At 45.7% G+C, this 57,671-nt stretch carries 49 protein-coding genes and 1 tRNA gene (1 of these 50 running past the window's edge); 33 read left to right on the forward strand and 17 right to left on the reverse strand.

Features of this window, described 5'->3' with window-relative positions; all coding sequences use genetic code 11:
- Nucleotides 1-344 precede the first annotated feature (344 nt).
- The 6 genes from modB to QUB77_RS19940 all read left to right on the forward strand — a co-directional run bounded on the left by modB (nucleotide 345) and on the right by QUB77_RS19940 (nucleotide 8,972).
- Nucleotides 345-2,165, forward strand: a complete 1,821-nt coding sequence (gene modB, locus QUB77_RS19915) for a molybdate ABC transporter permease subunit (RefSeq protein WP_333180376.1) — start codon at nucleotides 345-347, stop codon at nucleotides 2,163-2,165.
- 90 nt (nucleotides 2,166-2,255) lie between these two features.
- Complete coding sequence (gene msrB, locus QUB77_RS19920) at nucleotides 2,256-2,654, forward strand: peptide-methionine (R)-S-oxide reductase MsrB (protein ID WP_333180377.1); 399 nt, start codon at nucleotides 2,256-2,258, stop codon at nucleotides 2,652-2,654.
- Between the two features lie 275 nt (nucleotides 2,655-2,929).
- Nucleotides 2,930-3,658 (forward strand): UMP kinase, encoded by a 729-nt coding sequence (pyrH, locus tag QUB77_RS19925; RefSeq protein ID WP_071884014.1) that lies wholly within the window; start codon nucleotides 2,930-2,932, stop codon nucleotides 3,656-3,658.
- Entirely contained in the window at nucleotides 3,645-4,193 is a 549-nt protein-coding gene (gene frr, locus QUB77_RS19930; RefSeq protein ID WP_333180378.1) for a ribosome recycling factor, read from the forward strand. The genes pyrH and frr overlap by 14 nt, the downstream gene beginning before the upstream one ends.
- A 949-nt stretch (nucleotides 4,194-5,142) precedes the next feature.
- Nucleotides 5,143-5,595 carry an NADAR domain-containing protein gene (locus tag QUB77_RS19935; RefSeq protein WP_333180379.1) on the forward strand — a complete coding sequence of 151 codons (453 nt, stop codon included), beginning with the start codon at nucleotides 5,143-5,145 and terminating at the stop codon, nucleotides 5,593-5,595.
- A 371-nt stretch (nucleotides 5,596-5,966) separates the two neighbouring features.
- Nucleotides 5,967-8,972: a GAF domain-containing protein gene (locus tag QUB77_RS19940; RefSeq protein WP_333180380.1), complete on the forward strand. Its 3,006-nt coding sequence runs from the start codon at nucleotides 5,967-5,969 to the stop codon at nucleotides 8,970-8,972.
- A gap of 7 nt (nucleotides 8,973-8,979) precedes the next feature.
- Here the strand turns inward: QUB77_RS19940 and QUB77_RS19945 are convergent, their stop codons facing one another.
- The 3 genes from QUB77_RS19945 to QUB77_RS19955 form a co-directional block, all read right to left on the reverse strand.
- Entirely contained in the window at nucleotides 8,980-9,756 is a 777-nt protein-coding gene (locus QUB77_RS19945) for a pentapeptide repeat-containing protein (protein WP_333180381.1), read from the reverse strand.
- Between the two features lie 260 nt (nucleotides 9,757-10,016).
- Nucleotides 10,017-10,661: a pentapeptide repeat-containing protein gene (locus QUB77_RS19950; protein ID WP_333180382.1), complete on the reverse strand. Its 645-nt coding sequence runs from the start codon at nucleotides 10,659-10,661 to the stop codon at nucleotides 10,017-10,019.
- A gap of 525 nt (nucleotides 10,662-11,186) precedes the next feature.
- Nucleotides 11,187-11,309: a hypothetical protein gene (locus QUB77_RS19955; protein ID WP_333180383.1), complete on the reverse strand. Its 123-nt coding sequence runs from the start codon at nucleotides 11,307-11,309 to the stop codon at nucleotides 11,187-11,189.
- Between the two features lie 435 nt (nucleotides 11,310-11,744).
- Here QUB77_RS19955 and QUB77_RS19960 point away from each other — a divergent pair, with 435 nt between their 5' ends.
- Complete coding sequence (locus QUB77_RS19960) at nucleotides 11,745-12,182, forward strand: helix-turn-helix domain-containing protein (protein WP_333068711.1); 438 nt, start codon at nucleotides 11,745-11,747, stop codon at nucleotides 12,180-12,182.
- A 297-nt stretch (nucleotides 12,183-12,479) separates the two neighbouring features.
- Here QUB77_RS19960 and QUB77_RS19965 read toward each other — a convergent pair whose 3' ends face one another.
- Nucleotides 12,480-12,833 carry a metal-sensitive transcriptional regulator gene (locus QUB77_RS19965; protein ID WP_333180384.1) on the reverse strand — a complete coding sequence of 118 codons (354 nt, stop codon included), beginning with the start codon at nucleotides 12,831-12,833 and terminating at the stop codon, nucleotides 12,480-12,482.
- A gap of 178 nt (nucleotides 12,834-13,011) precedes the next feature.
- On the opposite strand from QUB77_RS19965, the gene QUB77_RS19970 reads away from it, so the two are divergent.
- The 3 genes from QUB77_RS19970 (at nucleotide 13,012) to QUB77_RS19980 (ending at nucleotide 17,546) form a co-directional block, all read left to right on the forward strand.
- Nucleotides 13,012-14,256: an HhoA/HhoB/HtrA family serine endopeptidase gene (locus QUB77_RS19970; RefSeq protein WP_333180385.1), complete on the forward strand. Its 1,245-nt coding sequence runs from the start codon at nucleotides 13,012-13,014 to the stop codon at nucleotides 14,254-14,256.
- A gap of 77 nt (nucleotides 14,257-14,333) precedes the next feature.
- Complete coding sequence (locus QUB77_RS19975; RefSeq protein ID WP_333180386.1) at nucleotides 14,334-14,984, forward strand: RNA ligase family protein; 651 nt, start codon at nucleotides 14,334-14,336, stop codon at nucleotides 14,982-14,984.
- Nucleotides 14,985-15,137: 153 nt separating this feature from the next.
- A complete protein-coding gene (locus QUB77_RS19980) occupies nucleotides 15,138-17,546 on the forward strand; it encodes an EF-hand domain-containing protein (protein ID WP_333180387.1) in 2,409 nt (802 codons plus the stop codon).
- A gap of 233 nt (nucleotides 17,547-17,779) precedes the next feature.
- Here the strand turns inward: QUB77_RS19980 and QUB77_RS31830 are convergent, their stop codons facing one another.
- Nucleotides 17,780-18,049 (reverse strand): NACHT C-terminal alpha/beta 1 domain-containing protein, encoded by a 270-nt coding sequence (locus QUB77_RS31830; RefSeq protein ID WP_445251780.1) that lies wholly within the window; start codon nucleotides 18,047-18,049, stop codon nucleotides 17,780-17,782.
- Nucleotides 18,050-18,122: 73 nt separating this feature from the next.
- Here QUB77_RS31830 and QUB77_RS19995 point away from each other — a divergent pair, with 73 nt between their 5' ends.
- On the forward strand, nucleotides 18,123-18,554 hold the full coding sequence (locus QUB77_RS19995; protein ID WP_333180390.1) for a hypothetical protein: 432 nt from the start codon (nucleotides 18,123-18,125) through the stop codon (nucleotides 18,552-18,554).
- Between the two features lie 189 nt (nucleotides 18,555-18,743).
- Here the strand turns inward: QUB77_RS19995 and QUB77_RS31835 are convergent, their stop codons facing one another.
- The 5 genes from QUB77_RS31835 to QUB77_RS20015 all read right to left on the reverse strand — a co-directional run bounded on the left by QUB77_RS31835 (nucleotide 18,744) and on the right by QUB77_RS20015 (nucleotide 25,341).
- Nucleotides 18,744-19,034: a type II toxin-antitoxin system PemK/MazF family toxin gene (locus tag QUB77_RS31835; RefSeq protein WP_445251781.1), complete on the reverse strand. Its 291-nt coding sequence runs from the start codon at nucleotides 19,032-19,034 to the stop codon at nucleotides 18,744-18,746.
- Nucleotides 19,035-19,060: 26 nt separating this feature from the next.
- Nucleotides 19,061-19,291: a ribbon-helix-helix domain-containing protein gene (locus tag QUB77_RS20000; protein ID WP_333180391.1), complete on the reverse strand. Its 231-nt coding sequence runs from the start codon at nucleotides 19,289-19,291 to the stop codon at nucleotides 19,061-19,063.
- A 117-nt stretch (nucleotides 19,292-19,408) separates the two neighbouring features.
- The gene (locus tag QUB77_RS20005) at nucleotides 19,409-20,602 is read right to left on the reverse strand and encodes a glutathione S-transferase family protein (protein WP_333180392.1); all 1,194 of its coding nucleotides are present in this window, start codon (nucleotides 20,600-20,602) and stop codon (nucleotides 19,409-19,411) included.
- Nucleotides 20,603-20,837: 235 nt separating this feature from the next.
- Nucleotides 20,838-21,719 carry a tetratricopeptide repeat protein gene (locus QUB77_RS20010; RefSeq protein ID WP_445251782.1) on the reverse strand — a complete coding sequence of 294 codons (882 nt, stop codon included), beginning with the start codon at nucleotides 21,717-21,719 and terminating at the stop codon, nucleotides 20,838-20,840.
- Nucleotides 21,720-22,077: 358 nt separating this feature from the next.
- Nucleotides 22,078-25,341, reverse strand: coding sequence for an ATP-binding protein (locus tag QUB77_RS20015; protein ID WP_333180394.1), 3,264 nt, complete (start codon nucleotides 25,339-25,341; stop codon nucleotides 22,078-22,080).
- A gap of 396 nt (nucleotides 25,342-25,737) precedes the next feature.
- Here QUB77_RS20015 and QUB77_RS20020 point away from each other — a divergent pair, with 396 nt between their 5' ends.
- The 18 genes from QUB77_RS20020 (at nucleotide 25,738) to QUB77_RS20100 (ending at nucleotide 42,194) form a co-directional block, all read left to right on the forward strand.
- The gene (locus tag QUB77_RS20020) at nucleotides 25,738-26,670 is read left to right on the forward strand and encodes a circadian clock protein KaiA (RefSeq protein WP_333180395.1); all 933 of its coding nucleotides are present in this window, start codon (nucleotides 25,738-25,740) and stop codon (nucleotides 26,668-26,670) included.
- A 188-nt stretch (nucleotides 26,671-26,858) separates the two neighbouring features.
- Nucleotides 26,859-27,173 carry a circadian clock protein KaiB gene (gene kaiB / locus QUB77_RS20025; protein ID WP_006632119.1) on the forward strand — a complete coding sequence of 105 codons (315 nt, stop codon included), beginning with the start codon at nucleotides 26,859-26,861 and terminating at the stop codon, nucleotides 27,171-27,173.
- Between the two features lie 347 nt (nucleotides 27,174-27,520).
- Nucleotides 27,521-29,083, forward strand: coding sequence for a circadian clock protein KaiC (gene kaiC / locus QUB77_RS20030; RefSeq protein WP_333068315.1), 1,563 nt, complete (start codon nucleotides 27,521-27,523; stop codon nucleotides 29,081-29,083).
- A gap of 238 nt (nucleotides 29,084-29,321) precedes the next feature.
- Nucleotides 29,322-29,558 (forward strand): hypothetical protein, encoded by a 237-nt coding sequence (locus QUB77_RS20035; protein WP_333180396.1) that lies wholly within the window; start codon nucleotides 29,322-29,324, stop codon nucleotides 29,556-29,558.
- 109 nt (nucleotides 29,559-29,667) lie between these two features.
- Nucleotides 29,668-30,024: an EAL domain-containing protein gene (locus QUB77_RS31840; protein WP_445251783.1), complete on the forward strand. Its 357-nt coding sequence runs from the start codon at nucleotides 29,668-29,670 to the stop codon at nucleotides 30,022-30,024.
- A 120-nt stretch (nucleotides 30,025-30,144) separates the two neighbouring features.
- Nucleotides 30,145-30,960, forward strand: coding sequence for an alpha/beta hydrolase (locus tag QUB77_RS20040; RefSeq protein ID WP_333180397.1), 816 nt, complete (start codon nucleotides 30,145-30,147; stop codon nucleotides 30,958-30,960).
- Between the two features lie 5 nt (nucleotides 30,961-30,965).
- Complete coding sequence (locus tag QUB77_RS20045; RefSeq protein ID WP_333180398.1) at nucleotides 30,966-32,582, forward strand: diguanylate cyclase domain-containing protein; 1,617 nt, start codon at nucleotides 30,966-30,968, stop codon at nucleotides 32,580-32,582.
- Nucleotides 32,583-32,830: 248 nt separating this feature from the next.
- On the forward strand, nucleotides 32,831-34,264 hold the full coding sequence (locus tag QUB77_RS20050; RefSeq protein WP_333180399.1) for a hypothetical protein: 1,434 nt from the start codon (nucleotides 32,831-32,833) through the stop codon (nucleotides 34,262-34,264).
- 160 nt (nucleotides 34,265-34,424) lie between these two features.
- Nucleotides 34,425-34,799 (forward strand): hypothetical protein, encoded by a 375-nt coding sequence (locus tag QUB77_RS20055; RefSeq protein ID WP_333180400.1) that lies wholly within the window; start codon nucleotides 34,425-34,427, stop codon nucleotides 34,797-34,799.
- Nucleotides 34,792-35,394: a hypothetical protein gene (locus tag QUB77_RS20060; RefSeq protein ID WP_333323335.1), complete on the forward strand. Its 603-nt coding sequence runs from the start codon at nucleotides 34,792-34,794 to the stop codon at nucleotides 35,392-35,394. Before QUB77_RS20055 ends, QUB77_RS20060 begins: the two co-directional genes overlap by 8 nt.
- Entirely contained in the window at nucleotides 35,391-35,900 is a 510-nt protein-coding gene (locus tag QUB77_RS20065) for a hypothetical protein (protein ID WP_333323337.1), read from the forward strand. Before QUB77_RS20060 ends, QUB77_RS20065 begins: the two co-directional genes overlap by 4 nt.
- Before the next feature lie 142 nt (nucleotides 35,901-36,042).
- Nucleotides 36,043-36,696 carry a hypothetical protein gene (locus QUB77_RS20070; protein WP_333180596.1) on the forward strand — a complete coding sequence of 218 codons (654 nt, stop codon included), beginning with the start codon at nucleotides 36,043-36,045 and terminating at the stop codon, nucleotides 36,694-36,696.
- Between the two features lie 142 nt (nucleotides 36,697-36,838).
- Nucleotides 36,839-37,324 carry a hypothetical protein gene (locus QUB77_RS20075; RefSeq protein ID WP_333180595.1) on the forward strand — a complete coding sequence of 162 codons (486 nt, stop codon included), beginning with the start codon at nucleotides 36,839-36,841 and terminating at the stop codon, nucleotides 37,322-37,324.
- Between the two features lie 136 nt (nucleotides 37,325-37,460).
- Entirely contained in the window at nucleotides 37,461-40,187 is a 2,727-nt protein-coding gene (locus QUB77_RS20080; protein ID WP_333180594.1) for a DUF5906 domain-containing protein, read from the forward strand.
- Nucleotides 40,188-40,346: 159 nt separating this feature from the next.
- Complete coding sequence (locus tag QUB77_RS20085; protein WP_333180593.1) at nucleotides 40,347-41,057, forward strand: hypothetical protein; 711 nt, start codon at nucleotides 40,347-40,349, stop codon at nucleotides 41,055-41,057.
- 119 nt (nucleotides 41,058-41,176) lie between these two features.
- Entirely contained in the window at nucleotides 41,177-41,452 is a 276-nt protein-coding gene (locus QUB77_RS20090; RefSeq protein ID WP_333180592.1) for a hypothetical protein, read from the forward strand.
- 131 nt (nucleotides 41,453-41,583) lie between these two features.
- Nucleotides 41,584-41,877 carry a hypothetical protein gene (locus QUB77_RS20095; protein WP_333323339.1) on the forward strand — a complete coding sequence of 98 codons (294 nt, stop codon included), beginning with the start codon at nucleotides 41,584-41,586 and terminating at the stop codon, nucleotides 41,875-41,877.
- 32 nt (nucleotides 41,878-41,909) lie between these two features.
- The gene (locus QUB77_RS20100) at nucleotides 41,910-42,194 is read left to right on the forward strand and encodes a flagellar alpha dynein (RefSeq protein ID WP_333180591.1); all 285 of its coding nucleotides are present in this window, start codon (nucleotides 41,910-41,912) and stop codon (nucleotides 42,192-42,194) included.
- Nucleotides 42,195-42,260: 66 nt separating this feature from the next.
- Here the strand turns inward: QUB77_RS20100 and QUB77_RS20105 are convergent.
- Nucleotides 42,261-42,333, reverse strand: a tRNA-Arg gene (locus QUB77_RS20105).
- Between the two features lie 368 nt (nucleotides 42,334-42,701).
- Between QUB77_RS20105 and QUB77_RS20110 the strand changes: the two genes are divergently transcribed.
- From QUB77_RS20110 to QUB77_RS20125, 4 genes are all read left to right on the forward strand, one after another.
- Nucleotides 42,702-45,569 (forward strand): ATP-binding protein, encoded by a 2,868-nt coding sequence (locus QUB77_RS20110; protein ID WP_333180590.1) that lies wholly within the window; start codon nucleotides 42,702-42,704, stop codon nucleotides 45,567-45,569.
- Nucleotides 45,562-46,998 carry a response regulator gene (locus tag QUB77_RS20115; protein ID WP_333180589.1) on the forward strand — a complete coding sequence of 479 codons (1,437 nt, stop codon included), beginning with the start codon at nucleotides 45,562-45,564 and terminating at the stop codon, nucleotides 46,996-46,998. Before QUB77_RS20110 ends, QUB77_RS20115 begins: the two co-directional genes overlap by 8 nt.
- A gap of 125 nt (nucleotides 46,999-47,123) precedes the next feature.
- Entirely contained in the window at nucleotides 47,124-47,519 is a 396-nt protein-coding gene (locus tag QUB77_RS20120; RefSeq protein ID WP_333180588.1) for a response regulator, read from the forward strand.
- Nucleotides 47,516-50,122 carry a PAS domain S-box protein gene (locus QUB77_RS20125; protein ID WP_333180587.1) on the forward strand — a complete coding sequence of 869 codons (2,607 nt, stop codon included), beginning with the start codon at nucleotides 47,516-47,518 and terminating at the stop codon, nucleotides 50,120-50,122. Before QUB77_RS20120 ends, QUB77_RS20125 begins: the two co-directional genes overlap by 4 nt.
- Nucleotides 50,123-50,226: 104 nt before the next feature.
- Here the strand turns inward: QUB77_RS20125 and QUB77_RS20130 are convergent, their stop codons facing one another.
- The 6 genes from QUB77_RS20130 to tkt form a co-directional block, all read right to left on the reverse strand.
- The gene (locus QUB77_RS20130; protein WP_333180586.1) at nucleotides 50,227-51,315 is read right to left on the reverse strand and encodes a response regulator; all 1,089 of its coding nucleotides are present in this window, start codon (nucleotides 51,313-51,315) and stop codon (nucleotides 50,227-50,229) included.
- Between the two features lie 124 nt (nucleotides 51,316-51,439).
- Nucleotides 51,440-52,942: an ATP-binding protein gene (locus tag QUB77_RS20135; RefSeq protein ID WP_333180585.1), complete on the reverse strand. Its 1,503-nt coding sequence runs from the start codon at nucleotides 52,940-52,942 to the stop codon at nucleotides 51,440-51,442.
- Between the two features lie 91 nt (nucleotides 52,943-53,033).
- Nucleotides 53,034-53,186 carry a hypothetical protein gene (locus QUB77_RS20140; RefSeq protein WP_333180584.1) on the reverse strand — a complete coding sequence of 51 codons (153 nt, stop codon included), beginning with the start codon at nucleotides 53,184-53,186 and terminating at the stop codon, nucleotides 53,034-53,036.
- A 446-nt stretch (nucleotides 53,187-53,632) separates the two neighbouring features.
- Entirely contained in the window at nucleotides 53,633-54,079 is a 447-nt protein-coding gene (locus tag QUB77_RS20145) for a response regulator (RefSeq protein WP_333180583.1), read from the reverse strand.
- Nucleotides 54,080-54,127: 48 nt separating this feature from the next.
- Entirely contained in the window at nucleotides 54,128-56,926 is a 2,799-nt protein-coding gene (locus QUB77_RS20150; RefSeq protein ID WP_445251893.1) for a PAS domain-containing sensor histidine kinase, read from the reverse strand.
- Between the two features lie 512 nt (nucleotides 56,927-57,438).
- Nucleotides 57,439-57,671, reverse strand: the final stretch of a protein-coding gene (tkt, locus tag QUB77_RS20155) for a transketolase (protein ID WP_333180581.1). It continues 1,783 nt past the right edge of the window; 233 of the gene's 2,016 nt are visible here — the last part of the coding sequence; its start codon lies off the right edge, out of view; the stop codon is at nucleotides 57,439-57,441.

Here is a 57,671-nt window from a genome sequence, read left to right on the forward strand (position 1 = left end):
CCGTGTCTGCGGTTCTATAGCCTGCGGTCTCCGGTTCAATCGCCTGACTCTTTTAAGATACAAGGGGCGGGTTCACCAACAATATCTAATTCCCACCAACAATCTATATAAACCCGCCCTCACACAACAGATAACCTTGTGTATTCAAAGAGGTACATTTCGATTGGCGGTTGAGTGGGGGCGGGTTTACGAGATTATTGGTATTAGCCGGAGATTGTTGGTAAAACCCGCCCATACGAGCGAATCCCAAAATTATACATTTTGATTTATCTGTGTGTGGGGGCGGGTTTAGGAAATTATTTGTTTGAGGCAATTATTGTTGGTGAAACCCGTCCCTAGGATTTATGGAATTTGATATTTCTCCCCTCTGGATATCTCTAAAAGCCTCCGCTATTGCGACATTTATTACCTTTTTCCTGGGAATAGCCGTCGCCCGGTGGATGCTTTCAACTCGCATCAGAGGTAAAGCTTTGATTGAAGGGATTTTCATTTCTCCCTTAGTTTTGCCGCCGACTGTAGTGGGATTTTTGCTGTTGCTGCTGTTTGGTAGAAATGGGGCGATCGGGCAATTTTTGCTACAATTCGACTTAACTATAATTTTCACTTGGCAAGCTGCCGCCATTACTGCCACAGTTGTATCATTTCCCCTCATGTACAAAACTGCTTTGGGAGCTTTTGAGCAAATTGATGCCAATCTTCTCAATGCAGCCCGTACTTTGGGAGCCTCGGAGTGGCAAGTCTTTTGGCGAATTATGTTGCCGCTAGCATGGCCGGGAATTTTAGCAGGAACTATTCTCGCATTTGCTCGCGCTTTGGGTGAATTCGGCGCGACGTTGATGTTAGCGGGGAATATTCCCGGACAAACTCAAACTATCCCGATGGCAATTTATTTTGCTGTGGAAGCAGGGGATATGGGGCAAGCTGCTATTTGGGTTTTGATTATTCTGAGTATTTCTTTGACGATGCTCACTGCTGTTAATTTTTGGACTGATTTACAAAGGAGATCGCCCAAACCGAATTCGAGCCAAAGACTGCGATCAAATCTTCCTACATTCGCGTCTAATTTTACCACAAAATCCCAAAAAAAACAACCGGAAAGCGGACTTTGTTTAAACATTTTCAAACCTCTCTCCAGCTTGGCGTTAGATGTCAGTTTCGATATCGGCCCGGAAGTGCTGGGAATTTTGGGCGCGTCGGGTTCTGGAAAAAGTATGACTCTGCGCTGCATCGCTGGTTTGGAAACTCCCAGCAGCGGTAAAATTGCAGTCAATGGCAGGGTTTTATTTGACTCAGCACAGGGTATTAATGTAGCTTCTAAAGACCGCCGGATTGGTTTTTTGTTTCAAAACTATGCTTTATTTCCTCACCTGACTGTGGCTCAAAATATTGCCTTTGGCTTGCAGCATTTATCTGAAAGCGAGCAAAAACTTCGGGTAAAAGAACAGCTAATTTCGGTGCAAATGTCGGGACTGGAAAACCGCTACCCGCACGAACTTTCGGGGGGCCAACAGCAGCGGGTGGCTTTGGCGAGGGCGATCGCCCCTTCTCCCGAATTGCTGCTGTTAGACGAACCGTTTTCTGCTTTGGATACTCACTTACGCAGTCAACTGGAACGCGAGTTAATGCAGACTCTGGCTAATTATCGGGGAATTACTTTGTTTGTCAGCCACAATTTAGAGGAAGTTTACCGGGTGTGCAAAAATCTGTTGGTGTTGGCCGAGGGCAGACCGATCGCCTTTGATACCAAAGAAAACATTTTCGATCGCCCTGGCAATTTCACTGTCGCCCAGTTGACGGGCTGCAAGAATTTCTCAGCAGCTAAACCGATCTCCGTAACTGTCGTGGAGGCGATCGACTGGGGCTGTACTCTGACTGTAGTCGAACCAATTCCCAAATCTTTAGTTTCTGTGGGAATTCGGGCTCATCAACTGAGTTTTGTTAGCGGGTGCGATCGTGAAAATACTTTTGCTTGTTGGATCGCCTCGACTGTGGAAACTCCGCACCGGGTGACATTATATCTCAAATTGCACTCGCCTCCCAATGATTCCCAAGATTATCACTTGCAAGCCGAAGTTTTCAAGGAAAAGTGGAGGGCTATTAAGGACAATCCTTTTCCCTGGTATGTTCATTTCGAGCCAATTAGGTTAATATTAATGGAAGCCTGAGTTAACTAGCAATATAACGTTAACCGTCAACACTCAACAGTTAACCGTCAACACTCAACAGCTAAATACATCTTAACCAAACCTCAAATCATGACTGAAAAAGTTAAAAAAACCGACGCAGAATGGCAACAACAACTCACGCCAGAACAGTTTAAAGTCACCCGCAAAAAAGGAACGGAAAGAGCTTTTAGCGGCGAATATCACGACAACAAAAAAACCGGAATTTATAAGTGTATTTGCTGTGGCACAGAGCTATTTAAATCAGAAACCAAGTACGATTCCGGTACCGGTTGGCCGAGTTTCTACGCTCCCGTTAGCGAAGAAAATGTCAAGTGCGAGTCGGATAACACCTTGTTCATGCGCCGAACAGAGGTACTGTGCGCTGTTTGCGACGCTCATCTCGGTCACGTATTTAACGACGGGCCCAAACCTACCGGTCAGCGTTACTGCATGAATTCTGCTGCTCTTAATTTCGTCCCCAAGGATTGATTCTTTTAGGGGCGGGCTAGAAGCCCAACCCCTACTCCCCACAAAAAATCAATCCGGTTGTGGAACAGGCATCTTGCCTGTTCACCTAGCATTCACTGAGAAAAAATTAATCCGGTTGTGGAACAGGCATCTTGCCTGTTCACCTAGCAGCCCACGCCACAAACAAATTCTCTGGCAGCAAAAGCAGGATGCCTGTTCCGGGCAATTGATGTTCAAAATGCACCCGTACTGCTATCTTATGGTGGAGGCAAAAAGAGTAAAAAAATAGTGGCGGCATGGGGATGGTTTATCAGCGAGTTTTGCTGAAGCTCAGCGGTGAAGCGCTTATGGGTAGCTTGGGCTACGGCATCGATCCGGTAGTCGTTCAGTCGATCGCCCAGGAAGTTGCCAAAGTCGTCTCGCAAGGCATTCAAATCGCGATTGTTGTCGGTGGCGGCAACATTTTTCGCGGGGTGAAAGCTGCTTCGGCAGGGATGGATCGGGCAACGGCTGATTATGTGGGCATGATTGCTACGGTGATGAATGCTATCACTTTGCAGGATGCCCTTGAACAAGCAGGAGTGCCAACGAGGGTGCAATCGGCGATCGCCATGCAAGAAGTAGCTGAACCCTACATCCGGCGGCGGGCAATTCGCCACCTCGAAAAAAAACGAGTAGTGATTTTCGGTGCCGGTTCTGGCAACCCTTTTTTTACTACTGATACTACAGCCGCTTTGCGGGCGGCGGAAATTGATGCAGAGGTGATTTTTAAAGCTACTAAGGTAGATGGGGTGTACGATTCCGACCCCCACCTCAACCCCAACGCGCGCAGGTATCAAACCCTCACCTATGCCCACGTCTTGAATCAAGATTTGCGGGTGATGGACAGTACGGCGATCGCCCTTTGCAAAGAAAATAATATTCCTATTATGGTATTTGACCTCTCGGTGTCGGGCAACATCTACCGAGCTGTAATGGGAGAATCTATTGGAACTCTTGTCGGAGGTTTTTGTGAAGTTAGCTGACGCAGAAGATCATATGCAAAAGGCAGTTGAGGCTACTCAACGGTCTTTTAATACTATTCGGACGGGACGGGCCAACGCCTCTCTCCTCGATCGAGTCATGGTAGACTACTACGGCTCTCCAACTCCGATCAAATCCCTTGCCAACATCGGCACCCCGGATGCGACTACGATCACCATTCAACCGTTCGATCGCACAGCGCTGACCTCGATCGAAAAAGCAATTTCCCTGTCCGATGTAGGACTCGTTCCCAACAACGACGGTTCAGTTATTCGCTTGAACATTCCGCCGCTGACGAGCGACAGACGCCAAGAATTTGTCAAAATGGCCGGGAAGTTTGCTGAAGAAGGTAAAGTTGCAATTCGCAATATCCGCCGCGATGCCGTTGACTCGATTCGCAAGCAGGAAAAAAGCAGCGATATCTCTAAAGATGAATCCCGCGACTTGCAAGATAAAATTCAAAAGCTGACGGACAAGTACATTGGCAAAATAGAAGAAGTTCTGGCAGCGAAAGAGAAAGATATCACGACTGTTTAGGGAATCGGAAATTTGGCAGGGGGAATAGGAATAGTTTTGAGATTGCCGAGATCCGGCCGCGAACAACGAGCAAACGCTTAATGATTTGTCAGTTGTGAGTTAAAAACTCAAGATTTAACACTCATTAACTTACCAATTCCTCCTGTCCCATGACCAATCACCCATTACCAGTTGTCCGGTGAAGGAATTAGTCCTGCCATTGTTAGCGGATTTAAGGCTGCTGAGGCGATCGATCGAGCTCTTGGGGTGCCGACGACGCTAAGGAGCCGTACACTCAATCGATCGCCCAAGAATGCAACACTGATATGGTTTGGGCTAGTCGCTTGCCCAGAGCCTTCTATCAGTTTACAGGAGCTGTTTATCAAGCGGGCCTCCAATTTCCGAGGACTACTCAGTTGCTCAGCAAAATTTTGTGTAGCGAACAGCTTATGCCGATATCGCTAACCGCGCTTTTCATTCTTCTGAGGCCGTTTTATAATGAAGGAAGAGGGAATAATAAATACTCTTAAATCCCCATTGCTTATTCTTGATTTCAAATTCTTAATCCTTAATTTAAAAATAGGAATTACGCACTAAGCTAATCCGCCTTTAAATTGCATGGCTCAATAAAATTTCACTCTTGTGGAGTGGGCAGGAAAGCCCGCCCTCAACACAAAACTTAAATGCACAACAGCTTATTCCTCAGAAAGCCAGTTAATTCCTAGATTTTTACTTGCCCAACCCGCTTTTTTCCAATAAACTGGGTTTAAAAGCGTACCTGCTATTTTAAATAAAGTCTATGCGAGGAGTTTTTAATACAAGCCCCGCGCTACTTATACAATCAATCTCAAATACTCCTGGAGGCAACAAGTGGTTTGACACGTTACTAAGAGCGCGGTAAGGCGCTTCAGGGGCAGCTTAAATAATTACATTCTACCTACATCCTGTAAAATATAAAATCTCAAATCTAATGATAGTTTACTTTTATAAAGTAGAGGAGCCTTACGGCTGCTTTTCTAATTTTTCACTACATGACATTTCTCTGCACGGTCAATATTGGTTGACTGTGGAACATTACTATCAAGCCCAAAAATTTGTCACCACTGATAAAAGATTAGTCGCGGCGATTCAAGCCGTAGCAACTCCTCAAGAAGCAGCTAAATTAGGTCGCGATCCGAACCACCGGATTCGCGCTGATTGGGAAGTGGTGAAAATTCCCATTATGCGCGAAGCAGTTTTAACTAAGTTTCTCACTCATACAGACATTCAAGCTATTCTCCTCGCCACAGGGGATCGAGTGATTGTCGAGGATTCGCCAACGGATTACTACTGGGGGTGTGGCTGCGATCGAACCGGTCAAAATCATTTGGGTAAAATTCTGATGAGCGTGCGCCAAGAAATTAGTCAGCGCCTTGCGCGCTGATAGAAACTCAAATTCTTTCGTTAATTATCATTATATGAAGTTATACAACAAATGTCAAGTTATCCTAACAATGAAGAATTCTCATAGTGAAAGTTTAAGATTGCGAGAAATTTATAAGAGCATTAAAATAATAATAATTATTTGCTTAACTCGCTCTGCCTGTTGAAGGCAAGGATTAAACTGGCGCGATCGCAGATTTTCCTTACGCCAGTGCGCCAGAGGCGATACACCGTCGTCTCTCAACGGTGCGCTAGCCATTAATTGTACAGATCGGTTGAGTCAAAAACTCAGGGTGAGGCATTGGAGTAGGCTCGCGACCACAGCACCTCAAAACTTCTTATTATCATTGTATTAAGTACAAAAGGAGATTTATGCAACTCAGAGAAAATACGCAAGAATTACATTATAAACTAGACAGAGAAGTTTTGATACGGCGGATAACAGAACGCATCCGCCAATCTCTAGAATTAGAAGATATTTTAACCAGTACGGTAGCAGAAGTGCGGTCTTTTTTGAAAACAGATCGCATTATGATTTACAGGTTTAGTGCTGACGGCAGTGGAGAAGTTGTTGCTGAGTCAATTAATAACAACCATCTCCCTTCCTTGAAAGGCCTGCACTTTCCAGCAGACGACATTCCCGCCAGCGCCAGGGAGATGTATGTCACTTTGCGCCAGCGGACAATAATAGATGTTAACTCAGGGACGATCGTCCTGAGTCCCCTCGATGCTGCAGACACCGGTCAACCTTTAGTAAAGGAAGAGATGCACTACAGATCGCTCGATCCTTGCCACACAGCTTACCTGATGGCAATGGGAGTGCAATCTTCCTTAGTCGTACCGATTTTGCACCGCAGGATAGCGTCGGAAAACAGCAAAACAGATATCTGCGAGGCGGCCACGTGTCTGACTCGATACGAGCCAGGAAATAATCAAAAAATTCACATCGAACTGTGGGGACTTTTAGTGTCCCACCACTCCGCGCCCCTCAATATTTCACCCGCAGATTTAGAAGTAGTTCAGCTCGTATCAGATCAATTGTCTAGCGCCATCGCCCACGCACTTCTCCTCCAGCAAACCCGCTCTCAAGCCGCCCGCGAAGCTACCGTGAGCCGCATAGCAGCCCTGTTGTACGGTCACGTCAACATTCAACTGCAACAGGGTTTAGAAGCCACCGTCACCGCTTTGGGCGGCAGCGGTGGCAGACTCTATCTCAACCAGCCGAAAATCAACGGTGAAAAGTTATCCGCTCCCAAGATTGAAGGAGAATTGGCAATTGCCCCGACCCACCGCGATGCTACCTTTGAACTGTTCACCACAGGAGAGCAACCGACACTTCCCAATTGGGAAAAAGTTAAGGCGATCGAAGCTCATCCCCTCTGGCAGAAATGGCTAACCAAAGGATTTAAAAATACTGAAGAACTTCCCAACATTTCAAATTTTACTAAGTGTCAATTTCCAGTTTTGATAATTACTGACTTATACAAAGAACCTCTATTTAGAGTTTTAGTTCCCTCTTTCCAATCTACTAAAATTAGGGGTTTGCTGGTAATTCCCCTCCAGTACAAACAACAAGTAGTTGGCTGTTTGACCATTTTTCGCAATGCAATTGATACCGAAAAAATGTGGGCGGGGCGGTTTGACAGCAGCGTGGCACAAACCCTTCCCAGACAATCCTTTGAAGTCTGGCGAGAAATAAAAAAAGGTCAGTCGCCCGAGTGGAAGTACGAGGAAATTGAGCAAGCTTTAGCTATAGGCAGCCAATTTTGTTCGGCAATTGGGCAGTACGTTCTTTATAAAGAAGTGCAAACCCTGAATGCCAACTTGGAGCGCCAAGTTCAAGAACGTACCGCTCAATTGCAACAATCCTTGGACTTTGCCAAAGTATTGACGCGAGTTAGAGACCAGATTCGCAGCACCTTAGATTTAAAAATCATACTGCAAACTATTGTGCGAGAAGTCAGAGTTTTGTTGGATACCGATCGCACGGTAATCTACCAATTTACAGCAGAGAAACAGGGCGAGGTAGTTGTCGAAGCTGTTTGCGGCGAGTGGTCGTCCATTTTAGGTATCACATCTCCACAAGAATGCTTTCCCGAAGGCTCAGACTGCTTTTATCGAGCCGGACGGGTGCGAGCAATTAATGATATTTATACTGAGGATTTAACACCCTGTCACCGCGAATTTTTGGAAGAGTTGCAGGTGAGAGGAAGTTTAATTGTGCCGATGAGAGGCAAAGATTCCCAATTGTGGGGGTTGCTGATTGCCCATGAGTGTTCGGGGCCGAGAGTTTGGCAAACAGCAGAACAGGAATTGGTGCAACATTTAGCTGCTCAAGCTGCGATCGCCATTCATCAAGCAGAACTTTATCAAGAAAGTCTCAATGCAGCAACTGCCGATCGATTAAAAGCCGAACAGCTAGCTAAAACAGTCACAGAACTGCACAATACCCAAGCCCAACTGATTCAAACCGAAAAAATGTCCAGTCTCGGACAACTCCTGGCGGGGGTCGCCCACGAAATCAATAACCCCGTTAACTTTATCTACGGCAATCTGTCCCACGCCAGCGAATACACCAAAGATTTACTCTGCTTGGTGGAACTCTACCGCCAGCACTACCCCACTCCCCACCCAGAAATTAGCGAATGTGCCGAAGCAATCGACATCGAATTTCTTGCCGAAGATTTGCCAAAAATTTTGGGTTCCATGACAGTCGGAGTTGAACGCATCCGCCAGTTAGTTGTATCTTTGCGTAATTTTTCCAGGAGCGATCAAGCCGAGAAAAAAGCCGTTGACATTCACGATGGCATAGACAGTACCCTGTTGATTTTGCAGCACCGGATCAAAGCCAATTCTGAGCACAACACCGTAGAAATCATTAAAGAATACGGCAATTTGCCCTTAGTAGAATGCTATGCCAGCTCGCTCAATCAGGTATTTATGAATCTGATCGGTAATGCCCTTGACGCCCTAGAAATGGGAAAAAAAGAGCGAGTTATGAATCTTCCCTTTAAAGCGGCAAGTGGAGCGGCGACGCATTTAAGCTCCCAAATGCTGCCTATCGAGTCAGGAGATATAAATGCCACCACCGAGTGTTTGATTCCTGATTTCCCATCCCCCTGCATTCGGATTCGCACTGAATTAATCGATGAAAAAACGGTAGGAATTTGCATTGCCGACAATGGTCACGGTATCCCCAAAGAGTTAATCTCTCACATATTTAATCCGTTTTTTACTACTAAACCCGTAGGTCGGGGCACGGGTTTAGGACTGTCTATCAGTTACCAAATTGTAGTTGAGAAACACCTAGGCGTACTTAAGTGTGTTTCTGTACCCGGTCATGGTACAGAGTTCTGGATCGAGATTCCGCTGAATTAGGCAACCGTCAAGGCAAGATTAGCTTCACCAGCACAGAACCGATCGAACCCAGAAGACTCATAAAGTTGCCACCGCCGCCCGTGCGGGGCTCCATAGGCTTTTGGCGCGCAACAATGGCTTCGGCTAACTGCTTTGACAATTCCTGACCTTGGGGATTTCCTTGATCTGCAAAGAGTTTGTTTGCTCGATCGGCGTCTTGAGTCGCGCCGGCGAAGTCTCCCAAGTCAGCGCGAGACATACTGCGCGCAAAATAAACGGCTGCTAAATCCGATTTCAGATTCAGGGCTTGATTGTAATAATCAATGGCGTTTCTGTAGTTTCCTGCTTGAGCTTCCAGCACTCCCAACCGGTAGAAGTCTTCAGCCGTGCCGATATTGGTTGGCATTCCTCTAACTCCGAGCAGTTGCGCGTTATTTAAATTAGCGCCTTGCAAATTGGCGTCGCTGAGATAGGCACTTCTCAAGTCAGCACCGCTGAGGTTTGCACCGCTGAGGTTCGCCCCTGTCAGGTTGACGCCAAACAGGCTGGTGCCACTGAGGTTGGCACCGCTGAGGTCAGCCCCAGTGAGGTTGGCTCGACTGAGGTTAGCCAACCTCAAGTCAGCACCTTTGAGATTGGCTCCTGTTAAATTGGCTAAAACCAAGCCTGCACTGCTGAGGTCGCAGTTGGGGCACTGTCGGGTGGCTAGTAATTGTTGCGTGTGTTGGATGTTCTCGGCGGGTGCAGGAGCGATCGGGGCGATCGCGCTCAGCAGCGTTGCAGCAGCGAGGATTCTAAGTTTCATTTTAACCGTCCAAAATCCAAAATATTAAATCTAAAATAGCTTTTATCCAAGCAATTGAAAATCACCATAACACAAGTTCACCCAACAAATCTTTTGACTCGCCGTATGTAGGAGTTCTGTGCGCCATCAGCACCCTACATTGAAGTTCTCGGTCTTACCTGAGTGTCAAATAAAGATTTCGCTGCCAATAAATTAGGGTAATGAAAACCTCATTACCCTTTAGCCGCTGTTCTCGGCAACCATAAAAATTAACAAATAAATTAGTCGTGAATCGTGCCGTCGGGCATCGTTGTACCCTTAAGATATACTCCGCTCAGGTTAACTTTTGTAAGGTTTGCTCCCAACAGGTTTGCTCCGCTTAAGTCTGACGCACTTAAAATCGCTTCAGTCAAGTCTGCCCTAATTAGACTCGCCCCCATTAAGTCGGCTCCGCTAAGGTCTACTTTGCTCAAGTTTGCGCCAATTAAATCGCATTCTGTGAGCACCGCCCTACGCAAGTTTACTCCGTAAAGATTTACTCCGTGCAAGTCTGCACGGCTGAGTGTGGCCCGAGATATGTTGGCTCCAATTAAAGTTGCTTGGATCAGGGAAGCTCCGCTCAAGTCTGCTTTGCTGAGGTTCGCTCCCATCAACTCAGCTCGATGCAGGTTAGCTTCAAGTAAAAGTGCTTCTGTGAGGTCGGCTCCACCTAAGTCTGCTTTGCTCAAATTAATCTTGGACAAATTGGCTTTGCCAAAGTTGACTCTGTTGAGTTTCGCTTTGCTGAGATTGGCTCCTATCAGGTCGGCTTCATACAGATTGGCTCCAATTAATTCTGCTTCGTAGAGGTAGACCTCGTGCAGGTAGACCCCGCTAAAATTTCTTTCTCCTATTGCGTATAGCTTGAGCAGTTCGTCAACGTTCATTGTGGCTTCTCTACACCTTTTAAATGAAGAATACTGTCAGCAAGCTGGTTGCACCGGATGTTCTGCAATTTTAGATTCTGAAATATTCACACTAGCCTGAAACTTCCCTCAATATGCAAGGTTTGAGTATCAATTAGATAGTGTGGTGAGGGTGAAAGACAAAGCTGCATTATCTTTTCCCTTTGGCTAAGAAATATTTTTAAAAAATTTTAACAACAACTTCGATCGCACTTCCTAACTAAATCCCAAAGATTCTACGTGGAAACTCCGAGCTAACCCATAACTTTTTCTGGATAGTTGAGCTTACTGAGTAGTAATGTGACCAAGATCACAAAGCAAGCTTAGTAGGATCACATAGAAACCCCCCTTTCGATCACAGCAGGCGGGCAAAAATAGCCGATACTTATACTGTAAGGCTGAGAAATTGACAATGCCACCCTCGTCGTGTTTTACTCAGGCGATCAAGCCAGTAGTTTCACAGATACTTGCCCGCGGCAAGAAAGTCGGTTGCAACGTCACTCGGCGCTACCCGCTCTGACCGATGAGAGTGCTGATATCTAAGGATTTTTCGCACAGCGAAAGCCAAAAATGCACTTCGGGGACTAGGGGAATGTCTGTATAAAAATGCGATCGCTGGTGTACAGACATTCGCTTGTTTGCTCGCACCTAATGACTAAAAATCGCTCATACGTTCGCAAAAAATACCAATAAATACCAGGAAAACCATGATAGATGTTTAACAGTAAGAGAATAAATGGTATTCCTTAAGAGTCACCTATTGCCGCTAATGTTACAGTCGCTCGGTTAACGGCTATCAGTATTAGCAATGACGCTTGTCCATCAAATACAAAACTGACCCAGAAACCGGGTTTTTTACCCAAAAAAATCGTTGCAACCTTGCTCCAGGTTAAAATAATCTCGTTCCTGAGCGTCTGAGTGCCTCCAGGAAGGAAAAAGTTTAATGAGAACGATCGCTTTTGTATTGCTTCAGGGCAAACAAAGGGTCAGCATTTAGGATAGGAGCAGCTTTCGCTCCCTTGTCAAAAAAAGGTATTGTAGAACGCGAATCGTGAGGTAATTGATATGGCTGGAGTATGTAAACTTAGCATCACAGAGACAAGTGAAGAGCTAAAAAACCTGTTAACTGAACAAAAAACGGCAAGCGGCTTTCAAAAAATTCAAGCACTTTACCTGTTCAAAATTTGTCATGTTAAGACAGTTAAAGAATTGGCAATGACGATCGGGGTCAATCGAATTACAGTCCAGCGGTGGCTGAGAAAGTACCGTTCTGACGGACTCGAAGGACTCCTCGAAACAAAGCACAGCGGCGGCCGTAAGCCGGCCATTCCTCCTCTGGCCCGCGCTAGTTTGGCAATGCGCCTCAGCGACCCCCAGGAAGGTTTTAAAAGCTATGGAGAGATTCAAGAGTGGTTGCAGCAGGAATACAGCATTGAAGCTTCCTATAAAGCAGTTTACGCAACAGTCAGATACCACCTAAAAGCCAAGCTGACGAAAGTCTAGACAGTTCATACCAAGTCGGATTAAGCACCGATTATCTAATTGTTTGCCGTCAGCTTTTGAAGATTTTGAGGATTTGCGTCATCACGACAAACCTGACAAATTCTTTTTTAACAAAACTCGCTCTCATAAACTGCGGAGCATATAACTTATATGTTGTGGCAATGGGGGTGAGGGGGAGAAGATTTGATGCTTTTCCCCTGTTTGTGAAAGATGCTCAAAAAAAGCGTCATAAATCATAACTTGCAAGTTTTTTCTAATTTGCAAGTTTTGTTATATCGATGTAAAAATTGGCAGCGACTAAGGCAAAAACCGATCCAAAGCCGCTTTCAACTCTTCGATTTCCGTATCGATATTACCTTCTTGAGCGGCTCTGGCAATGCACTCAGTTAAATGTTCGTCAAGAATGATTCTCGCCACGCGATCGAGCGCGCCTCGAACCGCCGCAACTTGCACGAGAACTTCGGGACAAGGACGGTTTTCTTGCACCATTGTTTTAATACCTCGGACGTGTCCCTCAATCCGAGACAAGCGATTTACCAGCCGCCGCATCGATTCTTCATCGTGATGGTGAGGGTGGGCTGATTCAGCGTCGTGATGGTGGTGGGAAGTTGAGGGCAAGGATTTGTCAGTAGAAGTATCAGATAGAATCATTGGAGTTACGAGGGAAATTTTAAAAGTTAGAATTCAGAATAGGTTGAGTTTGTGCGGGCTCGTGACTCATGTATTGTAACTGTCAAAATATATTTAGGATCTTCATAGTGGCAGATTATTGAGCCCGCACGATCGCACACCTTTACCAGACTAACCCAGACTAACAAAGATTGACGCTATGCGACTATTTAAGTTTTTTCGCCCCGCACCTCGAACGGGTGCTCGTTGGTTCGCCCTAATTTTAGGAATGACGATCGCCCTGAGTGCGTTAGCAATCAATGCTGCACCCGCTGCCGCCGCGACGTTCACAAATCCCCCTAACTTACAGTTTCAGAGTTCCGCAGCCACTCTCCCGAATCCGCAACTGTTAGCGCTGCGGGGCGGGGAACTGCCAGGGGATACCGGCAGTTTTGTGACGGCTGCAGTCGATCGAGTCGGGCCGGCAGTTGTCCGCATTGATACCGAGCGCACTGTCAGCCGCAACCTCGACCCTTTAATGGAAGACCCCTTCTTCCGTAGATTTTTAGGAGAAGATTTACGGAGCATGACCCCCAGACAAGAACGCTTACGCGGTCAAGGTTCCGGCTTCATTATTGACAAAAGCGGGATTGTTTTAACCAACGCTCACGTAGTTGACAAAGCCGATCGAGTGACTGTCACCTTAAACGACGGCAGGACATTTCCAGGAGAAGTGCAAGGTACTGACGAAGTAACAGATTTGGCTGTTGTCAAAATTAATACTAAGCAATTAGACTTGCCGACTGCCACCTTGGGAGATTCCGACGCGGTGAAAGTAGGAGATTGGGCGATCGCCGTGGGCAACCCCCTCGGATTTGACAACACCGTCACCTTGGGCATTATCAGCACCCTCAAACGATCCAGTGCAGCCGTCGGCATTCCCGACAAGCGGCTCGATTTCATTCAAACCGACGCCGCCATCAATCCCGGCAATTCCGGCGGCCCGCTGTTAAACAGCAGAGGAGAAGTGATTGGCATCAACACGGCGATTCGAGCTGATGCAATGGGTATTGGCTTTGCGATTCCGATCGACAAAGCCAAGGCCATCTACGCGCAGTTAGCCAAGGGAGAACAAGTCAGCCATCCGTTTTTGGGGATTCAGATGATTGCTTTGACTCCTGAAATGGCCAGAGAGAATAATTCTGACCCCAACGCTCCTTTGATTGTGCCGGAAGTCCAAGGGGTGTTAGTGATGCGAGTTGTGCCAAATACGCCTGCTGAGAAAGCAGGGATTCGCAAAGGGGATGTGATAGTTCAAATAGACGGTGAGGGAGTGACTGAGGCCGAACAGTTGCAAAGTTTGGTGGACAACAGCACAATCGGTCAAATTCTGAAACTGAAAGTGCGCCGCGGTTCCCAGATTAAAGAACTTGCGGTTCAAACTGCTCAATTGAGAGATTTTTAGGGAAGAAGGGGAAGGGGGGAAACTGTTAGAAACCCTTTCCTTCTTCCTTCTTCCTTCTTCCTTCTTCCTTCCTCTATATGACACGAGTTCAACTTGCCTATCCCAAAATTCCCGCTAGTAAAAATTGCCCTAATGAACAATGTATAGCTTTTGAGAAATACGATGGCACTAATTTGCATTGGGTTTGGGAAGTCGAACTTGGTTGGTATGCTTTTGGTACGCGCCGCAGTAGATTTGACTTGGATGAGATGGGAATTGCAGAATTTAATGCTGCACATCCAGGTTTAGAAGCAGCACCGGAAATATTTAAAAGAGACTTTTCTAGTCCCTTAGAGTCTATATTTCGAGAGAACGAACAGTATCACTGCGCTGAAATTACTGTGTTTACAGAGTTTTTTGGTGCTAACTCGTTTGCGGGAATGCACCAAAAAGACGATCGCAAACAACTGGTGCTTTTTGATGTGGAAACCGATCGCGGTATGGTTATTCCCGATCGGTTTATTCAGGATTTTGGTAACTTAAATATTGCGCGAGTGATTTATCGTGGCAAATTAACTGGCAAGTTTATGGACGATCTTCGCAAGGGGAAATACGGTGTAGATGAAGGTGTGGTGTGCAAGGGAGGCCGCAATGCTAATAATCTGTGGATGGTGAAGATTAAGACTGATGCGTATATGCAGAGATTGCGGGAAGCTTTTAAGGATGATTGGGAAAATTACTGGGAGTAATATCAAACTGATAGATTAACTGTCACAAGCCAAAGTGGGAGATATCGGCAACCTCCTTGCATTTGACAATATCGTTGCGTAAGTCATTAGGAATTAAAGTATATTGGTCATAATCAATAGACAGCCAATAAAAAAATCCGGGAAGATTTAGTTATGACATCTGTGCAGGTTGAAAAAAAAGCCATGACTGAAGAAGATGTGGCAAAGTTATGGGAAGCGTTCCAAGTATTTGACGCGGACGGGAGCGGTGCTATCTCATCAGAAGAACTGGGTCAAGTGATGCGATCGTTAGGCCAGAGTCCTAACGAAACCGAGCTGCGCGACATGATCAAAGAAGTGGATGTAGACTTGTCGGGCAGTATCGATTTTGAGGAATTCAAAGCACTGCTGGTGTCCCAGCAAGGCGATCGCCAGAGTCGTCTCAAACTAGCATTTAGTGTATTTGATGAGAATGGCAGCGGTCAAATCACCAGAGACGAACTGCACGGCGTCATGAGCCAGTTTGGGCTAACAGACCAAGAACTGGACGAGATCATCAAAGAAGTAGACCATGACGGCGATGCCTCAATTGACTTTAAGGAATTCTGCAAACTGGTACCCGATGAGTCAGAGATCGCAACCGGATATCAAGACTCGCCGGTTCCGGTTGTCAGTACACAGACAACCGAGATTTCAGATAGTACAGCGGCTGCGATCGCAAGTACAGCAACTGCTATCAACGAGGCAGCTTCTGCCACTATTGAACCTAATCTAGAAGAAGCACCCACTCATAGCAATCCAGAAATAGCGCGGCTAAAAGAACTACTCGCGCAACACCCACAAGCCCAGAAGAAGCGCGGTACGTCCCGCTTGCAAATGCAGATTGGTTTGTTTCGCCTGATCCAGGGAGCAGCCTACCGCAGCTTCCGCGAGAGTTTTTCGGCGAACCACGAGACTCACCTGCGCGTGAGAAACTTGCCATACAGAATCGTTGATTTTGTGCAATTTGTCAGGACTGCGATCGCGCTTTATAAAGGATTGGGTGTAGTAGAGTCTGCGTGCAACCCTGTACTTGATGCAGTAGTGAAATCGATCGAAGATGAATATGCCCGACTACAAGATCGCATCAAAAACTGGAAGACTATAGAAAAAACTCCAGAAATGTTGGCCGAACAAAAAGCCATGTTGGAGGCGCGAGGTAAGTCTGCAACTGCCAAGGAAAAGTTTGCCGCGGGAGTCGAGTTTGCCATCACCATCAAGAAGAAAAGTCTCAACTTGCGTGACATCGCCGAGGGTGTGCTTGCCATCAACGAACTCAACCGATTGAGAAAAATGGAACTGAGTGAGGAAATGGCACCGCCACCAGCCAAATCAGAAGGAGATCCAAAAGAGTACCTGAAGAAGTGGAACCGCGTCATCCTCTCGGATGCCTCAGAGGAAATCGATGGTGCGATGATGCCAGTGGCATATTGGTATGAAGACTTTATGCCGAAGCTGTTGGCTGCCTTCAGCGTCAGCACAGCAGCAGACATCCCCTTGAACACGGTGCCAGACGAAGCAGCTTTAAACCAGTGGTACGAAGCGACTAAAACGTCAGGGGAATTTGGGCGGTATGGGGCGGATGTTGTAGAAAGCTTTCCCAAATGCGCTCCAAAACAGAAGTTGATGCTTAAACAGGCATGGCGCTTGACGCACAACTACCTGAATGGGGTACAGAAACGCCGCGAACGCTTGGAGTTTGGCCGCGAGTCTGGCGAACTTTCGCAATATGTATCGTTCATCGACGTGTATATTGATCGCAGTGAAGTAAAGAATTCACAAATGCGCGTCAGCTTCCCTTACTATATTGGCCCTGCGGTGTGGCGTTTCTTCCACACTACGGCTGAAATCGTCTCTACCAAGACCCCCCAACAGCAAAAAACTTTGGTGGCAATCTTCAAGGACTTTTTCAAACTGTTTGCCACTATGTATCCCTGCCCCTACTGCCGCCACCACCTCAACGCCTACGTGGTGCAGAATAAAGAGGTGGAAATGTACCCTGTGGAGTACCTCGTGCTTGGCCGCGACCCGCGTCTGAATAACTTTGAGGTATCAATGGAGGCGAAGCTTTCCACCGTAGTAGATGGCGATTCCCTGCGCTTATTCTTCTGGAAGCTGCACAACACTGTTTCTTCATCAATTGCGCGATCGGAAGAGTGGTATCACAAGGATGAGAAAGCATTTTATACCACTCGTTATTGGCCCAGCATTGACTCTGAGCTAGCACGAGCCAAGGCCCTCAAACACATTAGCATTGCCACCGATCGAATGTACCGCCTCTACGGTATGCTCAAGCCTGCGGCACGACTGACAGGGGTGAGAGCAACATTGCAAAAGCTGTTGGATAAGCGGGATGAGGAAGGCATCAAGGAGGCCTGCTTAGTTGCCCAAGATTACATCAAAGAGTTGGAGGAGGCGATCGTCACGGGACAATTCCTACAAGAGACATACTACTTTGACCCTGACCTTGTGGATGAAGCTCCCGTCTTCACTCCTGAAGAAGAGGAGTTTGCTCGCAGCGGTGTGTTCGTAGAGGTTGCTTAGATATCAGCTAAAAAGTTAAGCTTAAAAGCTTAACTTTTTAGCGATTATAAAAAACTAGACAAATTAACGTGATTAACATTCTGAGTGGATTTATAGCAGAAGGAAGAAGGAAGAAGTCGATGTAAAAATACAATTCCAGGCAATTGTTTGAGCGCTCTAGAACGTCCTTACGGTCTTGGCGGTTGCCAGGGAGGTGGCAATGCTAATAATCGGTGGATGGTGAAGATTAAAACTTATGCGTATATGCAAAGATTGCGGCAAGCTTTAAAGCGTGTGAGGGCATCCAGAAAAGTTTGGCTAAAACCTTGGATAACGGCGATCGCATCTTCGTAGAAAATGAGGATGGGGTGTTTCTCCCACTCTAGGAGTCGAGAGTAGATTTTGAGTTCCGTGAGGGTGCGGGGCGATGCCTTCTGTGGATTTGGGGCCGTGGTGTTTTTTGACGAGTTGCAGGTAGATGTCGGCGGCGGGGCGATCGGGTTTATCGAATTTGCTGCGATGATGCAAAGGAGTTGGAGGGTTTAGTCGAATCTTTGCGGCAGTGGTAAGATGGAAAAATGAATTCAATGTTGTTTTATGTCAAATCCTGAATTGGCTAAACAGCGGCAGTTATCCCGTGATGAGAATTTTCAAATGAAAGTTGTGATGACTTATGATGAGATAGCTGGCTTATGCCAGCAGCTTGGATACAGGGACAAGTTGCGTTTGGCGCAACTGCTGATACAGCTAGCCAGAAAAGAAGAAGAAACTCAAAACGCCCAACACGGAATTGAAGAGAACCCGAAAGACTTCTCGAAACCTCTAAATAGTTCGGAAGTAGTTGAATATGTTTTTGAAAGGCTCATAAAGTTAAAGCCCACCAAAATAAGCTCACTTAAGAATTCAATCGCCGCCATGTTTCAATTTCAAGGCGGAATTTCTGAGTCGGAACAAGAAAAAATAATATCTCAACTCCAAAAGTTAAAATATATACGAATTGATGCCAACAATAGAGTCACATATTTATAGTTTAAACCGCAAATATGAAGATAAATAAACTCATGGTCGCCACAATGTTCACAGAAATAAAATCCAAATTCCCGTTTTCGATCCCGCTTACACTGATGCCAAAGGCCGCAATGTAGGAAAAATTTTAACACTCCAAAAATCCTGCGTCACTCGATGCTATATTTGTCACGCCCCAGCATTTGCATTCCCCTACTCTTCAAGTTCTAAATATCGAGCCAAAATCTGTTTAATTTCTGGTATTTGTTGCAACTCCAATTGCCCAAGACAGCGCACAAGTCTGCGTTTATCAAACGTCATCGGATCGACGCACACGATAAAACTGTCGGTATTCAGACCATTGAGAGTCGAAGGAATTACTGGCAAAACAATGGGTCGTAAATGCTCGTTTGGAACAGCAGAAGTGATGGGCAGAACTGTGACTTTACTGCGTTGATTAAAAGCAGTTCCTGAAATAATTACGGCCGATCGACTCTTGCGGATTTCTGTACCGACTCAAGGATCGAAATTCACAAGCCAGATGCTTCCCAGTCGGTAATCGCTGCTTGCTGCCATGCTTCATCCTCATCGGTTAATTCATCGCTCAGTTCATCCAGCAATAAACAGGCTTCTACCATTGCCTGCTGTTCTTGTTGTTTGCGCCATGCTTGCAATAAAAGCTCAATTAGCCGACTGCGATTTTCTACACGATCGTCAATGTAACGCACTAGCTCATCAGGCAAAGAGATAGATACTTTCATATTATTTATGCCACTTTTAATACTACCCTTGGTCGCACATCGATCGAGCAGATAGCAAGCTGATGAAGTAGAGCAGCAGCAACGCCGATTTTGTCTGATTCCGATCGCCCTAGAATCCTACACAAAATTAGCCGGATCTTGATCTCGCCGATGCTTCAGCAGAATCGGAGAACCTTGGCCATCACCCACCAAAGCCGCCGTTTCCTCCAACGCTTCCCTCAGCCGCTTGGCGGCGTAGATCGACATATCGCGGGGCACATTCACCCGATCGCGCAAATACCGCAAAGCCGCATCAGAACCAGCAGGCGGCGTACAAACTTCGCCAGTCATCATCAAAGTTAAAGCACAACGCAAAGCCTCATCGAATAAGTTGTCATCAGCAGGATTGACTCGAACGATGTTGCGGTGGTGCTTAATGACGCGGTGGAGTGCTTCAGCGCGGGAGGTTTCCGGTTCAGGGTACATCACATCCGGCAGTCCAGCCCAAGGCCCATTATCCACGCGGGCTTTATTGAGAAGCATCTGAGGTTCGCCGTTTTCATAACACCCGCCCATCTGAGGCGGTAAATCGTGGACGTGCGTGTGAAAATCGCTCTGAGTGCCGCGATAGGTAGGGCGGGTTTCCATCGCCGCAAACCAGTCAGCAAAGCGCGGGTTTTCTTCCCGCATCGAGTAGCCTTTGTAGTAGTAAAGACTGGCATTCATCCGTTCGACGTAGGGCGTAAAGATCACATCAGCCGTGCCAAATTCATCGAGGAAATAAGACCCCGGAGTGCTGGCGAGAGCCTTTTCTACCTGGGCGACGACGCTGATAAATTGGTTGCGGTTGTGCTGTTCTACTTTTGCTGAACTTGCTGGGTAGCACAGCCAAGAGCACCAGGCTCTAAATAGCAGTCGTTCTAATCGCCGCAGGGGAATCACTGCGGGGTTTTCCATGCCCAAACCCAAGGGGCCATAGACTCGTTCGAGGGCGATTAAGATATCATCGCTTTCGGTGATGATGCGGCCGTCTAGTTCGATCGCCGGTAGCATTCCCGATGGCACTTTGCGCTTGTACCAGCTTTCCTTTTCCCCATAGCAGAACATAGTAACTTTCTCAATGCGGTAGGGGATTTGTTTTTCTTCTAACCACAACCAGATTTTTTGGCAGTAGGGACACCAAGCATGGTTATCGCGGTACAGCGTGACTCGCACATCGGATTCGGTTTTGCCGAAGAGGCGCAACCGGGATTGGGCGTTGGTGGGGCCGTTTGTGCGATCGACTTCAAAGTCTGTGAGGGCTTCTAATTCTGTCCAGCTTAGGGGGGTCATGCGATTTTAGATTTTAGATTTTAGATTTTAGATTGGAGAATTGAAGACAGAAACTGCTTTGTGGAAATAATAGAACTTACGCACCAACTCTATCTGTAGGGTGCGATGTGCGCGCACCTTACCCCTACCCATAGCGCATTCAACTATTTTTTGGTCTTAGTCCTGAATAAAATAGTTGGTGATCAGTTAAAAAAGGCTTTGAGGACTGAAGTCCTCACTACCAACTTAACTACAATTAAGGCGACATTTGGGCAGGGGGTGGGGTGTCTTGAATTTTAGCCAGTGCTGCTTTCATTTCAGGAGTTGCTAGCAACTTTTGGGTATCTGCGATTAAACGATCGCCCCAGAGGTTTTCTTTGAGATATTCTACGGTAGCATAGCGTTTGTCAAGTTTCAGAGCTGCTTCTCCCATCGCGAAGCCTTTTGCTTTGTCGCCTTTTGTATACAATGCTACTGCTATAGCTAGCATTGCTTCGGCTGCTTTGTCGTCGATCGCGATCGCTTGTTCCCAGCGTTTGATGGCGCTATCAACATCTCCCATTTCGTATTTGACTAATCCGATATTGTTAATAGCCGGCCACAGGTTTTTTTCTAAAGCAAAGGCTTTTTCGTATTGGGCGATCGCCTGATCGAACCGCTTCAACTTATAAAAAGCATTGCCTAAATCAAATAATGCACCTGGAGTGTCTGGTTTTAACTTTAACCCTGCTTGCAAATATTCGACTGCTTTCTCGTAGTTCGCTTTCCGAAAGTGAGCTTCTCCCAAGACAAATTTAATTGATGGATTTTCTGGCGACAGAGATTGAGCTTGCCCCAAAGCTTCAATGCCTTTGTCAAACTCCTCGACTTGAAGGTACAAGCTACCTAACAAAGTCCAAGTTTGAGCATTTTTGGGGGCTAACTGTGTGGCGAGTTCGGCTCTAGGTACCGCTAGTTGGTACTGCTGCAGTCTGGCTAGCTGGACGGCTTCTTCTGCAAGGCTCAAGGCCGTTTGTTCGAGTTGGGCCGAGTCGATTTGCAGGGTGTAAGGCAGGAGTGCCTGACAGGCAGCAGGCTCGGGCATTGCCCCCAAACCGAGTGCGAGTAGCAGAGATATTAAAGGAATGCGATTAGGCACTGTACAGCCCCAGAAAAAAATATAAGGGTTTCTCGATCGCCTATAATAACTCATATTTTTGAGTTTTGATATTGCTTCTTGACTCGCAACACTTCTGGGTTTTCATTTAAATACTTCTCAAATTATATTTACACTCAGGGTAGTCGTTTTTATTCACTGTTTTAGAGACGACTGATAATCTCACTAAAAACAGGCAAAATTATGAGTTATTATAAACTTGACTGACTTAACAAATAACGCTTCGCGGTTGACAGTTAAAGAGTTGCCAAATTCTGTTTTTCCTCATAAATAATAGTTGATTTTTACGGGTTGAGAAACGAGTTAATTCCTCACTACAAACCTGGCCACTTATTCATTTTCATGAACTTGAATGAGTTAATAAACTCTGTTGAATTTTGTCTAACAATTGTGCTGCCGATAAGGAAGAAGGCAAAATTTTGGCAGATACTTCTTGCAGTAGAAAGTCGATCGCCTCGGATTCCGAATTTACAGCAGACCGATAATCCCAGACTAAAATTGGCAGTTTTACTGCCATTTGGCGCAGGTTCGATAGCGCCTGCAACATAGCGGGGGATTCTGAGGGGGCATCTCGCAAACACAGCAAAACTAAGTCAACGCTTTGATATTGCAACTGCTGCAAAACTTCTGTCCAGCTCTGAGCGATCGACCCTCGAAATCCTGCTGTGTGGATGTACTGAATCAAAGCTTGAAAGTTAGGAGTAGAAAACTGGGAATTGGGGAGGGGAATCTCGGCATTTGTCGATCGATCGCAATGTTCCAATTCTTCCGTCGTTGGGTTTCGCCCAGAAGAGGAGTGCAAATCGGGTAAAGTCGAAATGTCGGCAAATAAAATGCTGGGCTTCCAACTCATGCCCGCAGCAACTTGAATCACTTGCCACAAAGCACTTGGCATTAACCCGGTTGGTGAAGTTTCACTGTCGTCGGGACTGCTAGTGGCTAAACAGGGAAATACCGACAATCCTTTGACTTGATTTGCCAGTTGGGTAGTTGGAGGGTCTAAAGTCACCAAGGGGAGAGAACCCAAATTTCGAGACCGACTTAACTGTTCGATAAAAGCTAAGGGGTTTTGCAGTTGACTTGTACCGTCTAAGACGATCGCGTCGGGCCGCCAAATTCTGGCCACGAGTTCTGCTTGGCCGAGGTCGTCTGCTTCTAAAACGCGGCAGTAGTTGGGGTTGAGCAGTAAAGCGGAACCGTGAGACGAACTGTTTTGCGGGCTGAGCCACAACACGGTTAAAGAACTCTTCACTTTGCCTGTACTGGCATTACTGTGGCCGATCAAGTCTGTCAGCAGCCGCCGCAAAGCGGGTTCTTCCACCGGCAAGCTCAAAAAGCCTTCGGCTCTGTTGACACTGGCCCGTTCTTTTTCGCCTCTGGTGGCCGTGACGATCGCCGGAATCGATCGGGTATCCGGGTCACTCTTGAGCAGCGTCAGCACGTCCCAACCCGACAGCAGTGGCAGCAGCGGGTTGAGGAAAATCGCTTCGGGACTGAACCTGCGAGCTTTTTCCACCGCTTCGGTGCCGGAACGGGCGACTATTACTTGGTAGCCCAAACCTGAGATGACGTTGGTTAAATCTTCGATATATTTGGGAACTGCTTCGACTATTAATACTAAACGAGAGCGAGAATTGGCGGTCAGAGTCGGATATTGAGGTTGTAATAATTCTTCCTCAGCGGCTCCTGGTGCCGAGACTTCTTCGCTGCTGTTTCCCGGAGGATTTGGTGGCAGCAGCAGGGTAAATTGAGAGCCTTGGTTTTCTGAGGAAATAAACGAAACGTCTCCGCCGTGGAGCCGAGCTAGGCGTTGAGTCAGTACCAGTCCCAGTCCGGTTCCTTGAAAGCGCCTGGTGAGGGGGCTTTCTAGCTGTTGGAATTTCTGAAAGATGAGGTGCTGTTTCTCGGCGGGGATGCCGATGCCAGTGTCCCAAACAGTGAATGCGATCCAGCCTTCCCAAACATTTACTTTTAATCCGATTTTGCCGCCGAGTTCGGTGAATTTTAGGGCGTTGGAAAGGAGGTTAACCAGCATTTGCCGCAGCCGCAGTTCGTCGGCAATTAAGTGGCTCAGTCCCGGTTCTATTTCGAGTGTAAACTCTATTTGGGTCGAGGGTTCTGCGTTTTCTGTACCGTCCGTTTTGCTGGGGGCGGGAGGGTTTTTTTCTTCTTGCTGTTGCAGTTGTTTTGCTTGTTCAAAGGCTCTTTGGCAGGTTGATGCTATTTCGACCGGTTCGGGAATTAGTTCTAGCTGCCCGGTTTCCATCCGAGTCAAGTCTAATATATCGTTAACTATTGTCATCAAATGCCGCCCGCTTTTATGGATTAGTTTGGCGTAGCGTGTTTGGCGATCGTTGAGTTCTCCGATCAATTTATCTTTGAGGAGGCTGGACAAACCGAGGACGGCGGTGAGCGGGGTTTTTAGTTCGTGGCTGATGCAGGATAAAAATTCGTCTTTTAGTCGGTTGAGGTGGATTAAATCTGCGTTTTTCGCTGCTAGTTCTTTGGCGACTAAATGTTCTTCGGTGACATCTTGGCCCATTACTAAAATTAGCTGGTCTGATAGCGGCTGTTTGACAAATTGCCAGATCCGTTCTTGGCCTTTTTGTACGGGGCACTCGCAAATGTAGGTATCGGGTTTGCCGGCGGTGGGGCACCAAGCTGCTGCGGTTAATGTTGAGGGGGAGGCGGCAGCGTACAGGGGCAGCGGGCAACTGGTGGCTGCTGTTGAATCACGTGAAGCGAAGCTATCCCGCAGGGAATCGCTCGATCTACTTGCTCCTACTAGGCTCCTGCATTCTTTGGTGATGCCCTCTAACTGCACGCTCTTGTATTCGCTTGTTAAATGGCTTGGTTTGCGGGGCGAGTGTTTACCCAAATTTGCTGCTGGTTCTGGAACTGGTTCTGGGCCTGCTCCCAGCAAAATCCGCCACGCTGCGTTTTGGCTGACTATTTGTGCGGTGGGGGTTTGCAATCTTAGGGGCAGGGGCAGTTTTTCCAGTAGTTCGACTAGGGAGTTCAGGTTTTCCGAAGGTTTCAATCCTGCTTCTAGAAAGCGCACTTGAGCGTCTAGGACCGTGGCGATTGCTTCGGAAATTGGTTTTTTTAATTCGATTTCTTTGACGGCTGTTGCCGGCTCTGTGAGGCGGCAGAGCGAGCTGCTGTTGAGTGCGGCGAATTGCAGCAGGCTCAGGCTGTCCAGCATTCCTAAAAATTGACCGCTGGCATCTGTGAGCGCGATCGGAGTGTTTGAGGAAATGCCGACGGTTTGGCGGTTTTGCCCGGCAGGGGTGTTCTGTTCCTCTGTTTGCAGGTACTGCCAGAATTCCCTGACGCTCATAGCGCCGGGTAATGCCCTGACTGGTTCGATCGCGATCGGGCTTTCTGACAAAGGTTGCTGCCCGTCGTTTGTGCGATCGGCTCCCCAAGCCCAAAGGCTGCGGAGGTACACTAATCCCAGCGGCTGTAGCTGTTCGTTGACTACTGCGACTCGATCGCAGTTGCAGGATCTGAAAATTGACTGCAGCGATTCTAGCGCAGCCGTTTGGTGGCACAGCGGCACTGGCTCGATAAAATTTTTGAGACTGGGGATGGTGAGTGGCATAACAAACCTGAGAGTCTGCTCGCGAGAGCAGTAATATTTTTGATGCTCAATGTAGCTGCGAATTTCTGTATCTTATTTGTTTTATATCAGTTCGCTATCAGGCTCGATATCTGCACCGAGACGGGGGAGTTCGATGCCTACGCCTGATTTGAGGCGACTAGCAATTATTTTAAGGCTTAAGCTTAATTGCAGAAATCACGCTCAGGGTGCTTGACACAAAAACCACAGAGTACACTTTGATTCTTCCTTTGGTAGAAGCGCATCACTTATTTTGCGGTTAAGATTGGTTAAAATAAATATTGAGATGATTGTTAAAATGTTAAGTTTTTTGTAAAGGAGATATCAACTCTGAGCGAGCCAGCACTTTCAGGCAACTTAGGTGGTGCACCTACAGCTTTGCTTCCTCAACTGTCTATCGGTATTTTTGTCCGCTCTGAGGAAATCGCAGCCTCTGCGATCGAGCTTTTGAGAGGCGAACGCTATGCTTTAACGCACATTAAGTCGGCAGTGGAGCTTTTGGGGTTCCTTAAGCACAATTATCACCTTGATTGTTTGGTTTTGGAGGTGGATGGGGATCTGCGATCGCTTCTGGGCAAGCTGCAAGAACGATCGATCTTTTTGCCTGCTGTGATTTTTTCGCCTCACCCGCAAGATTGCAGGCCCGAAGCACCATATTCAGATGGTTTTGAGGCCGCAGCCAGTACCCCCAACAAGAGTCAAGACGAAAGCTGTGCTTTTTTTTATCACCCTGCTGAGGTGCAACTGGCAATCGCTCGATCGAGCGAAATAGCTGCAGGTATCGATCGGGCGATCGCACAATTTCTGAAGCTTTCAACTCCGGTTCCTGTCAATTACCAATCCGTAACAATCGATGCGACAGCCCAATTGACTGCTCAAAGTTTGCTCAGCCGACAGCAGCGGCGGCTGGCGGAAAAATTACGGGAGCGATTAGGATACTTAGGTGTGTATTATAAAAGAAATTCCCAGATTTTTTTGAGAAATCTGTCGGGACCAGAGAAACAAAAGTTTTTGGAACAACTCAAGTCAAGTTATCGCGACATCGTTTTGAATTATTTTTCTCAAGATGCTGCGGTCAACAATCAAATAGATGAATTTGTAAATTTGGCTTTTTTTGCTGACGTTCCCGTGACTCAAATTGTAGAAATTCACATGGAATTGATGGACGAGTTTGCTAAACAGCTAAAAATAGAAGGGCGCAGTGAGGAAATATTGCTCGATTACCGCTTGACTCTAATTGACGCGATCGCTCATATGTGCGAGATGTATCGGCGATCGATTCCGAAAGAGACCTCTCAAGGTAGAAGGTAAAAGGGATTCGGCATAATTTAAGAAAGAAAAGGTAGAAGGTAGAATCTAACAAAAAAGAAAGGAGCCGACAAACGGTCGCGTGAGCGCGAGGCGGAAATTATTATAAAATAACAAAGAACAGCGGATTTAAGGCAAATAACAACTACAACTAACATCTGACAACTAATACTCAACATTTAAAAAAGTTCATGAGTCCTCTGAAGAAAACCTACGTTCTGAAGCTGTACGTTGCGGGGAATACTCCTAACTCAGTGCGAGCTTTGAAAACCCTAAAGGACATCCTAGAACAAGAATTTCAAGGTGTCTACGCGCTGAAAGTCATAGATGTTCTCAAAAATCCTCAGCTAGCAGAAGAGGACAAAATATTGGCAACCCCCACGCTGGCCAAAATCCTGCCGCCGCCGGTGCGAAAAATTATTGGCGATTTGTCCGATCGTGAGAAAGTTCTGATAGGATTAGATTTGCTCTATGAAGAACTTCGCGAAGAAGACCTGAATTCATAAGATAATCAGGTAAGAGTCAGTCGATTTTAGATTTAAGACTTCGGTTTGGCGTGAAACGTTCGGCGAGCGCGAGCGTCGAAGCGTCGAGTCGCGCGAGCGTCGAACGATTTTAGATTTTAGATTTACTCAACAGATGAATCTGGGAGGTTGAACAAAAATCTAAAATTTTTATCTTTCCACGACAGCAGTACGTGGCACGGTATCGGTTTTTGGGCGGGGTCATTAGTCAGCAGTCAGCATTCATTAGTTATTGAGCAAGAGCCAAAACTAAAAGCTGGGTACAAAGACTCATGATCGGCGGTTAATGAGTGACAACTAAAGAATACTGAGAGTTGACAAAAATCGACATGAATGAAATTAGTCAAACGGTTAAACGAGAAGGATTGGTAACGGCAGGAGTTGAAAAAATTCGCACGATGATTGAGGGTTTCGATGACATCAGTCACGGCGGAATGCCGCTCGGCAGAACCACCCTAGTCAGCGGCACATCAGGAACGGGAAAAACTTTATTTGCCGTACAATTTCTCTATAATGGAATTACGCATTTTGACGAAGCAGGAGTTTTCGTAACTTTTGAAGAATCTCCGACAGATATTATTAAAAATGCTTGCAGTTTCGGTTGGGATCTGGCACAGTTAATCGAGGAAGGCAAGCTATTTATTTTGGATGCTTCCCCCGATCCCGAAGGTCAAGATATCGTAGGAAATTTTGATTTATCAGCCTTAATCGAGCGAATTCAGTACGCCATTCGCAAGTACAAAGCCAAGCGGGTTTCAATAGATTCTGTTACCGCCGTATTTCAGCAGTACGATGCTGCATCGGTGGTGCGCCGAGAAATTTTTCGCTTAGTTGCCCGCCTCAAACAAGTCGGAGCAACTACAGTTATGACGACGGAACGGGTGGAAGAATACGGCCCGGTGGCTCGGTTTGGAGTGGAAGAATTTGTGTCGGATAATGTGGTGATTGTTCGCAACGTATTGGAAGGAGAACGCCGCCGCCGCACCATCGAAATTTTGAAGTTGCGCGGTACAACTCATATGAAGGGCGAATATCCTTTTACTATGACTAATGACGGAATTAATATTTTCCCATTAGGGGCGATGCGATTAACTCAAAAGTCTTCCAACGTGCGGGTTTCTTCGGGCGATAAAACTCTCGATGAGATGTGCGGTGGTGGCTTCTTCAAAGACTCGATTATTTTGGCTACGGGTGCAACGGGAACAGGCAAAACGCTCTTGGTGAGCAAGTTCTTGCAGAATGCTTGTATGAACGGCAATCGGGCGCTGCTGTTTGCCTATGAAGAGTCGCGAGCTCAGTTGTTCCGCAATGCTTATTCTTGGGGCATTGATTTTGAGGAAATGGAACAGAAAGGAATGCTGAAGCTGCTGTGTACTTACCCGGAATCTGCCGGTTTGGAAGACCACTTGCAGACTATTAAATCAGAAATTGCGGAGTTCAAACCTTCTCGAATTGCTATAGACTCGCTGTCGGCCTTAGCTAGAGGTGTCAGCAATAATGCTTTCAGGCAATTTGTGATCGGAGTGACAGGTTTTGCGAAGCAGGAAGAAATAACCGGCTTTTTTACGAATACAAGCGACCAGTTTATGGGTTCTAATTCGATTACGGACTCCCATATTTCTACGATTACTGACACGATTATTATGTTGCAGTATGTAGAGATTCGAGGAGAAATGTCGCGGGCAATTAATGTGTTTAAGATGCGCGGTTCGTGGCACGACAAAGGAATTCGGGAATACACAATTACTGAAAGAGGCCCACAAATTAAAGATTCGTTCCGTGGTTACGAACGGATTATCAGCGGTTCTCCGACTCGGATTACGATTAATGAGAAGAGTGAGCTATCGCGGATTCTCCAGGGTGTGCAAGGTCAAGACGATGAGGATATTTGAGGGTTAGCAGTAATTCATCGTTGTTAAAAGTAGGTTGGGTTGAGCTAGGAAACCCAACTTTTTTAATTTGAGGGGTTTGTGAATATTTATAGCAACCGCGACAATGTTTTACAGGTTCTTAATTGCGGAAATAGGAGCTTTTATTGCCTCTCGAACCCAATACCTATAGTTTTTACACAGCAACAATACCTTGGGTCAAATCCCATACCCTGGGGATCGCAAATCTCTTGAATTGTGCTTGGAAAGCAAATACTTGCTGTACGATCAACCTCAGCTCGATTGGCAAACAGGTAGCCTTGCTGGTGTTAAAGTTATACTAGGAGTGTATTCTCCTGAACTAGGTTGGATTCATCGCCCTCGATGTATTGCCATCGCCGAAAAAACTGGATTGATTTTGCCCGAAGAGCAAATGGATTTTAGAGCAAGCTTGCTGGCAATATCAGCAGTGGCTAGCAGCAGGATTAATTCTGCCTAATATCGCGGTGAATCTGTCGGCACGTCAACTCAGCCAACCGACTTTAATCGCTAAGAGCGATCGCATCCTTGAGCGCACCGATACGAAGCCAAAATATCTATAGCTAGAGATTACGGGAACGGCAATGAGGCTTAATGTTGACATTACATACCATGTTTTGAACCAATTATCAAAGCGTGGTATTGGGATTTATGTCGATTATTTTGTGCCTGGCTATGCTGTTTTTAACAATCTGAAAAATTTTCTGGTCAAGTCGCTCAAAATTGATCCCTCACTTGTCCGCGATTTAGCCAGCGTTGGGAGCGATCGCTCGCGGAATTGCCCAACCCATAGTTGTAATCACACATGGCTTAAATCTGAGCACAATTGCCGAAGAAATCGAAACCCCAGCGAAATGGGAATAGTTACAAGCGATCGCCTAGGAAATTGGGCAGCATTATATGTTGAGGAAGCCAGTCATGGCTGAGGTTGCCACTCAATTAATCCGACATCCTGAATTGTTGTCTACCAGTATGTGGAATCAGCAATCCTCCCTCATCAAAGCGCGCAAAAGTCTTATAATTAATTTAATGCTCGTGTCGCTCAAATGACTAAAAAATTTTTTTTACGGAATAATATAAAAGTGTTTGGACAAGGCACCCAGACGATGATGTTTGCTCATGGATTTGGGTGCGATCAAAATATGTGGCGTTTCGTAACACCGGCTTTCGAGAAGGACTACAAAATCATCCTATTTGATTATGTAGGTTCGGGACAGTCTGATATTAGTGCCTACAGTTATGAACGGTACAGCGACCTCAATGGCTATGTTCAGGATGTCCTCGATATTTGTAAAGAATTGGCGTTGACGGATGTGATTTTTGTCGGTCATTCGGTCAGCAGTATGATCGGCATTCTGTCCTCAATTCAAGCTCCTAATTACTTTAATCGCCTGATTTTCGTAGGGCCTTCACCCTGCTACATCAATGATTTACCAAATTATTACGGAGGGTTTGAGCGCAAAGATATTGAGGATCTCCTCGATATCATGGAGAAAAATTACATTGGTTGGGCAAGCTTTCTGGCGCCAATGGTGATGCAGAATCAGGACCGTCCTGAGTTAAGTGAGGAACTTGAGACAAGTTTTTGCTCCACTGATCCGGTGATTGCAAGTCGCTTTGCGGAGGTAACTTTTTACTCTGACAATCGCAGTGATTTACCCAAGGTATCAGTACCTTCACTGATATTGCAATGCGCTGATGACGTGATTGCTCCCACCGAGGTAGGGCATTACCTTCAGCGCCACCTGCCTAAAAGTAGGCTACGGCTGATGAAAGCTACGGGACATTGCCCGCACCTGAGTCATCCACAAGAGACGATCGACATGATTAAGGAGTATTTGAGTGCACCTCATACTACCTGATTTGTATGGCAAACATGACCTACCAGATAGACGAGCTACTCAACACGTCACCCTGTGGATTCATCTCGTTTGCTGACGATGGTACGATCCTAATGGTCAACGCCACATTACTGCAATTACTCGGATACGAAACCGATGAACTGCGGGAACGGAAAATGGACTTTATTCTGCCAATGGCCAGCCGGATTTTTTTTCAAACCCATTTCTTCCCCCTGTTGAAGCTCGACGGTAAAGTAGAGGAAATTTACTTCTCATTAAGGTCAAAGGAGGGTAGTGATATACCTATGCTGATCAACGCTGTGCGTCGGAATCAGGGAGGAAACTTCGTCAACAATTGCATCTTGATCTGTATCCGTCAGCGTATCCTATACGAAGGTGAAATTATTAAAGCAAAAAAAGCAGCAGAGGCAGCTACTCTCGCCCAAAAGCAAGCGGAAATTGCTCTGCGGCAACAGTACGACAAGGCGATATTACTTCAAGAGATTACTCAACACATCCGTCAATCTCTTGATTTGTCTACAATTTTTGAGATTGCTTCGCAGGAGATTCGCTTGTTTCTTGATGCCGAGCGCGTCGGCATATTTAAGTTCGATCCTGACAGTAATTTTGGATATGGTGAGTTTGTTTCAGAATCCGTAGGCGAAGGATGTAAATTGGTAAGCAGAAATCAATTTAACGACCCGTGTGCTGGTGAACAAGGTATTGATTCATATAAAGAATGGAGAATGCAGGTAGTTCAAGATATCAATAAGATGGACCTTCAACACTGTTACCGCGCTCTTTGGAAACAATTTCCGGTTCGGGCTAATTTAGTTGCGCCGTTGCTCAATGGACAAGATTTGTGGGGGTTGTTATGTATTCATCAATGTTCTGCTCCTCGGCAATGGGAAGAATTTGAAGTTGACCTTGTTAAACAGATTGCTAATCAGTTAGCGATCGCCATTAAGCAAGCGGATATTTTTCAGAAGTTGCAGAAGGAATTGGCAGAAAGGCAGCAGGCCCAAGCGCGCATGAGAGAAATTAATCAACAACTGGCACTTTCTAACGAAGAGCTAGCCCGCGCTACTCACCTCTTAGAACAAGTGGTAAATATTGATGGGTTGACTCAAATTGCTAATCGCCGCTGTTTTAATGACCGTTTAGAGCATGAATGGCAGCGGCTATACCGAGAACAAAAACCTATTTCTCTTTTGTTGTTTGATGTGGATTATTTCAAACGTTATAATGATTGCTACGGTCATCAAATGGGGGATGATTGTTTGTTCAAACTTGCTCAGACTGTGCAAGAGGTGGTGTACCGTCCGGCGGATTTGGTGGCGCGTTACGGCGGAGAAGAATTTGCCATCATTTTGCCTAATACAGATCTTGAAGGAGCGAGTTCGGTGGCCCAACGAATTCACGCTGCTATTAAAGCTTTACATATTCCTCACAAAACCTCTGATGTGAGCGATGTTGTTACTATTAGTATGGGTATCGCCAACTTGATTCCGATGTCGGAACAATCATCGGCTGACTTGATTGCGATCGCCGATCGTTCACTGTACCGTGCTAAGGAACAGGGGCGGAATCAGTCCGCGACCTGCGACTACAGGGGCGATTCGATTTTTGACACTGACGCTTAAATTACAATAATTGAGACCGAGGGCAAAAATTTGTCCCCGGTCTCTCAAAATCAGTCATTTGATAAATTTAAATGAGCACGGAGGGATTTGAATCAAAGCCTCGCTCTTGATTTACGAGTTTCCGTCGTTCTAGCCATTTTTTGCACCCACTCTGAAAGTCTTGTTTTTGATGTGAGCGAACAGTGAGCGACTTGCTGTAGGGTAAGTGCATCAGTCAAACTCAGCACTGTCAGAGTAGGGAGCGAAAGATGAGCGAAAAGTCTAATCCTGTCACGGTAAGTACCTCCGCAGACTACCTTATTGGTTACGAGCGGATTCTAGACTACTTCCAACAAGCACAGAAAGAATGTCCCAAGGGCGTAGGGCTAAAAAGAGACAGGAAAGCTAGCGGTGGTTACATAACGCTGCAATTCAAGTTAGGTGACAAGCGTGTCAACAGAACCTGTGGGTGCTACCTGACGATGCAAGGTATTACGGATGCTCTGAGAAAAGCTCATCTAGTTGCTAGCGCTTTGCAATCATTCTCTAGCGAGAGCCGATTTTTAGCCTGGTATGATGATGTTATTTTGGATAAAAACGTTATCAAAAATGATTTGATGACGTTTGGTGAGGCGATAGCAAAAGTAGAGAAAGAATACTGGGAAGGACGCACTAAACGCCGTCAACAACGTGACAGAAATAATGCTAGCCATCAAAGCTCCTGGGGGTGTGTTTACGGACAATATTTTAAACTGTTGCCCCGGGAGGCGGTTATAAACTCGGTAGATGTTTTGTCGGTCATTCACATTAAAAAGCCAGGAACTAAATGCTTTAAGAACTGCTTGTGTGCCATGAAAAAACTAGCTGAGACTATTGGCGATACTGAGTTGCTATCTAGACTTAAAGAAATTGACGGTACGCAAACAGAATTTCGGGAAGACCTTCAAACCTTGTCAGTGGATGATTTTCTCAAGCTTCGCATTCAGGTTCTCAGTGTCTCAGATGATAAGCGATACCATCTGGAATCACGCAAACGGTGGCTGTGGGTGTTCTCAATGCAGATGGTGTATGGCTTTCGGGTTCACGAAGTGTTCGCTATTCAGAACATTGACAAACCTTTTAAAACAAAGGATGGCGTTATTATCCCAGCACTGACTGAGTTAAATAACGTAAAGATGATTGCTGTAGTGGGTGACAAAACATTACTCGACACGACAACCAAAACAGGCTACCGACTGTGTGTGCCGATGCTTCCCCCTACCCATCCTGACTTGATAGAGTGCCTAGAAATTAAGTCAGGTAAATTGCCTGAGATTGGAACGTTCTCAAGTAACCCGAAAACAATTGCTGGACTGTATAGTGACCGCGCACAAAATATCTTAAGAAGGTGGAATAAAGGTTTTACTCAAACTCACGCTTTACGCCATCTAGCTAATCTCAGCGGTCAAATGGCTGGAATGTCTCAGGAAACAAGAGCTAAAAGTTTGGGGCATTCACCGCAGATGAATGAAACTGTTTACAAGCGTCGCGCCAACACTGAGACAACTATTGATTTATTAACTCAGTCTACGAAGGAAGCTATTCCTTTGGGTAGTGCAATTGGGGTACTTAAACAGTTAGGTAGTGATGTGAAAAGTATCAAACTGCTAGCCGCTATTTACGGCATTACTCCCCACGAAGTGATGGAGTTGCTGGCCGAATAATTTGAAACAAAACTTTACACTCCCGGTGTTGACAAGGGATTGTAAGTCTGCAATCGTGAGTAACTAAGGAAGATTGATGCGCGACTGACTAGCACTGGAAATGCTAATCAAGTCACGACTTCCCCAACCGTTCGTCTACAACGCTTGGAGCCGATAAATTATGACATTTTTAGACGATCGTCTTTGCGGACGATCGCAACACTTTACATTTCCCCGTCGCGAGTTATTGCAAAAAATCGCATCGGCCACTTTGCTATTTTTTGCACCGCGTAGTCAGCCAGTTAATCCAATCCCTGAAAAATATCCCCAGTCCCCGTTTAACATTGGCGACAAAGTAGCCGACTACTGGACTGATGAATTTGACAACGAGTGTATCGAGTACGGCGAAGTGGTTGGTTTTTGCTGGCATCCTTACGAAAAAACTTGGGCTTACCTCATTAATTGGACAAGTGGACAAGGGCCAGAATCTATGTATCCCTGTTTTGACGAGCGATTGGTTGTTGGTGGTGATTTGAGGCTTGTCAGTCATGACTAAGCCCGCCGTCAACTACCGTCGCATTGACCAACTCAGGGCGATCGCCTATGACCGTGGCTTCTCCAATGAAGACGCCAGACAGTTCGGGAAGCTTTCTAAAACTGCTACATGGGAAGCGCTGTTAGAACTGTACCTCGTTGACGGTGAATCGCTTGACACAGTGAATGTAGACACTGTAGACGAGACATCTGAACCGCTAGACACAGTGCCAGAAGGTATACAAGCAGTCGCAAACAGTCGCAAACAGTCCGACTGTTTGTATACCGGGAGTCAATCGCTTGACACAAGTGAAACAGTCGCAAACAGTCGCAAACAGTCCGACTGTTTGTACACCTTGAGTGAACCACTAGACAAAGTGCTAGACAGTGTAGACAGCATTGATTGGACTAACGACGGTTCATTCCCTGTGTGCGGTTTCACCCGCCAAACTTCCACTAGCTTTTTAGACTGGGTTGATTTTGGGCAACTCATCGCACTCGTTCTCGCATCGGCGGGAGTGTTTGTGCTGGCTATGTCCATGTGGCGTCAAATCAACCCCCTGAATTTATTTCCCCCAGTCCGCGTAAACATTCAAATCGGAGCTTCAAAATTATGAGCTTACAACTGCGACTGTTCGGCGGTAATTCCGATGCCGGAAAAATCACTGCTGGCAACGACGGCGGACACGCGATCGACAAATCAAAAGTTTTGCAAGCAACCGCGCCCGGTGTAATTACCCCACTAAATCCCGGCAATTTTGATTCAATCCGTACCGCCCCGATTGTGCCAGCCCCGCGTTACTTCGATCGGGATGAAGCGGACAGACTCAAAGAATTAGCCAAAGAGAAAACCGACGGCGCTCGACAGTCTAAACGCGCTTATCAGGCTCTGGGCAAGATTGAAGAAGCGGACGCTAAGGTGCACAAGGAACACAGAAAATACGAGGGTGCTGTAGCCGATAACGAACTTAAAAAAGTTCGCAGCAATGCCAGCTTAGCCAAAAAGTTGCACGGACTCCGACCGGGATATGCTCGCTTGGGACTAGGAATTGATAAAGCCGAGAATGATGCACGGACTCGCATTGATGCAATTAAAGCCAAGCTGACGGCGGGGGCAAACTAATGAGAGCGATGTATCTGGCAAACTATTTTGTCGCCGGGTGCATCGCTTCCTCCCTTCTGGGATGGGTAGCGAGTTTGCATCCGATGGCATTTAGGGCGGTGACTTTTCTACTTACAGCGCTCGGAATTATCTGGGCGATAGCGTGGCTCCTGGACTACTCTTTGAGCCAGTTTCTAAAGATATCAATTCAACAGTTGCAGGCAGTGCTGACAAGCGTTCTGGCGGTTCTAGTCGTTGGTTTGGGGGTATTTCTATGCTCTTAAAGCTAATAGTTTTATCGAGCGCGAGTTTGACGCTTTGGCTGGCTCCTTTGGTGGCATTAGATAAGCGTATTGGCTGGCACAAATTCACGCAGGGCTTAAGCCTGGGTGTCGCTGTGGCTTGTGCGGTATCGGCTGGTAATATCGCCCGTCGGTTGGCAGAGGATGCGGAAATAGAAGCGCTCAAAATCCGTGCGATTAAGGCAGATGTTGAGGACGAGATAGCCACCGAGGTCTATGTAGCTCAGAAGCAGAGGCAACAGGAAGCCGAAGCGCTGCTCAATCCCGTGGAACATCTCGAACGCGCTCTAGCACTGACTTGTAGCGAGGAAGAGCAACTAGAACCCAACGTTCAAAAACAGCTAGCTGAACCCGAACAGAACGGCGAAATAGAACGCGGTGAACGAGCGCTGCAACTCAAGGCAAAAGGATGGGGCAAAGCAAAAATCATCCTTGAGGTTTGGGGAGTGTCCAAAGGCGGCTCCCAGAAATACAAAGATGCTGAGGCCGAATATAAGCGACTGATCGGGGAATAAGGGGAGCGATTCGAGCGCGGGTTCCAAACCCGCTCTGCGAGGCGCTCGTCGAATGCTTTTACCTTTAAACCCGACGAGTGAGTTTTTTTTCGTTTCCGGTTCGTGTTTTTTTCGTTTTTAGGGCGAGGGGTAAAATAAAACGATGTGCTTAAAGTGTTCGGCAGAGAAGAAAAAACTTGTAGAGCTGGCAGAGCGATTAACAGTTCGCGGCGTCCTCGGTGGCAAACCGTTGACGTTTCATTTGGCGCGTGACCGAAAGTACAAGGCGAACAGCCTAGCGCTCTGGACAGTTTTGATTCAGGTTTCTAACGAACAGCTTCTGAGCCAGCTCAAAGACAGGCGGAGCATGGACAAATCTTTTGAACACCTTCTTTGGGGAAACGGTCATCTCCTGTGGTCGCTCCGCAAAGTAAAGTATTGCTCCATCAAAGCTTTTTTCGACAAAAACCCTGACACGTTTCGGCGTTTCCTTGCAAGTCGGACTACACTCCGAAACTTCCTCAATCGTTTACTGCTGTCGCAGCCCGAACCTTCTTGCAATGGCCCGCCTAAAGGTTTTGTGCCGCTTCCCGATGCCGAAATAGGTGGCTGTGCTCGCAACGACAGCTTAATCGCACCCGCAGTCTAACTCGCGGGGCGGTCTCTCCTATGCTCTAAATTTTCAACAAATTCTAGACACCAAAAAACCGCTGCCAGTAATTGAGACCTACGCGCAACGGTTTTAGGTAATTCACCCATCTCTTAGAAAGACGAGACAAATCATCATGTCCCATAATATTAACTCGAATGACGGGCAAACTTCAAGCACCCGTGGAAATCTGGTTCGTGTAACCAAAGACAATCCTTGCCTGCACTGTGGCAAGTCTGACTGGTGCTACTCCATCGGCAATTTATCAGTCTGCAACCGCGACCAACCGCCCGCTACTGGTTGGGAGGCTACAAGTAAGACTGACCAGGACGGTCACTACTTCTACGCGCCAGTTCAAGAAAAGAAAGCTATCCGCCCCGCTCAGACTCGCTACTGGCACTACCCAGACCGTGACGGCTTAGCGCTTGTCAGGGTGCGCCGAATCGATAACGGCAAAGACCACAAGAAGGATATCAAGCAGCAGCACTGGGACAAAGAAAAGAACGACTGGGTGATGGGACTGGGTAACGTTCAACGTGCCAGCATCCCAATTTACCGCTATCCCGATATCCAAAAGGCGATCGCAAACGGTGACTACATTTTCATCGTTGACGGCGAGCAGTGTGCCGATGTTTTTTGGGATTTAGGTTTGGCCGCTACCACCAGCATCGGCGGCGCTGGAAAATGGCGAATCACTGACACAAGCGATTTACAGGGTGCGAAGGTTGTTATTTGTCCTGACCGTGACATACCAGGAGTTGAGGATGCGGCCAAAATTTCCGAGCACTTCCCAGAGGCTCAGTGGCTGTACTGCTACCCCGACTCCTGGGCTTGGGATAATCTGCCAAAAAGTCAGGGATTGGATGTCAAAGATTGGATTGACGAGAAAAAACTCAGTGCTCAAAACATACTAAATTCCCTAACTCCTCACCCGCGCACGCGAGAAGAAGTAGTATGCCAGAAGTATGACAGTAGCGCGAATAACTACATTCCAGACATAGCGCCGACTGCACAGCAAAACTACATACAGAAGGCAGAGGCTGCGCTTTATTCGGAGGGTCACTGGAAATCAATTGGGGGGCAACTTTATCAATATGTTGGCAACCATTATGAGCTACGCCCAGATGTTGAAGAAAAACGTCGCATTGGCAATTGGCTAAACACTTACTCGGAAAAATCCAAGAGTGGTGTTTGGGTTCACAACCGAGCTAAGCCTAGCTATGCTGCCGAAGTTCTTGCTTGGATTATTAATCAAAAGGGCGTTCATCAAGACAACATAAACCCCGATGGTCTGAATTGTTCTAACGGGGTATTGAAAGTTAATCCTGACGGTTCTCACTCGTTTGTGCCACACGACCCTAACCAGGTCTATACCTATGTCGGCTGCAAGTATGACCCCGACATCGACCCGACTGATTGCGATCGCCTTCTGGAATGCTTGGAGCCGTCGCAGCGTGAGATATTTTTGAGGACGGCCGCTGCTGCGTTGAATTTGAAGCTTGTGCGCTCGAAGTTGACGGGGCGGGGCGTTAAAGGCTTGCTGTGCTACGGCGAGGGAGCTAACGGCAAAGATACCCTGCGGGCTGTGTTGGCCGCTGTTTTTGGGCGGGGGATGACTGGTAAGTCGCTGGCAGATTTCAAATCCTACGACACCGGCCGTAAGTTCTCGCTGGCGGGGATTGAGGGAAGCATCTGTAATTGGGCTTCAGAAAACACAGCAAACGTAAACCTAGACACCATTCAGAGCCTTAAGCAATTAATCACAGGCGACCCGATCGATATTGAGCGCAAAGGCAAGGACGGCTACGAATACAAACCGGTCGCTATCTTCTTTGCCAACTGCAACAAACTACCCTCCATCACTGGGGGGACGGCGGCGATTGATGACCGTTACGGCATCTTGAGCTTCAAGAAAACTTACAAGCACGGCGCTGACCCGTCTCAGGGAGAGTTAGAGGCTGACCCGCGTTTTAAGGATGATGAGAAGTTTATCCTTGAACGGATTGCGCCGGCGATGCTCAATAAGATGTTAGAGCGGTTGCCACTCCTATTGACTGAAGGTATTGACTACAACGCGACTCGTGAGGCGATGCGGGAAGCTCAGGAAGAGAGCCGCCACCTCTGGCAGTTTGCCCGCGAGGTTGGTTTGGAAGTTCAGGCCGGCGGGCGAGTTTGGGTTACAGATTTGTGGCAGCAGTTACAGGACTGGTATGTAGAATCTGGGATTTTAGAGATTGAGGACACTGGGGAAAAGAAAAAGCCGAAGTTCATTTGGAATGAGCTTTCTAATAAATACGATGCCCCCGTGAAAGCTGTAAATCAGTTGTACTCAAGGTTGTGCGAGATTTTCCCCAAGGTGACAAAACATCGTTGCGAAGACCGCGACAACCCAGAACGGAGAGGGCAAAAATATTTACTGGGAATTGGTTTTATACACAACCATACCAGAAGTCATAAAACTGGGTTGGCAGAGTTGGCAGTAGACACGGCAAGCGTTACAGGGTTGGCAAGTGAGTTGGCAAAAAATTCTGCCAACCCAGTTGCCAACTCACAAACCCTTACAGAGAGCGCTGCCAACCCAGCCAACCCAGTTTCCTCACCTTTTACCCAGATATGTAATTTACTCTCTCAACTGACCGACAGCGAGCGGCAAAAGTTGACAGAAATGCTAACCCAGCCCAAGACTGTAAAAGCCAAGAAAGGACTCCGAGTCCGTTACATCGGGACAAAGTACACCGAACAGCTAGCGGGTCTAGAGTTGGTGGTGCAGGATATTGACCAATACCGACAAATTACCTGTTTAAAGCCTGACGGACGTTTTACTACATGGCTTGACCCCAAGGACTTAGAAGCCGCTGACTAATGACTCAAGCTCATCCCCCTTAACTGGGGGATTTTTGTGTCTACAAGTAAAGCCAGACAAATCCTTAAGGGCGAAAAGTCATCGTGTCAGACAATGCAGAAGAATGCGTATGCGATTGAATCATAGGTAACAATTGAATTACATCAATCTAGTAAAAAAATGGCACAAGCATACACGAATCAACCGATAACCACTCCCATATATAACCAGCAACAAGCTACTCGATTAGGGCTAGGAGATTTTTCTTCGTCTGTAAATCCCGCTCAACCGGGAGGTGTTAACGGGACATTCAACGGAAATTTTAACCCGGCATTATTCGGCCCTGGAACGGGGATGGGAGTAAACGGGAACATCTACCCATTGGGGCAGCAGACTCAATACACGCGGATTTACGCAGTCGTACAGTCAGGCGAACCGATTATTGTGAACCCAGAAACAGGTGAGCCTTACCCGCCTGGATATATCCCAACAATTCAAGATCCAAATACTAGGGAAGGTTGGCAAGCTGGGGATTCCTGGAGGGAAATCATGGAGCTGACTAACGCAAAATCTGCGGAAGATTGGCGGCAGACGAAAGAAATTGCTCTACGCCCTGGGGAAGAAGCTATAGCAAAAGGAGTCTCGAAATTTAGAGGTGATTTTGACAGTGCGGTACAAAATGTTACCCGGCGAAATGCAGAAAGATTCTACGGGCCAAATAACGAAACTCTCAAAAACATTGATCAGCGAGAGCAAGGGTATCGGGATATAGCTAAATCTCAACTAAGAGCTGCACAACAGCCTCAGACTCCTTACTCTGGGGGTCAACAACTGAGGGTAAGTGGAACAGCCTTTCAAGGTGGGGGTTATAGTTTGCCTGCACCGCGCTAACGAGCATTCTCATCCCCCTTAACTGGGGGATTTTTGTGTCTACCTTTTTGTAGACAATATGTTGACAGTGTAGACAGTTAGCGGTTAGTGTAGACAAATACTGTATACAAGTGTCTACAATGAGTCAAAGTCAAGTGGTTTCATTCCGCGCTTCTGGTCACTTCCTCAACTGGATAGAGGCTCAGAGGCTAGAGGGCGAGTCGGTAAGTCAAGCTGCACAACGCATTCTCAAGGAAGTATCAGGGACTTCTGCAACGCTGTCTACAGAGAGTGACACTACCCTCGCGTCTACAGTAACCGCCGAAAGCGTAGACATACTTATCTCCGATCGCATTGCCCCACTAATTAAACGCATAGCTGCCATTGAAGAACGTCTTGCAAATTTGAAGGATTGAGCGGTAGCAGGGTAGACGGACTAGCTAGTATCTAACTAGACAACCACTAGACAAGGTGCTAGTATCTAACTAGACAACCGCTAGACAAGGTGCTAGTATGTAACTAGACAACCACTAGACGGGTACTAGACATGACAGACAGATGCCAGCTTAACTTGAGATTAGACGGTCGCCGCGACCTACTTGAAACCATTAAAGGTGTCGCAGCAGCAGAGGGTTTGAGCGTCAACGCTTGGGTAATCCGCACTCTGGAAGTAGCCGCCAACCAAGCAATGTCAGAACCGACACCCCAACCTCAAGCCCAAGTGTCCGAAATTTCGGACATCGAGCCAGTGCTAGACGGTTTGCTAGACACTAAGCTAGACACCTTGCTAGCGGCCAAATTAGCAGGGATTGAGGAACGGCTGGGAAAATTGAGAGCCTGAGCGATGGCAACGATGAATCGCTCAGGCAGGAATTGAAAGCGGCCAACAAGCAACTTGCAGAATGGGATGCAGAACTCAATCAGTTACACGAGCGCAACGGTGACTTAGGACTGAAGGTGCAGATGTTGGAGCAAGAACTCAAGAAGGAGCGCGCCGATCGCCAAGCAAATAAAAACTCCGCTCCGACCGTCGCAGAATTCCCAGAGCCGGCCGACCTGCTCAACCAGTTGAAAGCGCGGCGCAAAAAGTCCGGGGCCAACTTGGCAGACATCGAGGTGGTTTTGGAGATACTAGGAACCGACAGGAGCGAAATTTGAGCGGAAAGTAGGACTATCGGTAATACAATTAACCTGAAACCCTTACTCTACAAAAGACATAGAAAGTGAGCACGGAGGGATTTGAACCCCCGACCCTCAGGACCGGAACCTGATGCTCTATCCACTGAGCTACGTGCCCTCGACTGTTTACAGTATAACACGTCTTGCGGAAAATGGCGAGTGCCGATCGCAAATTTCCTGGTCTGCCCCCAAACCGCTTGACCCATGCGGGTTAAACTCGCCCCCGCGATCGAATATCAGGCTGTTCTCGAAGCCAGAGACTGCAACTTTTACCTAAATGGTAATAATAATACGACAATGGGTAAAATAATAGATTTTAATCGAGTAAACATTAGGTTCACATTTGATCGGGGTCGAGCATCTACCACAGCTAAAATAGCCCGCATCAATTCCCCCTAGCTAAGCTGCAGTAAATAAATGGTGCTGCTATTAAGATCGGTTGTGCAAATACGGTTCTAGACTAAGTTCACCAAACCTCTCAATTTTATGGTTTCTAAAATTTTAGACAAATTACCGCTGCGAACTGTTCTCATAGTTCCCTTTGTACTGCAAATCGTGGGAGCCGTGGGACTCGTAGGATATCTTTCTTTTAGAAACGGACAAAAAGCAGTTAATAACCTTGCCAGTCAGTTAATGAGCGAGGTCAGTTTGCGTGTCGAGCAAAATCTGCAAGTTTACCTGACAACTCCCCACCAAATCAATCAAACCAAGCTGGATGCTGTCAAGCTCGGCTTGTTAAAGATGGAAAACTTATCAGCTTGGGAGAAATATCTTTTGCGGCAAGTACAATTATATCCCTATATCAATTTTACCTCCGTTGGCAACGATAAGGGAGATTATAGATCCGGTGAACAACTGTCTAACGGCTCCCGAATGATTAATGTGATAGAAACATCTACTGGGTTAAATTTTTATTCTTACAATACGAACGAGCGAGGCGATCGCACTACAGTTACCACCCTTGCCAAAAACTATGATAATCGGCAACATCCTGCGTACCAAAAAGCCGTAAAAGTCGGCAAACCTACTTGGAGTTCGGTTTTTGTTTCCTTACTAGAACCGACATTACTTATCAGCGCTATCCAACCAGTATACAGCGAAAAAAATCAGCTAGAAGGAGTCTTATTTACTGCCTTGCGTCTCGACCATCTTGGGAGATTTCTCAACAGTCTCAAAGTTGGCAAATCCGGTCAAACATTTATTATAGATCGCCAGGGAACTTTGTTAGCAACTTCCACAACAGAAAACCCGTTTCGCACTAAAGGTAATGAAAGACAATTGTTTAAAGTAGAAGAAAGCAGCAACCCTTTTACTCAAGCGACAGCTAAATATTTGACGGCTAATTTTAAAAAATTAGACCAAATTAAGAAATCCGAGTTATTGAGCTTTGAAATAGATAACAAGCGACAATTTTTAAAAGTCTTGCCCTTCCAAGACGGCAAAGGTTTAGACTGGCTGATTGTCGTAGTTGTTCCCGAAGCAGATTTCACCAAAGAAATCGATGCCAATACCCGCACAGCGGTTTTGCTTTGTTTCGCAGCTTTAGGAGTAGCTGTGGCGATCGGTATTCTGACTTCTCGGTGGGTAACAAATCCTATTTTGAGCTTAAATATAGCAGCAAGAAATATTGCTAAAGGTGAATGGGACAAAACAGTAGAAAGCGAACGTTCTGACGAATTAGGGGAATTAGCCAAGTCATTTAATAGCATGGCTCAACAACTGCAACAATCTTTTGAAACTTTAGAACAGCGAGTGCAAGAGCGGACGGCAGAATTGGCTGTAGCTAAAGACAAAGCAGAGGTAGCCAATCAAGCTAAAAGCACATTTCTTGCTAATATGAGCCACGAATTGCGATCGCCTCTCAATGCAATTCTCGGCTTTTCCGAACTGATGACTCGCAACCAAACCCTATCCCCAGAACATCAAGAAAATATTAGCATAATTAGGAGCAGCGGAGAACACCTCCTTACCCTGATTAATAACGTGCTGGATTTATCTAAAATTGAATCGGGGCGCACCACCCTCAATCCCCATAAAATAGACCTCTATCGCCTGCTCAATGAGTTGGAAGATATGTTTCAACTCAAAGCAGATGACAAGCACTTGCAGTTGGTTTTTGACCGCAGTCCCGATGTGCCACAATACATAGAAGCTGACGAGTTAAAGTTGAGGCAAATCTTAATTAATCTGCTCAATAACTCTCTTAAATTTACCGAGGAGGGCGGTGTAGCGGTCAGAGTTAGCAAGCAGTCATTAGGGATAAATCAGCAGGCAGAAAGGGGAATTTTGGACCGCAGAAAAGTATCACTAAATAGAGAATCTTCCGCTATTGATAATCTTAAAATATCTCCATTCAGTCAGTCGAACAATCAGATTATTGTAACACCAAATGACGATTCAGCTTCTACCTCTTCCTTCTTCCTTTATTTTGAAGTCGAGGATACTGGACCCGGCATTGCTACCAATGAATTAGACGATCTGTTTGAACCTTTCGTGCAAACAAAGACAGGCAAAGATTCGCAAGAAGGTACCGGCTTGGGATTGCCAATCAGTCGCCAATTTGTGGAATTAATGGGTGGCGAAATGAGCGTCTGTTCTGCTGTTGGGAAGGGAACTAATTTTAAGTTTGACATTCAAGTTATTGCGGTCGATGCGGCTGATATTGAAAGCCCAAAACCGAGCCGGAATGTTATAGGCCTGGTTCCCAACCAACACACCTATCGAATTTTGATAGTAGACGATAAACCGCTCAACCGCCAACTGTTAATTAAAATCCTCTCTCCTCTGGGTTTTGAACTAAAAGAAGCTACTAACGGTGAAGAAGCTATTGAGATTTGGGATAGTTGGGAACCGCATCTAATTTGGATGGACATGAGAATGCCTGTGATGGACGGCTACGAAGCTACGCAATACATTAAAGGTACTATTAAAGGTCAAGCTACTGCGATTATTGCGCTGACAGCGAGCGTTTTGGAGGAAGAACGGGCAGTTATTTTGTCGGCGGGCTGCGATGCTTTTATGAGAAAGCCTTTCCGGGAAGCCGATATTTTTGATGCGATGCACAAACATATCGGAGTGCGCTATATTTATGAAGATCCGGGTCAAACTAATTTATCGGCAATCAAAGAAGGCGATCGCGCAATGAGTGCGGCTGATTTCGTAAAATTGCCTGATTCACTGGTAGCTAATTTAAAGCTAGCGATACTGAATGCAGATATGGATTTAATTGATACATTGATAGAGCAAATTCGATTAAAGGATGCAGTAACGGCAGGTGCGATCGCAACTTGTATAGAAAATTTTGAGTACGACACAGTTTTAAAGTTAATATCTCAAGCAATATCACATGAATAACGACATTCTTAGCACCGACCGCGGTAATATTTTAGTAGTTGACGACACCCCAGCTAATTTGCGGCTGCTAGCCGGAATTTTGAATGGCAAGGGCTATAAAGTGCGCCCAGTACCTAGTGGCGAGTTAGCGCTTTCGGCGGCAAAAGGTATGCCTCCCGATTTGATTTTGTTGGATATCATGATGCCCGAAATGAATGGATATGAAGTTTGCGAAAAGATCAAAGCTGATGAACGAACTTGCGACATCCCGGTGATTTTTATTAGCGCGATTAATGACGTACTTGATAAGGTCAAAGCCTTTGCTGTGGGCGGGGTAGATTATATTACCAAGCCCTTTCAGGTGGAAGAAGTCCTAGTGAGGGTAGAAACTCATTTAGCAATGTGCCAGTTGCGAAAAAAACTTCAACAGAAAAACAATGAACTTACAGTTACTTTAGAGCAACTGCAAGCTACTCAGAATCAATTAGTGCAATCGGAAAAAATGGCGGCATTAGGGCAACTGATTGCGGGCATTGCTCACGAAATTAATACGCCGTTGGGGGCGATTCGATCGTCTATTGGAAATATTACCAGCTTTTTGGATAATAATCTCGAAAGTTTGCCTGTTTTTTTTAAAGAACTGTCAGCAGAACGCCAGGAAGATTTTTTGCGCTTGATGTACACTTCTAGTCAACAAAATTATTCTTTATCTACGCGAGAAAAACGGGTATTGAAAAAAGGCGTGAAGCAGCAGCTAGATTCGGAAGGCATTGACAATTCTGACAGCCTTGCTAGCATTTTAGTCAATATCGGATTGCAAGGAAATCTGCAAGAATTCTTGTTGTTGCTCAAAGATCCTGACAGCGAAAATATTATAAAAACAGCCTACGACTTTGCTAGCATTCACAGAAGCGCCCGAACCATCGCTACCGCTACTGAACGCGCTGCAAAAGTCGTCTTTGCCCTGAAAAATTATGCGCGTTACGATGTAAATGGGGAAAAAATACAAGTGAATATTACGGATGGAATTGAAACTGTATTAACTCTTTATCAAAACCAAATCAAGCAGGGTGTGGAAGTGATCAGAAACTATCAAGATAAATTGCCTGTGGTACTGTGTTATCCAGACGAACTCAATCAAGTTTGGACAAATTTAATTCACAATTCCTTACAAGCGATGGACAATCAAGGAACTTTAACAATTGACGCGCTACAACAAGATACCAGGGTATTGGTAAAAATTCTTGACAGCGGTAAGGGGATTCAACCAGAGATTATTCCGAAAATTTTTGAGCCTTTTTTTACCACAAAACCTGCGGGAGAAGGCAGCGGGTTGGGACTGGATATTGTAAAAAAAATAATTGAAAAGCATCAAGGTAAAATTGATGTGGAGTCGAGGCCCGGTAAAACAGTATTTACCGTGTCTTTGCCGATTAATTTAACTGATTAGCTAAAGCGCCGGAGACTGAAGTCGGGGGCGAAAATTTGCAGTCTACCCGCGCAGAATGTAGAATTTGGAAAACGGTGTACTGCCCATGGGGGTTCACCGCACCCCACTAAAGAAGGAAACTAGCGATGTCTAAATCAGCAATTTTGTGTGTGGACGATGAAGTAGGAGTGTTGGAAAGTCTGGAAATTGAACTGCAACAGGCATTTAACGGTAAATATCTTTGCGAATTTGCTGAAAGTGCTGCCGAAGCCCTGGAAATTATTGAAGAACTATGTGAAGCTGAGGTTAACATTTTAGTAATTGTCTCTGATTGGTTGATGCCCGGAATGAAAGGAGATGAGTTGCTGATTAAAATACATCAAAAATATCCGCAAATTGTGACAGTGATGCTGACAGGACAAGCAGACAAAGAAGCAATCGAACGCACAAAAACTCAAGCTAATCTTCATGCTTTCATAGAAAAACCTTGGCAGAATCAAGAATTAATTGAAGCGATTAAGTCGGGTCTAGCAAATTTATGAAAAAACCAGTCATTATTTGTGTGGATGATGAGCAGACTATACTCGATAGTCTGGAAATAGACCTGCTAAAAGCCTTTGAAGATAAATATTTAATTGAAACGGCCCAAAGTGGCGAAGAAGCTTTAGAGTTGCTATCAGAACTTTTAGCAGAACAGTATGAAGTTCCTTTGATTATTTCCGATCATATCATGCCTAGTATGAAAGGAGACGAACTATTAAGGAGCGTTCATGCTATCTCGCCGAACTGTCTCAAGATCATGCTGACGGGGCAGGCAGATTTGGATGCGGTAGCAAATGCTATTAACTATGCTAAATTGTACCGATATATACCTAAACCTTGGCAATGTGATGACTTAAAATTAACTGTCACTGAGGCAATATATAGATATTTTCAAGATAAACAATTAGCAGAAAAACAAAGAGAACTTCAGGAAATGAATCAGGAGTTGGTAAAATTAAACCGCAAGCAGGCGATGCTGATTGCCAAACTCCATGAAAACGAAAGTCGCTTGACGCAATATCTAGAAGCTATGCCATTGGGCGTGTGCGTACTTGATGCAAACGGGCAATCTTTCTACGCTAACCAGAAAGCGCGAGATGTATTTGGCAAAGGTACTGTGCCGCATATTAATTCAGAGCAAAAAGCAGCAATTTATCAATTCTATAAAACCGGGACTAATCAGAGATGCCCCGTGGAAGAATTGCCAATTATGCGGGCGCTTCGGGGCGAAAATGTGCGGACTGAAGGTGTAGAAATCCGTACCGCTAATAAGATTATTCCTGTAGAGAGTTGGGCAACTCCAATTTATGATTCTACAGGCGACATTTCCTATGCGATTATTGCTTTTAGTGACATAACTGAACGCAAGGAAGCTGAAGCGGCGCTAATTCAAGCTGAAGAGAAGTATCGCGGGATATTTGAAAATGCTCTAGAAGGTATTTTTCAGACGACGCCGGACGGACTATTTATCAGTGCGAATCCTGCTCTTGCGGACATTTACGGCTACGATTCGGCATCAGAATTGATAGAAAGTATTAATGATATTCAGCAGCAATTGTACGTAGAACCGAACCGCCGTCAAGAGTTTCTGGCGCTGATGAAACAGCACGGTACTCTGTGTGAGTTTGAGTCTCAGGTTTACTGTCGAGATGGCAGCATTATCTGGATTTCTGAGTATGCGCGCACAGTTTATGATGCTAACGGTGAAGTGCTTTACTATCAGGGTTTTGCTAAGGATATTACTTTGCAAAGACAGGTGGAAGTAGAACGAATCAGGTTTACTAATGATTTAGAAAAAGCTTTGGCAGCCGAAGAAAAGTTAAATGAGGCACTGTCTGAAAACGAAAGCCGATTGACTCAATTCCTGGAAGCGATGCCAGTAGGAATATTTGTTGTGGATGGTAAGGGTAAACCTTTTTACATGAATTCTTGGGGCGAAAGGATACTCGCCCAAGGTTTAATTTTTGATGGGGGTACTGAGCAATTTCCTGAAGCTTATCATTTTTACGACGCTGGAACTAATCAATTGTATCCGAGGGATAGCCAACCGATTGTTCGGGCGTTGCGGGGAGAATTTGTGCGTATGGACGATCTAGAAGTTCATGGGTCGGATCGGATTGTGCCGATCGAGGTTTGGGCGACTCCAATCTACGACGAACGAAAAAACATAGTTTACGCCATAGCTGCTTTTCAAGACATCACGGAACGTCTAGAGGTAGAAACAGAACGCCGCCAATTCACAGAGGAGTTACAAAAAGCTTTAGCAGCGGAAGAAAAATTAACAGATGCTTACGGGCGGTTTGTGCCGCACGAATTTCTCCACTTTCTGGGATATGAAAGTATTCTGGAAGTCAAATTAGGCGATCAGGTGCAGAAAGAAATGTCGGTGCTGTTTTCAGATATCCGCGATTTCACTTCTCTTTCGGAAAGGATGAATCCCGAAGAAAATTTTCAATTTATTAATGGTTATTTGTCGCGGATGGAACCGGCAATTACTGACAATTTTGGTTTTATTGATAAATACATTGGCGATGCGATTATGGCGCTGTTTGATGGCAGTGCGGACGATGCGGTGAAAGCTGGAATTGCCATGCTAGAAGAGCTTAACGAGTATAATATTAGTCGTAATCAGGCCGATTGCCCGCCGCTGCAAATTGGCATAGGCATCAATACGGGTTCTTTGATGTTAGGCACGGTGGGTGGCCAAAGTCGGATGGACAGCACGGTGATTAGCGATGCGGTAAACTTAGCCTCCCGCGTGGAAACTTTGACGAAAGAGTATGAGGTTTCGATGTTAATTACTCACAATACTTTTATACAGTTAAACGAGTTTTATGATTTGAGGTTGATAGATCGCGTAGCAGTTAAAGGCAAATCGCGAATGGTAACACTTTATGAAGTATTTGCGGCAGATCCGCCAGAGTTACGACAGAAAAAGTTAGAGACAAAGACAATCTTTGAGCAAGCTTTGGTACTCTACAATAGTGACAAGTGTGGCGAAGCTATAAGATGGTTTTCGGCCTGCTTGGAAATCAACCCTAATGATAAGGTAGCTCAAATTTATCTGCAGCGGTGTCTGAAAGGAGCGATCGCTCCTGCATAATACCATTTGACAGTTGAGATTTGAGAACTGGGAATGAGTTATGCCATAAGGGTTGGGAGTGTGGCTACAGTTTTATTCTTTTGGGAAACTGCTATAATCATTGTTTAGACAGGCAGGGAAACGCAAACTATGGTTTCTTGCTGCGGCAAACTTTCTATTTTAAATTCTCCTCCGTGCAATTCTACAAGGCGTTGAACAATAGCCAGGCCCAATCCCAAACCTGCTTGTTGATAAAGTTTGCGATCGAACTGCCTGTAAGCTTCTAGCTGTGCAATCTGATCGGTAGTCATGCCGCGGCCTTGGTCTTTGACAGACAGAATAAAAGTCTTATCTTTCACTAAAGTGCTTAATAAAACTGGCGTTCCTTCTAAAGAAAATTTGAAGGCATTGTCCAACAGTTCTTCCACAATTTTTGCGAGTCTGACAGAATCAATAGCTACCGACGAATCTTGCAAGTTTAATTGTAAATCGTCGGTTCTATTCGCGTGTTTTGCTTGCTGCCGCGCTTTTTGACTCAGCAAAGATTTTACACAGCTAAATTCGCTGTTTCGCATCTCCTTTAGCAGTTCGGGATTTGTGGCTGCTATCTCCAGTTCCGCATACAGCAAAAAGTTCTGAATCAGTCGATACAAGCGATGACCGGAAGTTTGGATTTGACCGATCATCTCTAAGATATCTGATTCCTCTAATACCTTATATTCTGACAGAATGAGTTCAGAAAAACCCAAAATTGCATTCAAAGGAGTCCGCAATTCGTGGGGCAGCGACATACTAATATTAGTGCGTAATTCGTCTAGCGTCTTTTGAGATTGTCGGCTAATTGTTTTTTGTTTTTCAAGTCTAATAGCAATGGCATTTAGCAGTTCTTGCGGCGTACACGGCTTAGTAATGTAATCGTCAGCCCCCAGTTCCATGCCCATGCGAACGTCAACTTTATCGGCTTTGGCTGTGAGGAAAATAAACGGAATTGTGGCAGTCAAGGGTTCGGAGCGCAAAGCTTTGATGACGCCGTGACCGTCTACTTCGGGCATCATCATGTCGCACAAAATTAAATCTGGGATTTTTTCGATCGCCAATTTGATGCCGACTTTGCCGTTAATTGCTCCTATTCCTTCAAAATTCTCGGCTTCCAGCAACTCTAAAATATTCTCTCTAATCGCTTCTTCGTCTTCTATTACCAAAATCTTAGCCACGGTGATAGCTCCTTTTAGTTAGTAGTTTGTTGGAAAATTCTGGGTTCAGACACTTGATAAGTTTATTTGTTAGGCGCTTAATTAATCGTTAAGTAGCGGATATGTATAGTTGATAATTCAGTTGTTATTGACTGGGAGGGCAAATCAGAGGCAAGGTAATAGTGAAAGTTGTACCTTTTCCTTCTTGACTGTCGATCGCGAGTTGGCCGCCGTGAAGTTCCACAGCCCTCTTCACAATTGCTAAACCGAGACCTGTTCCCGAAATAGTGCCGACATTTGGAGCTCGGTAAAAAGTTTCTAATATCCGCTCTCGATCGGCTTGGGGAATGCCGATGCCCTGGTCTTGAACTTGGAAAACAGCTTCTTTGTTTTGACAGTTGAGATGCAAGGAAACTGTACTGCCGGCGGGGGAATATTTGATGGCATTTGAGAGGACATTTCCCAAGATTTGCTGCAGCAGTTTTTCATCCATTTGAGCCTCGCAGTTGTCGCCTTCGTATTGAAAGGCGATCGGGTGTTGGTTGCTGTCGTTGAGCTGCTGCTCTTCTACCAGTTGACGGCAAAATTTTTCGAGGTTTAAGGAAACCGGTTGAAACTGCAAGGTATTGGCTTCGATTTTGCCAATTACGAGGATATCTTCTAATAACTCTGTCATGCGTTTAATTGCTAATTGAATCCGCACAAAATGAGTAGATTTTTTATCTTGGGGCCACTGAGAACTGTAATCTTGCAGCAATCCAGCGGAAAATTGGATGGTTGTCAAAGGTGTGCGGAACTCGTGGGAAACCATTGTGACAAATTTAGCTCGCAGTTGTGAAAGTTCCTTTTCTCGTGCGAGGGCTTTGAGAATTTCCGCTTCTGCTCGTTTGCGATCGCTAATGTCACGGGCTTCGGCAATCAGCAGCAAAACTTGTCCTGTTTCATTTTTAACAGGTTTCAGTGAGAAATCAACAGTCATAATTTGGCCACTTTTGCCTAACAAGTCGATTTCGCTGCGGACAAACTCGCCGCGACTTGCTTTGCCGATCGCGCACTGCAATTGTTCGGAAACCTGTGGCGACTGGGCCCAAATCGCCATTTCCCAAATCGGGCGGCCCACAATACCGTCCGATCGCAATCCGGCAAAATCGAGGGCTGTCTCGTTCACTTCCAGCACAATTCCTTCGGGAGTCAGCAGCTTGGTTAGCTGAAACGAAGAGTCAAAAATCGCCCGAAAGCGGCGCTCGCTTTCCCGCAGCATTTGAAATGTTTGAGAACGTTCGATCGCATAGCGGATCGTCCGCACTAATAATTGAGTAGTAATTTGACCTTTAACAATATAGTCTTGAGCTCCCAAGCGAACTGATTCGAGGGCGATCGCCTCATCATCCAAGCCCGTCATTACCACCATTGCCGTATCCGGCGCAACTTCTCGCAGGCGAGTTAGCGTTTCCAAACCGCGACTGTCCGGCAAAGAAAGGTCGAGCAAAACTACATCAAAGGGTTGTTTACCCAGTTGTGCGATCGCCTCATGCAAGAACTCAACAGACACCAGTTCCCACTCGACGCCCACAGATACTTCTAACAGTTCTGCAAGTAAATCAGCATCAGCCGGATTGTCTTCTACTAACAGAATTTTAATCCACATAGCTTAGACGTTTTTGACTGTAAAAATTTTACTCTACCAATCTTAGGTTAAACTTTTTTGCTTTCCCTTGCCATTTTCAACTTGAAAATTATTATTTGGGAACTGTCACCACCACCAGCCACCAATCCTTAATCCATCTCACCAGCTTAGCGACTTGACTAAAATCGATAAGCTTAGTGATGTAGCAGCGGGCTGACAGGGCATAAAACTTGACCATCTCTTCATCGGCTGCTGAGGTTGTCATTCGATTTTCGATTTTCGATTTTCGATTTTGGAGGCGACCCCACGGATAAATTTGGGGGCTTGAGGATTTTCGATTTTCGATTTTGGATTGATTCCACGGATAAATCACGTGGCGGATACCATCAATAAATTCGCTTGTCATAATTACCACCGGCATCATTTTTAACTTGAGTGCTGAGTTAATTTATATAAATATTCCCAACCGTTTTTTTAGGTCAAATCACGTTAAGCATAATTAAATTAGACCGAGAAGGCGAACCGAAAAGCCTGCTTTATTCAATAAAATTATTGCTTTTACCATATTTTATACTATTTGCAAAGTGTTAAAAATTGGCTTGTCGCCAGCTTTTATAAAGTTTATGCAGCATCACTGAGCGTATCATCCACCAGCCTAATTTCCATAGGTTGAAAACTTTTATAGCGTTCATAAGCAAAGCATCTGTTCGTTTAATTTAGAGGAAGTTTGACGACTGCCAGCCAGAATTCCTCAATTAACCTGACTACTTTAGTAAATTCTACGAAGTCTACTGGTTTTGTTATGTAACAGTTGGCGTGGAGGGAGTATGATTGAAAAATATCTTCGGGAGCTGCTGAAGTGCTGAGAATCACTACAGGAATTAATTTTAACTTTGGGTCACTTTTAATTTCTTCTAGCACTTCAATACCGCTTTTTTTCGGCAGATGCAAATCGAGCAAAATCAAATCGGGACGAGGTACCCTGAGATAGGGTTCTTTTCGGCGCAAAAACTTGATTGCTTCGACTCCATCCTCCACAAAATGCAAGTTATTCAATATTTTACCCTGACTGAGGACTTCTATTGCCAAATCGGCATCGCTGGGAGAATCCTCAATCAGCAGAATCTCTATAGGTCTAACAGTGCTTCGATCGCTCATAACAGGCGTATCCTTGAAAGTATAAAAACAAAATTGAACTTTGAGGCTTTAGGTACTAATTATAGGAATAGTAAAGTAAAAAGTTGCTCCTTTTCCCTCCTGAGATTCCACCCAAATGCGCCCGCCGTGGCGTTCAACAATGCGCTTGCACATCGCCAAACCTATACCAGTACCGGAATATTGGCGGCGTCCGTGCAGGCGCGCAAAAATGATAAAAATGCGATCGGCATACTGCGGATCGATGCCAATGCCGTTATCGCGCACACTGAACAGCCATTCGCTCTCTTGCCTGCGGGCAGCGATATGAATCAACGGGATATCTTGGCGACAAAATTTGATGCTGTTGGCGAGCAAATTTTGGAATAATTGCACCAGTTGAAATTCATCCGCCATCACGGTTGGCATCGCGTCGCAGGTGATTACAGCTTTTGTTTCGGCGATCGCAATTTGCAAATTGCACATAGTTTGCTTAACCACAGCGTTGCAGTCCGCCCGATCAAACTCCTGCCCCCTCGTTCCCAGGCGCGAATACGCCAACAAATCGTTAATTAACTGCTGCATTCTGGTGGCGCCATCGACAATATAATGAATATACTTATCTGCGCGATCGTCCAAATTTCCTTGATAGCGCTGGGCCAGCAATTGAGTGTAACTGGTAACGGCTCGGAGCGGTTCTTGCAAATCGTGGGAAGCCACATAAGCAAATTGTTCTAATTCCTCGTTGGAACGCTTCAAATCTTCTGTCAGTTGCAGCAGTTGCTGCTCTGCTTCTTTGCGGCTGGTAATGTTGTAAACCAAGGCGCAACAAGACAGCAAATTCCCCTGGGAGTCCATGACAGGACTGGTAGACATATCAGTCCAAATATCTTTGCCGTCCTTGGTTTTGAATTTAAATTCGTGTTGTTCACCAATACCTTGCTTGCGCCGCTCGATATTTTCAATAGCTTGTGGTTTGTCCCGTTCGTCCATGAAATCAAAAAGCGACCGCCCGAACATTTCTAATTCACTATAACCTAGCATTCGCGCCATTGCGTGGTTTACGTAATTCGTGAGGCTATTCCTGTCAATTACCCAAATACCTTCTTCTGCTAATTCAACTATTTGCCTGTACTTGAATTCGCTTTCTAGCAAAGCAGTTTCAGTTAGCTTCCGCTCAGTGATATCTTTCATAAAACAGTGGTGACCGTTAAATATCCCTTGGGCGTCGCAAGCTTTTACCATCGTTAATTGCTTATAAAAAAACGAGCGATTTTTTCGGACTCCTCTAGCTTCAACTTCTACTTTGCCAGAAATTAGCATTTCCTGATAAGCTGAGAGCATCATCTCAACATCGCCTGGATGTACGGTGAGCTGCCATTCCATGCCAAGCATTTGTTCCGGTTCGTAACCGCATTTATGAGCGTAAGCTCGGTTAACCTTCACGTAACGCCCCTCAATATCCAGCCGTGAAATGCCTTCCACCGCATTTTGCATGGCACTGGTTAGGTCACGCAGCTCTTTTTCCGCTTGTTTGCGATCGCTAATATCCTGACCGATACCCAAAAAACCGTTAATATTTCCGTTACTATCAAATAAGGCAGTCACCGAAAGCAGTACCGGAAAGCGCGAACCATCTTTGCGAATGTAAGTCCATTCATTTTCGTCAGCGATTTCCCGGCGCGGCAAGGCAAAAAATACTTCCATTCCCGGCTCTATTTTCACTCCCAATTCTTGAGAAAGAACTTCAGCTCTTTTAGCGACATCCAAAGGATCGTGAATTATTGCTACCGTGACTTTCCCCACCACTTCTTCTTGCGAATAACCTAAAAGTTTCTCGGCCGCCCTATTAAATGTTTTAATTGTACCGTCGGGATCGGTAGAAATAATTGTGTAGTTAGCGCTATTAAGAATTGCATTTTGCAGTTGCGTCAATTCCAACAAAGTGAGAGCAATTTTTTCGCGGTAAGCTATTTCTTTTTGCAATTGGTGGTTAGAAATTTCGATTTGAGCAGTCCGCTCAGCAACTCGATGCTCCAGAGTTTCATTGAGCCGTCGATTTTCATCTTCTACCTGCTTGCGTTCGGTAATATCAGTAATAGTACACACATAACTTTTAACCTCCCCATTTTCTCCTATTTGACCGACAGATTGACCGAATACCCAACTAATTTGAGTGTAATTAATGCCTTGAAAGCGGTACTCAGATTTAAAAGGCAATTTCTCCTGCGCTGCGCTATACCATTCAGCAAAAACCCGATCGCGGTCGTCTGGATGAATGCCTTGCAACCACCCTTTGCCCAAAGCTTCATCGCAGGTAATTCCCGAAATTTGACACCAGCGCTCGTTGACATACAAGCAGTCCCCTCCAGCATCTGCATAAAATATTCCTACCGGCGAAGCTTCAGTTAAAGTTTGATAGCGAGCTTCCGTTTCTCGGCGTTCAATTATTTCTTTTTGCAGTATTAGATCGATCATCCCTAATTGAGTTGGGCTGAGGAGAGTTAATGCTTGAGGAAGTAAAGGAATTAATGCAAAAGCGCTGTAAGCAGAAATCGCGGCGGTAATAACTTTCAGACAGCCAGAAACCCAATAAACAGGATGCCAAAGCGTCCAAACTTCCATTATATGAGTAGTTCCGCAGGAGATAATAAAGGCTGCAAACAGCCAAAAGATGTTACGGAAGGGCAAGTCTTTGCGCTGACCGATAAAATAAATTAGGGATAGCGGTATTGAATAGTAGGCCAGGGCAATTATAGAGTCTGACACTATGTGGAGCGCGACTAGCTCTCGTTGCCAAAGGTAACAGTAGCCTTGAGGAATATAATTCCCGATGAATAACAGGTGATTTAAAAATTTCCAAATCATCATAAATGGAATGGGTAATCGAGAATTGGTAATGGGTAATTGGTAATTGGTAAGGGGGAATTGGTAATTGGTAATTTAACCCAATGACTTATAACCTATCTCAAATTTTTGAAAGATACAGTCTTGAACGCACCGGGGGCTAAAAACCCGGTTTCTGGTTAGATGCCTCGTTGCCAAATCGAATATTGTCGTAGAAACTGGTTTTTCTTCCGTAACTCTTAATATAGCAATTCTCAATGATTCGCGAGCTGTAGCGAGCTCTAGGTTGGGTAGAACGAAGTGAAACCCAATATTCCGATTTTAGATTTTAGATTTTAGATTTTAGCTTTTCCTTCCTTCTTCCTTATCTTCTAGATAACTAAAGGCTTCTCTCCTGGATAACTAAAGCCTTCTTCCATCAATCTGTTACATCTGTTACATCCGAAGAAAGCGAATCCGTTGCCAAACTTCTTCCTCCTTCTATAAAAAATGGGGCGAGCTCGAAGCCCGCCCCACCAAAAATTATGCTGCTGCTATTAGCCCAACAGCGCCTGAGCCTTAGCTACCACATTATCAACTGTGTAGCCAAACTTTTCTAAAGCAACGGGGCCTGGTGCAGAAGCGCCAAATCTGTCGATGCTGAGGCTATCGCCTTCAGAACCCAAATAACGTCCCCAGCCGAAGCTAGAACCGGCTTCAACTGCCAACCGCTTAGTAACAGCTTTCGGCAGTACAGATTCCCGGTAAGCGGCATCTTGTAAGTCGAACA

It is taken from the genome of Microcoleus sp. AT9b-C3, from assembly GCF_036705485.1.
Classification (GTDB): domain Bacteria; phylum Cyanobacteriota; class Cyanobacteriia; order Cyanobacteriales; family Microcoleaceae; genus Microcoleus.

Excerpts from the sequence above, each read along its gene's own strand:
- QUB77_RS20145 (WP_333180583.1), bottom strand. The coding sequence starts at position 54,079 with ATGAGCGATCGAAGCACTGTTAGACCTATAGAGATTCTGCTGATTGAG.
- QUB77_RS19950 (WP_333180382.1), bottom strand. The coding sequence starts at position 10,661 with ATGAACGTTGACGAACTGCTCAAGCTATACGCAATAGGAGAAAGAAAT.
- QUB77_RS20040 (WP_333180397.1), top strand. The coding sequence starts at position 30,145 with ATGACTAAAAAATTTTTTTTACGGAATAATATAAAAGTGTTTGGACAA.
- QUB77_RS19995 (WP_333180390.1), top strand. The coding sequence starts at position 18,123 with ATGTCAAATCCTGAATTGGCTAAACAGCGGCAGTTATCCCGTGATGAG.
- QUB77_RS20005 (WP_333180392.1), bottom strand. The coding sequence starts at position 20,602 with ATGACCCCCCTAAGCTGGACAGAATTAGAAGCCCTCACAGACTTTGAA.
- QUB77_RS20085 (WP_333180593.1), top strand. The coding sequence starts at position 40,347 with ATGGCACAAGCATACACGAATCAACCGATAACCACTCCCATATATAAC.
- QUB77_RS20065 (WP_333323337.1), top strand. The coding sequence starts at position 35,391 with ATGAGCTTACAACTGCGACTGTTCGGCGGTAATTCCGATGCCGGAAAA.
- QUB77_RS19970 (WP_333180385.1), top strand. The coding sequence starts at position 13,012 with ATGCGACTATTTAAGTTTTTTCGCCCCGCACCTCGAACGGGTGCTCGT.
- kaiB (WP_006632119.1), top strand. The coding sequence starts at position 26,859 with ATGAGTCCTCTGAAGAAAACCTACGTTCTGAAGCTGTACGTTGCGGGG.
- pyrH (WP_071884014.1), top strand. The coding sequence starts at position 2,930 with ATGGGGATGGTTTATCAGCGAGTTTTGCTGAAGCTCAGCGGTGAAGCG.
- QUB77_RS20110 (WP_333180590.1), top strand. The coding sequence starts at position 42,702 with ATGGTTTCTAAAATTTTAGACAAATTACCGCTGCGAACTGTTCTCATA.
- QUB77_RS19960 (WP_333068711.1), top strand. The coding sequence starts at position 11,745 with ATGGCTGGAGTATGTAAACTTAGCATCACAGAGACAAGTGAAGAGCTA.
- QUB77_RS20135 (WP_333180585.1), bottom strand. The coding sequence starts at position 52,942 with ATGTGGATTAAAATTCTGTTAGTAGAAGACAATCCGGCTGATGCTGAT.
- QUB77_RS20055 (WP_333180400.1), top strand. The coding sequence starts at position 34,425 with ATGACATTTTTAGACGATCGTCTTTGCGGACGATCGCAACACTTTACA.
- QUB77_RS19965 (WP_333180384.1), bottom strand. The coding sequence starts at position 12,833 with ATGATTCTATCTGATACTTCTACTGACAAATCCTTGCCCTCAACTTCC.
- QUB77_RS20045 (WP_333180398.1), top strand. The coding sequence starts at position 30,966 with ATGGCAAACATGACCTACCAGATAGACGAGCTACTCAACACGTCACCC.
- kaiC (WP_333068315.1), top strand. The coding sequence starts at position 27,521 with ATGAATGAAATTAGTCAAACGGTTAAACGAGAAGGATTGGTAACGGCA.
- QUB77_RS20140 (WP_333180584.1), bottom strand. The coding sequence starts at position 53,186 with ATGACAACCTCAGCAGCCGATGAAGAGATGGTCAAGTTTTATGCCCTG.
- QUB77_RS20015 (WP_333180394.1), bottom strand. The coding sequence starts at position 25,341 with ATGCCACTCACCATCCCCAGTCTCAAAAATTTTATCGAGCCAGTGCCG.
- QUB77_RS20060 (WP_333323335.1), top strand. The coding sequence starts at position 34,792 with ATGACTAAGCCCGCCGTCAACTACCGTCGCATTGACCAACTCAGGGCG.
- QUB77_RS19935 (WP_333180379.1), top strand. The coding sequence starts at position 5,143 with ATGATAGTTTACTTTTATAAAGTAGAGGAGCCTTACGGCTGCTTTTCT.
- QUB77_RS19975 (WP_333180386.1), top strand. The coding sequence starts at position 14,334 with ATGACACGAGTTCAACTTGCCTATCCCAAAATTCCCGCTAGTAAAAAT.
- QUB77_RS20095 (WP_333323339.1), top strand. The coding sequence starts at position 41,584 with ATGACAGACAGATGCCAGCTTAACTTGAGATTAGACGGTCGCCGCGAC.
- QUB77_RS19980 (WP_333180387.1), top strand. The coding sequence starts at position 15,138 with ATGACATCTGTGCAGGTTGAAAAAAAAGCCATGACTGAAGAAGATGTG.
- QUB77_RS19940 (WP_333180380.1), top strand. The coding sequence starts at position 5,967 with ATGCAACTCAGAGAAAATACGCAAGAATTACATTATAAACTAGACAGA.
- QUB77_RS20150 (WP_445251893.1), bottom strand. The coding sequence starts at position 56,926 with ATGATGATTTGGAAATTTTTAAATCACCTGTTATTCATCGGGAATTAT.
- QUB77_RS20000 (WP_333180391.1), bottom strand. The coding sequence starts at position 19,291 with ATGAAAGTATCTATCTCTTTGCCTGATGAGCTAGTGCGTTACATTGAC.
- QUB77_RS19955 (WP_333180383.1), bottom strand. The coding sequence starts at position 11,309 with ATGTCTGTACACCAGCGATCGCATTTTTATACAGACATTCCCCTAGTC.
- msrB (WP_333180377.1), top strand. The coding sequence starts at position 2,256 with ATGACTGAAAAAGTTAAAAAAACCGACGCAGAATGGCAACAACAACTC.
- QUB77_RS20115 (WP_333180589.1), top strand. The coding sequence starts at position 45,562 with ATGAATAACGACATTCTTAGCACCGACCGCGGTAATATTTTAGTAGTT.
- QUB77_RS19945 (WP_333180381.1), bottom strand. The coding sequence starts at position 9,756 with ATGAAACTTAGAATCCTCGCTGCTGCAACGCTGCTGAGCGCGATCGCC.
- QUB77_RS20075 (WP_333180595.1), top strand. The coding sequence starts at position 36,839 with ATGTGCTTAAAGTGTTCGGCAGAGAAGAAAAAACTTGTAGAGCTGGCA.
- QUB77_RS20120 (WP_333180588.1), top strand. The coding sequence starts at position 47,124 with ATGTCTAAATCAGCAATTTTGTGTGTGGACGATGAAGTAGGAGTGTTG.
- QUB77_RS20090 (WP_333180592.1), top strand. The coding sequence starts at position 41,177 with ATGAGTCAAAGTCAAGTGGTTTCATTCCGCGCTTCTGGTCACTTCCTC.
- QUB77_RS20125 (WP_333180587.1), top strand. The coding sequence starts at position 47,516 with ATGAAAAAACCAGTCATTATTTGTGTGGATGATGAGCAGACTATACTC.
- QUB77_RS20080 (WP_333180594.1), top strand. The coding sequence starts at position 37,461 with ATGTCCCATAATATTAACTCGAATGACGGGCAAACTTCAAGCACCCGT.
- modB (WP_333180376.1), top strand. The coding sequence starts at position 345 with ATGGAATTTGATATTTCTCCCCTCTGGATATCTCTAAAAGCCTCCGCT.
- QUB77_RS20050 (WP_333180399.1), top strand. The coding sequence starts at position 32,831 with ATGAGCGAAAAGTCTAATCCTGTCACGGTAAGTACCTCCGCAGACTAC.